Here is a 57,671-nt window from a genome sequence, read left to right on the forward strand (position 1 = left end):
TGATTTATTTTATGCATTTGAATGTCAGTTCGAGTAATTTTCGATAGAAAATTGTATCGAGAACTATTTTGAAAACGAAAATTTGATTCTCGATACTAATTTTACGCATTAACATTCGTTAAATTCACTCGAATTGACAACTTTTATTCAAAATGCACAACGAGATGAATAATAATAAATGAATAACAACCTGAAAATCACCTTTAATACCATGAAAAAGAATGCCTATTTTTATCTATTACTTATAAGTATCATGCTCGTTATAACTTCGTGTGTGCCAGCAAAAGAAATTGCTTATTTTCAAGAAATTGAAGGGCTTGTTTCTACCAAAACAATGATTCATTCAGAAACAAAAATTGCCGTAGGAGATTTGTTAACCATTAATGTATCGGCACTTGATCCTGAAACAGCAATAGCATTTAATCTTTTTGAAAATTCAGGAGGTGGAAATGTAAAATCATTGCCTTATTTAGTAAACTCGGTAGGGGAATTAAATTTCCCTGTACTAGGTACTATACACGTTGTTGGATTAACCACCAAAGAATTAACTGACAAACTCATAAAATTATTATCAGAATTTATCATCAATCCTGTTGTAAATATAAGGCTTACTAATTTTAAAGTAACTGTTTTAGGTGAAGTTAAAAATCCAGGAACATTTACGGTACCCAATGAGCGTATCTCAATTGTAGAAGCGCTAGGCTTGGCAGGAGATTTAACCATTCAAGGAAAAAGAGACAAGGTATTGTTAGTGCGTGAAATTGAAGGAAAAAGAGTTGTAATTCCTATAGATTTATCTAAAATACAAGTCTTAAACTCTCCGTACTATTATTTAGCTCAGAACGATGTACTTTATATTGAACCAAATAAAGCCAAACGTAACTCATCGGCCATTGGTTCTAATACGGGTGTTGCACTAACATCTGTTTCTATTTTAATTTCAATTATAGCTATTCTTATCAGATAAAATAAATCATTATGAATCAGAACGAAAACCCTTTAAATTATTTATTTTTTGATGAAGAACCTATTGATTATCGTGAGAAAATTGAAAAATATGTGTACCACTGGAAATGGTTTGTTGTAGGTATTATTGTTGCTTTGGCGTGCGCTTATGTGTATTTGCGTTACACACCTCGTGAATATTTGGTAACAACTACCATTTTAGTAGATGATATGAAAAATGGAGGATTGCCTTCAGAATTAATGGCTTTTGAAGATTTGGGACTTATTTCAGCAAGAAGAAAAACGGTTGATAATGAAATGGGCTTGTTGAAGTCTAGAAGTTTGATGCAAAAAGTGGTGAAAGAGGTAGGGTTAAACGTTACTTATTATGAAGAAGGGCGTGTGCAAACTTCAGAAGTATTTCAACAAAAATCACCTGTAAAAATTAATTTCTTTTCAAAAGATTCTACTTTTTATGCGTTAGATACTACGTTTAGAATTCGTTTAACGTCAAAAACAAACTTTACGTTAATAAATAAACTAGGAATTGATGTTTCTTCTCATGCCTTTGGTGAAAAGATTCTAACCAATATGGGTGCTTTAACGGTAACTCCAACAAATTTAAAAAAACTTAAAGGTGATGAAGAAGTAATTACTGTAATTAAACCTCTAAAAGCAATAGCAAATAGCTACAGAAGTAGTTTAAAAATGGATTTATTGTATGAAAAAGCGAGTTTAATTGAGCTAAGTTTAAAAACAAAAGTGAAGTTAAAAGGACAGATTATTTTAGATAATTTGGTGAATTTGTACAATAAAAATGCGGTTGAAGATAAAAGTTTAATAGCCAATAACACCAACGATTTTATCAATAGGCGTCTTGAAGTGATAGAAAAGGATTTATCAAGTGTTGATAAAGGAGTAGAGGATTTTAAAATAACCAATAAGCTTACCAATATTGCTTCAGAAGCGACATTGGTATTGCAAACAAATTCAGAAATAGAGAAAAAAATAATTGAATTAAATACGCAATTAAAATTAGCAAACTATGTAACTGATTATATGGCTGAACATATGGATGGGTTAATTCCTTCAAATTTAGGATTGGCTGATGCTACAGTAAGTGTAAGTGGTGTGCAATTAAATAAGTTAGTAATAGAGCGTAACCGCCTTTTAAAAAGTTCAAAGCCTCAAAACCCGATTATTGTTAATTTAAATAGTCAGATTAAGGAGCTAAGAGGAAGTATTGCACAAAGTTTAGCAAATTTAACTTCATCTTTAACAATTTCGTTAAATGATGCTGTTTACCAAGAGAATAGAATGTCATCTAAAATTACTTCAGCACCAAAACAAGAGCGTGAGTTTAGAGATATTCAGCGTCAGCAACAAATAATTGAAACGTTGTATTTGTATTTATTACAAAAGCGAGAAGAAAACGCAATTTCATTGGCTGCCACCTTGCCAAATGCTAAAATAATTGACAAAGCTGATGGAAGTGATAGTCCAATAAGCCCAAAGAGAAATGTAGTATATATGGCTGCTGCTATGCTAGGGTTTATGGTTCCGTTTTTATTTTTTTACTTGGTATTTTTATTAGATAATAAAGTACACACACTAAAAGATATTGAAGCAGTATTAAAAGCGCCATTTTTAGGTGAAATTCCTAAAACAGCCATGGATCACAAAATTGTGGTAAATGATACTGAAAGAGGTATTGTAGCTGAGGCTTTTAGAATGTTACGAACAAATATTACGTTTATGCTTTCTAATGTAAAAAAAGAGGCTAAAACTATTTTTATTACATCAACTATTAGCGAAGAAGGAAAAACATTTATAGCTATAAATACCGCTGCCGTATTAGCATTGTCAAATAAAAAAGTATTATTAGTTGGGGCTGATATTCGTAAACCAAAAATTAATGATTACTTAAAAGTAACCTACGATAAAGGGTTGACACATTTTTTAATGGATAATTCTTTAGCTATTGAAGATGTTATTGTACATAATAAAGAATCTAATTTTGATGTTTTACACTCAGGAATTATAGCTCCAAACCCTTCTGAATTATTAATGAATGGTAGGTTTGAAGAAGTATTAGCGTATGGAAAAGCAAATTACGATTATGTAATAATAGATACTGCACCTATAAAAATTGTTACAGATACGCTATTGTTAAGTAACATTGCCGATTTATTTGTGTATGTGATTAGAGCAAACTATTTAGACAAGCGCTTACTAGAAATTCCTACTAAATTATACAATGAAAAGCGTGTAAACAATATGGCTGTCATATTAAACGCTGTTGATATTGATAGAGGTGTTGGTTATGGCTATGGATATGGTTATGGATACGCTTATGGAGAAAATGAACAGAAACCTTGGTGGAAGAAATTGTTTTAACTTGTTAGTACGGGATGGAGCGTAAAAAAAATGTTCACTGAACATTTTTAGCGAACAGGCCAGCTGTGGCGCTTGGGCATATGACTGAAGTAATCTGTTATATTAGAATTCTAATCATGAGATTGCTTCGTACAACCATCAAGAAACCAAACAACTATATTAAAAATAATAGCATTTTAACGCTTAAAAACCTATAAAATTTAAAGAAAAATGAGTATTATTGTAGTCCCAATCTCAAAAAAAAAAATATGAAAAAAACAGTACTTTATTTTCTTTTTGCTTTTAGCATGTTGCCCCAACTGTTGCAAGCACAAAACAATGCCTTAGATTTTGATGGGTTTAATGATTATATTTCTTGTGGAAATGTAGATTTATATAATCATGCTTTTACTTATGAAACATGGTTTAAGGTTAATAATTTTCAAGGAAACGATCCGTATCTTTCTACGTTAATGGGGATTGAAACCGGTAATGATGCTTCTGTTTTAAGAATAATTAAAAACGGTAATGATTATAAACTAGATTTCTATATGAATTCTGGTAATGGAGGCTATTACTTACTAGGTACTTCACCTTTAGTTACTAATAAATGGTATCATGTAGCATTAGTATTTGATCAAGGCTCTAATGAAATTCGTTTATACTTAAATGGAATGTTTGAGAGCTCAATAAGTGTAGCTTCTTTTACAGACAATTATACACATAATTCTTTTTTTATTTCATATAGTTATGATGGGAGATATTTAGATGGGCAAATGGATGAAGTTAGAGTATGGGATTATGCTAGAAGTGAATCTCAAATAAGAGACTATATGTACCAAGAATTAGTAGGTGATGAAGGAGGCCTTTTAATTAATTATAATTTTAATGAAACTTCCGGGACTACACTTACAGATAATAGTAGTGCAACTATTACAAATAATGTTAGCTCACTGCCCGGTACATTAACTAATATGGATAATACAGATTGGGTTACCTCTCCAGCTTTTTATGGCCCTAAAAATTGTTTAGATTTTGATGGGGTAGATGAAAATGTTTATATAGGTTCTTTTTTACCTATTGTTACATCAGGTACTATTTCCTTTTGGATTTATCTAGATGCAATTCCAGGGAATGATGCTCGTTTAATATCAAAAAGTCCAAACTCTCTTGCTGGTGATGAAATATATTTAACAAGTGGTGAAGGTAAAATTAAAACAGTTGGTAGTTTTGTAGTAGGAGATGATTTAGTATCATCAAATGCTTTAAGTGTTGGTGTTTGGACACATGTTTCTATAACTGCTGATGGAACTGGATCTAAATTGTATATTAACGGTATTTTAGATGATACTGGAGGTGCTGCAGCATTTAGTTTTGACACTTTTAGAATTGGTGGTCAACATAATACTAGTTTTTGGGAAACAGTAAATGCAAAAATGGATGAAGTTAGAGTGTGGAGTACTGTACGAACGGCTGAAGAAATTAGAGAACATATGTATAAAACACTTGTTGGAAATGAAAGCGGTCTTGTAGCTTATTATAATTTTGATAATGCATCAGGGAATGTTCTCTATGACTTTAGTGGAAATAATGATGGTACTATAGAAAATATTGAAAATACAGATTGGGTTACATCTACAGCCTTTAACACTTGGTTAGATACAGACTCATCAACTTGGGGAACTGCAAGTAATTGGAGTAGCGGAAGTGTGCCAAGCACTACTGATAATGTTGGTATTTCAAATAATGGAGGAACAGCACCTTCATTATCAAGTGATTTAACTGTTAAAAGTTTAAGTGTAGAAACTGGAGCGTCTTTAACTATTGCATCTTCAACATTAACAATTGCTAACAATATTTTTAACAGCGGTACTTTAACAGCTACAGGAACACTTACGTATGCTGCTTCAACATTATATAACAATGGTACTTTTATAAATAATGGAACTACTAGTTTATACGATTTCACAAATAATACTGGAGCTACAGCAACTATAGCTTCAGGAAATCAATTAACGGTGACTAATACTATTTCAAACAGTGGTACAATTACTGTAGATGGAACTTTCATAAATAATCAAACACTCACAAATAGTGGTACGTTTACGAATGAAGGTGCAACTACCTTAAATAATTTAACAAATACAGGTACTTTTAATATCAACTCTACTGCCACCACTAATGGCTCGTTAATTGTTTCTGGTACTTCAACAGGAAACATTACTTACAATAGATATTTGTTAGGAAGTAAATGGCATTTGTTTAGCGCACCAATTGGTGCTCAAAATATAAATTCATTTGTTACTAATGGAGCTAATAATGTGCCAAGAAGTGATGGAGGAACAGGAACAAAATACGCTTTAGCGCCTTATGACAATACCGGAACTATTGGTGCTACAACTTGGGATTATTACACAATTGGCGGAAGTAATGAAGCAAGTAGCGCAGGAAATTTTATAGCAGGAAAAGGGTACCAAGTATATACAACAGCAGCAGGAACTATTGCTTTTACAGGTACAGTTCCAACTGCACAAACAGATTTAGCGGTAACTGTTGATGCTTCTAATACTTGGAATTTAGTTGGAAATCCGTTTCCTTCTTCAATCCCTGCAAATGTAGATGCTGATGCTACAAATAATTTTTTAACAGTGAATGCCAGTGAATTAGATCCTTCAAATACTGCTATTTATATTTGGGATGCTGCAACTTCTGCTTACGTACTTGTAAATCATGATTCTCCTGCAACTTATATTGCGCCTGGACAATCGTTTTTTGTAAAGTCTAGTGCTGCAAATACGTTAAATTTTACAACTGCAATGCGTATGCACCAACCTACAGCAGTGTTTCAAAAAGGGAATGGAAACTTAAAACCAACTATACAATTAATAGCTGAAAATACTGAAGGAAAAACAAGTACAACTAAAATTAAATATGTATCCGGTACAAGCTATGGACTTGATCCTGGTTATGATGCAAGTACTTTTTCAGCTGTTGAAAGCTCCTTTTTTGGAGTGTATTCTAAATTAATTGAAGATAATGGAGTCAACTTTTCGCTGCAAATTGTACCCGATGAAAATTATGAAACAACTGTAATTCCTATTGGAATAACTACTGATGTAACTGCAGAAGTTACTTTTAAGGCAGTTTATGAAAACTTACCAACTGATACAAAAGTTTTTCTTGAAGATAGATTGTTAAGTGTTTTCACCGAAATAAATGAAAGTAATAAAAGCTATACTATTTCGTTGACTAGTGAGAGCAGTAAAGAGGGTCGTTTTTATATACATACTTTGGCTAAAAAACCAACGGAGCCTTCTACAGAACTAACAGACTTGAGAATTGTATCTTACTATGACACCAATAGCTTAAAGGTTATTGGGAACCTTGAAGAAACTTCAACTATTGAAATTTTTGATACTTTAGGACGTTTTATTTTTAAAAGCACTATTAGTAATGAAGCTCATGAAATTAGTGTTCCATCTATGGCTAAAGGAATTTATTATGTTAAAATAAATTCTCCAACTAAAAAATCAAGTACTAAAATAGCTTGGTATTAGTAATTAATTATGTTAAAAATTAGTATATTTTTGTAAAATGAAAAAGGACCCTAAACAATTAAAAAATACAAATAAAGAGTTGCTAACGCGTAAAGAAGCAATATTAAAAGCAGGTAAATATGCTGCTTTTACAGCCTTGGCTACATTTACTATCTTAAACCCTAAAAAGGCACAAGCACAATCCCCAGGAGATGAACCTGGAGGTGGTTTTACTTTTTAAATTTTAAAATAAAGGTGTTATTAACTACACAGTCTTTTTTAATAAAGAAGCTAGAGCACAAAAGTATTGTATGGTTTAAGGCTTCAAATACGTATGTTTTAGTAGCGCACGATACCGTAAAAATACTTGAAAAAATTAATGAAGGGTTCTCAGATGATGAGCTCTTCATTTTTTGTTTACAACAGTTTCAGCTTTCTAATAAACAAGCAGAAACAGTCATAAATGCTGTTTATAGCTTAATTAAGCAATTAAACACACCTGTAACTATAGAAACCAATAGTACAACTGAATCAATTAAAACAACAAATTATGATTCCACAAAGTTTTATGAAATAGGAACTAAAATTATAAAAGTTTCATTTGAAACAGCCAATTTAGAATTTTTAGTGCATCCAAAGTTTGCACATTTAGAAGTAACTAATGTGGTTGATTTTATAAGTCATTTTAAGGTTGGTTATTCTCAACATAAAATTGTACTTGAAGTTGACACTAAAAGAGTAGGAGCTTGGGAAGAAAAAGAGATTCATTATTTTCAAGGGAAATTTTCAATGGTTTTATTAGAAACTATGTATGAGATTGAAGAGAAAAAATGGATGGCAGTATTGCATGCTTCAGCAATAAGTAATGGTGAAAATTGTATTTTATTTACAGGAGATTCCGGCAATGGTAAAAGTACCTTAGCTGCATTATTGGTTGCAAATGGTTACACGTTATTTGCCGATGATTTTGTGCCAATTGCTGCGGCAACTAAAAAAGTGTTTCATTTCCCTGCTGCTATCTCTATTAAAGAAAAAGCAGTTGCTACATTACTTCCATACTTTCCTAAATTAGAAAGTGCTTCCGTTTATACGTATGAAAACATGCATAAAAAGGTACGTTATTTAGCAACTCAACGTTTAGATTTAACAACAAAAAAACAATTAAATTGCAAGGCAATTGTTTTAGTTAACTATAAAGAGAATAGCGGTTTAACAATTAAAAAGCTCCCCAAAGAAGATGCTTTTGAATATTTGATTCCAGATTCTTGGTTATCAGAAGAAGTTGAAAATGCTTCATTCTTTTTAGATTGGTTTTCAACAATGCCTTGTTACCATTTAACCTATTCTGATACAGAATTAATGTGTAAAACGGTAGAAGAACTCTTTAGTTCTAACGAAACAAGAAATAATGAACTATAAAGAAGCGCTTTATTTTATTGGTAATTGTTTGTCGTGTACTAAAAATGTATCGGCTAAAAAATGGGTGGTTTCACAAGTAACTTCTAAAAAAATTGATTGGGAAACTGTTGTAAAAGTAAGTTCAGCTCAGTTAGTTGTACCAGCATTGTATTTAAATTTGAAACGTGCAAACGTGTTACATTTACTTCCAAAAGATTTAATTACGTATTTTAAAGAAATGACGGCACTTAATAAAGAACGAAATATAGCAATCCTTAATCAAGTAAATCATTTAGTTGAATTATTAAATAAGCATCAAATTGAGCACGTTTTTTTAAAAGGAACTGCTCACTTGCTAGAGAATTTATATGAAGATATAAGTGAACGCATGATTGGAGATATTGATTTGTTAGTAGCACCTGAACAGTTTGATAAAACTGCTAAATTAGCACTTGAAATAGGGTATAAGCCACTCACAAAATATTATAAAAATGAATTAAAATTATTGAAGCATTACCCTAGATTAGTACATGAAGAGTGGATTGCAGCTGTTGAAATTCATAGAGTAGTAATTCAACCACCATACAATACTACTTTAAAATCAACCTCAATATTAGAACATAAATTAGCTTTTGAAAATACATTTACACCATCATATCATCATCAAATACTGCATAATATATTAAATGTTCAAGTGAACGATAAAGGTTTTTTATATGCTAAAATTAATTTGCGCCAAATGTACGATTGTTATTTATTATCTTTTAGACCAACAGTTTTAACTACATTAAAGAATGATACAACGTATTATTATCGTAAATCCTTATATTTCAAGTTGATAAATAGCGTTTTTACTACAAGTCTTTTTAAAATTAATGATACTTTCATTCTTCGATTTTTAATGCTTTGGTATCAAAAAAGTATTTATTTTCCAACATTAAATTATGCTTTAAATAGGTTTATATATTATAATTATCGCTTATTTAACTACATAAGGTTATTTGTTTCAGCTTTTTATAAAAAAGAGATACGAGATAGTTTGTATCGGAAATTAAGTGATGCTGGCTGGTATAAAGAACATCTTAAATCTTATAAGAATAAAGTTTAAATTTTTATTTTAATTGTTTTAAATAATTGATGAAGGAATTTAAAGAGACTAATGCCCAAACACCTTCTAAAATAATAAATGGTAGGTAATCTAAAAGAATGGATGCTAAGCAAGCAATAGATGCTCCAATTAAATTTAAAAGTATAAATAATAAACTCTTGTTTGTTGTTTTACCTAGTTCATTTAATATATAGGCTAAAAGAATAAGAAAAACTCCAATAAATCCAAGCCAATCAGTTGTGTTCATAAATTTATGATCGTATAGTTGAAGTTTGCAAGTTATAAATTTACTTGCAATTGTATTTCAATTAACACTTTGGATTCTCTATAATCTTCATTACACCATTTTGAACTGATATAGCAAATGGTATTTCCTCCAAAGTACAGCGAGGTTCAATTGTAAATTGAATTCTTCCAAATACTTCAAAATCATCTTTTGATTTTATCCGTAAAGCTTGTTTATAGGTTGTATTTACACGTACCCAATTTACAGTTCCATTTACAAAAGGATGTAAATCTACCTCTTCAACAGATAAAGGAGTTTCTAATAGCTTACCTTCAAAATCTATATCTTCGTAACTCCCTAAATCCATATAAAATTTACCTTTAAACGCTCTTTTAGAATTAGGAGAAATAAAATAACTACCATTCTTTAATTCCAAAGAAATAACTAAATAATTAGTAGAGTTCTCAGTTGTTTCAATTTCAATCTTAATGTCATAAGGAAGAATTTCCATTGGTTTTGGGAAATTAACCATTATAGATTTATCAACTTTAAGGGTTTCAGCTATCTGATTAGATTGTTGGCTATATACATGACAACTACTACTTATTAGTAGTAAAAAAAGGGCTTTAAATGTGTTCATTTTTAGAATGTTTTAGTGATTGTTAATTAGAGTACATCATATTATTTAATAATTGTTCTGATTGTAAAACTAGACATACATTAGAATAAATATGTCAAAAAAATGTAAAAGAAGTGTCAACTAGTGTGAAAAGTGCTGAAATTTTATGTTATTTACACTAATTATGAGCAGAAAATCTATTTACTCTTTTTTAATTTTAGCTATTATTGTTTTTTTTACTTGGATGTTGTTAAATTCAGAAAACACGAATGAGCACTTTTCAGAAAAAGTAAAACTTTCTTTACGAGCTATTGGAAATCAATTACTACTCAAAAATCAAGATTCTACATCTTTGGTGTTACCCGTTGTTGAGTTAGAGAATTCAACGTATGCATTGTCCTTTCAACATCAACTTACTTTTGAACCAGGCAGTTTAGTTGCTCTTGTAAAAAATAGCTTTCATAAATCTTCACTTCCTAAGTATTATAGTGTTGAAGTTATTCAATGTACAGATCAAGAAGTTGCTTATAGCTATGAAATAAAAAATGAAACAGAAAATGATATAATTCCCTGTAAAGGAAGGTTTTTGCCGAAAAACTGTTATATTATTGAAGTGAGATTCACTAAAAGAACCTCTTTTATCAATAACAAACACACATTTTTATATGCACTAATTTTTGTTGTTTTCATTTCTCTATTTGTAGTCTATTTAAATAAAAAAAAATATGATGTAAAGCCAGAAGAAAATAATTCAACATATACTACTATTGGTAGTTTTCAATTTTACCCTGAGCAAAATAAATTGGTAAAAAAAGCCCAAGAAATAAGCCTTTCAAAAAAAGAGTGTGAATTGTTAGAAATTTTTGTTGCCAATCCAAATCAAATTATCAAACGAGATGAATTAACTAAAAAGGTTTTGGAAGACAATGGTGTTTTTGTTGGGAGAAGTTTAGATACGTATATTTCTAAACTAAGGAAGAAATTAAAAGAGGATGCGACTATTAAATTAACAAACATTCATGGTGTTGGATATAAGCTAGAAATTTCTTAAAATTGTTATAAAAATACTCGTTGTGCATTTTGAATAAAATTTGTCAATTCGAGTGAATTTAACGAATGTTAATGCGTAAACTTAGTATCGAGAATCAAATTTTCGTTTTCAAAATAGTTCTCGATACAATTTTCTATAAAAAATTACTTGAACTGACATTCAAATGCATAAAATAAATCAAAATGCACAACGGGTTCAAAATACATTTATATATTTTTTGAAATACACTTCATTTTATAACTTTTAGCTGAAATTTCTAGGCAAAAGATTAATACACTTATTTACCCAATTCCCAAAAAATGTATCGTTATCTTTGCCAAAATTATTTTATATGTCAAAACGTTTTTCCAATTTAGGAATTAATGAACAGCTGCAACAAGGTTTAGCTGATTTACAAATCTCTGTGCCTACGGATATTCAAGAAAAAACAATTCCGGTGATATTACATCAAAAAGAAGATGTGGTTGCTTTGGCAAAGACAGGTACAGGAAAAACAGCGGCATTTGGGCTACCTTTATTACAATTGATAGATGTAGAAAACACCAAAACACAAGCGGTAATCTTAGCGCCTACAAGGGAACTTGGACAGCAAATTTACACGAATTTAATTTCTTTTTCTACTCATATTCCTTCAATTTCTATTGCTTCTGTATGTGGTGGAATTCCAATCAAGCCGCAAATAGAACGTTTAAAAAGCACAACGCATATTGTAGTAGCAACACCTGGTCGTTTGGCTGATTTAATTGAAAGAAAGGCTGTTGCTATTAAAAATATCTCTTATTTTATTTTAGATGAGGCTGATGAAATGGTGACTGCATTAAAAGACGGATTGGATAGCATTATAAAAGAAATTCCGAAATCTAGAAGAACATTGTTGTTTACAGCTACAATGCCGGGGACCATAAAACAATTGGTTCAAAATTACATGTCAAAACATGTAGTACAAATAGAAGCAGACATGTCTACGGTTGGACATCAAGGAATAGATCATCAATATGTAGTTGTAGAGCCCATAGAAAAATTGGATGTATTGTTGCATTTCTTAAATTCTAAAGAAGGAAAACGTGGGATTATTTTTTGTAAAACAAAAGCAGCGGTTAATAAATTGGCGAAGAACTTGGCAATTAATAAATTTTCATCTGGAGCTATTCATGGTAGTTTAACACAAGGAATACGTGATCGGATTATGGGTCAGTTTAGAGATGGTTTTATTGATATTCTTGTCGCTACTGATTTGGCAGCTAGAGGAATTGATATTAAAGAAATCTCATTCGTTGTAAATTATCATTTGCCTGATACTCCTGATACTTATGTGCATAGAAGTGGACGTACGGCAAGAGCAGGAGCTACTGGACTTTCTTTAACAATTCTACAGAAAGAAGAAGTGGAAGATATTGCTGATTTTGAAACAGCTTTGGGTATTGTTTTTAAACAATTCAAAAAAGCTGATACTCAAAGTATTGAAGAAAACAATGGCTTGTTATGGGCTAAAAAAATATTTAAAACCAAACCCAATCGGGCAATCTCTGAAGACTTTAAAAGGCAGGTTAGAACCATATTTCATCATCTAACGAAAGAAGAATTGATAGAGAAAGTAGTGGCACATCATTTTGCTCAAACAAGTTTAGGTTCTCCAAAACTGGAAGATTCTAAAAAGAATAAAAACAAGAAGTAGATATGGCAAATAGCATCAAAGAGCAACAAGATATTCTTGAAAAATTAAAGATTTATACCCTAAATCCAATGCAAGAAGAAGCTTTGGAGGTAATTAAAAACAATACGAATACCATACTATTATCTCCTACAGGAACTGGTAAGACGTTAGCATTTTTATTACCATTGATAGCTAAATTAGATTCAAAATGTACCGAGGTACAAGCATTAATTATAGTGCCTTCAAGAGAATTAGCTATTCAAACGGAGCAAGTAGTTAGAGAAATGGGTTCTGGTTATAAAGCAAATGCAATTTATGGAGGAAGAACTATTTCAAAAGATAAAATAGAACTAAAACATACACCTGCCATTTTAATAGGAACTCCTGGAAGATTGGCTGATCATTTTGAGCAAGGGCGTTTTACTACAAAAAAAATTAAAACATTGGTTATTGATGAGTTTGATATTTCAATTAAAGTGGGCGCTGGAGGTGAAATGAAAACTATCATGAGTTATATCCCTCATATTTCAAAGCGTATTTTGACTTCTGCTACTCAAGGTACTTCTATTCCTGGTTATTTAAAAATGGATAAACCAATCACTTTGAATTATCTAAAAGAAAAAGTGCATTCAAAACTGACGGTGAAAACAATTCTTTCTCCTTCTAAAAATAAGCACAATACGTTGGTTGATTTATTGAACCATTTGGGAAATGAGCCTGGTATCGTTTTTTGCAATAAAAAAGAAAGAATTGAAGATTTAAGTCGCTTTTTGAATAAAAGAAATATGGCACATACTTGTTTTTATGCAGGAATGGAGCAAAAAGATAGAGAACGTGCTTTGATAAAATTAAGAAATGGAAGTGTTTCTGTTCTTATTGCAAGTGAGTTAGCTTCAAGAGGGATTGATATTCCAGAAATGAACTATATTATTCATTATGAAATACCCGATTCTTATGAACAGTATACGCATAGAAATGGTAGAACTGCAAGAGTAAATGCAAAAGGAAATGCATATTTAATAAAAGCAGATCAAGAGGTTTTTCCTGAGTTTATAGAAAAATCGAAAGTAATGACACTTTCCAAAAGTGAAAATCGTAAATCACAATTTTGGACCACCTTATTTATTTCTGGAGGACGTAAGGATAAAATATCTAAAGGAGATATTGCTGGACTGTTTTTTAAACAAGGTGAAATAAATAAAGATCAATTGGGAGTTATAGAACTTAAACAAGATTGTGCGTTTGTAGCCGTTCCTACTCGTATTTCTGATGCTTTAGTGGAAAAACTAAATAATACACGATTGAAAAAGAAGAAAGTTAGGGTTACTATAATATAAATATCCATTTAATAAAGAAATTATAACTACACTGGAATTAAATCTCTAGATAAAATATTAATTTATCTATTTGACCAATTCCATAGAACGGAATAGTATCTTCGCCAAAATTATTTTTAATATCAATCATTTTCTAGATAGAACGCTTATAGCTATATGCCTAAAGATAACAATGAACAAGACAATACTCGAATAATCTCATCAGAAGAAGTAGATAAGTGCATTTCTATATTAGAACAATTAGTAACAGATACAAATCAACTATTTGATCTTTCAAAGGAGAAAAGAGCTGCTTTAATAAAAGCTTCTGGAATGCTTTCTAGACCAAGTAGAGAAGAATTTTCTCGTCGAAAAAAAGATGGAAAGAAAGCGGCTAAACGCAAAATAGCAGCTAGAGATAAATCAGCTCGTAAGGAAACGGGGATTCGAAGTGCTCGTGAATCTATTGTATTTGAGGCGCCTAAGTTATTAGGCACTTCCGATTTAGCCAATAAAGAACAGTTAGAATTAGAATCTCCTAGAAACTGCTATGTATGCAAAACAGTATTTACAAAATTGCATCATTTCTACGACACTATGTGTACTGATTGTGGTGATTTTAACTATGCAAAACGTTTTCAGAATGCAGATGTAAAAGGACAAGTTGCTATTATAACCGGTTCTCGGTTAAAAATAGGGTATCATATAACATTAATGTTACTACGAGGTGGAGCAACTGTGATTGCTACGACTCGTTTTCCAGTAGATTCAGCATTGCGATTTTCAAAAGAAACTGATTTTATGGAGTGGGGGCATCGCTTAAAGATTCACGGACTTGATTTACGACATATACCAAGTGTAGAAATTTTCTGTAATTTTATTGAACAAAAATATGAAAAATTAGATATTTTAATCAATAATGCAGCTCAAACTGTAAGGCGTCCGGCAGGGTTTTATTCACATTTAATGGAAAATGAAGAAAAACCAATAGAATCGTTACCAATATACGCTCGCGATTTATTAAAAGATCATACAGGTTGTTTAGATGAGTTAAAAGTACTAACTTCAGGAGCGTCTTCCAATAAAAATATGCCTGTAACTTGGCATGGTCCTGAGCCTGGTATTGGTTTAAGAGCTTCTGCAAAATTATCTCAAATTCCTTATAGTTTTGATAATACACTGGTTGCAAAAGAGGTGTTCCCTGAAGGAAAATTGGATGCAGATTTACAACAAGTAGATTTAAGAAAAACGAATAGCTGGCGTTTAAAACTTGGCGAGATTGAAACAACCGAAATGATAGAAGTACAACTTGTAAATGCAGTAGCACCATTTGTGTTGTGTAATCGTCTTTCAGAAATCATGAAAAAAAGCAATACAGGTCAAAAACATATCATTAATGTATCTGCAATGGAAGGAAAGTTTCACCGATTTTTTAAAAAAAGTCGTCATCCACATACAAATATGGCTAAAGCAGCATTAAATATGTTAACGCATACTTCGGCATTGGCCTTAGCAAAAGAAGGAATTTATATGAATGCAGTTGATACCGGATGGGTTACTGATGAAGACCCTGTGGAATTGGCTAAGAAAAAAGAGGAAGTACATGATTTTCAACCACCGTTAGATATTGTTGATGGAGCTGCACGTGTTATGGATCCATTGTTTGATGGTATAAATACTGGGAAGCATTGGTGTGGTAAATTTCTAAAAGATTATAAACCCATTGATTGGTAAAACCAATTATATAGTTTTTATTTATAAAAAAATAATGATTGCTCTATATAATTTAGCATAGAGACATCATTTATAACATGAATCCACGGTTTACAAAACGTACAAAGTACCTTTGTGCCACAATAACATATTATGACCACATTTTCTGAAATAGGTATCCATAAATCCTATATAAAAGCACTTGATGAACTTAACATTATCAATCCAACTGAAATACAAGCCTCTGTAATTCCAATCCTTTTAAAGTCTGAGGTTGATTTAATAGGTTTGGCACAAACTGGCACGGGTAAAACAGCTGCTTTTGGTTTACCAGTATTACATGCTATAGACACCAAGTTGTCAGATATACAAGCTCTTATTATCGCTCCTACACGTGAGTTGGTACAGCAAATAAAAAAGCAATTGTTTCGATTTACAAAGTACAACGACCAAAATATTTTTGTAGAAGGTGTATATGGTGGTGAAAAAATTGAAAAACAAATTAAAGCCTTAACCAGAACTACACACGTTGTGGTAGCAACACCAGGTAGATTACTAGATTTGATAGAGCGCGGTGCCTTAGATATTTCTAATGTAAAACTATTGGTATTAGATGAAGCTGACGAAATGCTGAGTATGGGATTTAAAGAAGATATTAATAAAATTCTTAAATACAATACCACCAAAAGAAACACCTGGTTATTTTCTGCAACAATGCCAGAAGAAATTAAACATATTGTAAAAACTTATATGGCTGCAGATGCTATTAAAGTAGAAGTGAAAAAACATGAGTTAATAAACGAAAACATTTCTCATCATTTTATACGTACCAACATTCCTGATAAATTGAATATGCTTATTCGTATTTTGAAAAAGCGCAACAATGAAAGAGGTATTATTTTCTGCAGAACAAAAGCAGGAACAAGAAAACTAGCCAATCAATTACAAGAAGAAGGTTTTGCTGTAGGAGGCTTAGAAGGCGATATGCAGCAACTAGAACGTGACAAGGTAATGCGCGCTTTTAAAAATGAAAGTATACAAGTCTTAATTTCAACCGATGTATCTGCTAGAGGTATTGACGTTACTAATTTGGGATTTGTATTACACCATCAATTACCAGAACAGACAGAGTACTACACACACAGAAGTGGACGCACCGCACGTGCCGGAAAAAAAGGGCAATCCATCGTCTTACTAATTCCTGGTGAAATGCAAAAAGTGAAAGAACTCCAAAAGGTATTGGGGATTGCTTTTAGTGAGATTTCAATCTAATTTTTAATAATATCTAATATTGGCCAGACGTTGTTAAATAGCTAATTTTAACAAAAACAATCTTGTATGTATCTATAGAATAACTACGCTATATAGGCGTACGTATTTTAAAGGTCATTTCATTTTTAACTTTTTATTGTAAAATTCTAAAACCGTTCATTTTTTATTTGAATGTATAGCGTTTCTCATCTGTTGAAGATGCACTTAGTAATTGGTTAAATATTTTTATAGTATTAAAATCACGGGTAATTTCTCCAGATACAGCAATTCCAGAAATACCCGTTTCTAATATATCTGTAACATCTTCTGTAGTTATGCCTCCAAAACCAATAATTGGCGTTTCCGTTTTTAGGGCTTCTGTAATTGCAGTATAACCGTTTAAACCCAAAGCCTTACTTAAATTGTCTTTGGTTGTTGTGAGTCTAAAAGGACTTAAACTAATATAATCAACATCATTCACAATTAATGTTTCGCAATCTTGTAAGCTGTTTGCTGTTCCTCCAATAATTTGCCAAGTGTATAAATGCTTTCTCGCAATAGTAGGGCAAGAATCTGTTTTTCCTAAATGTACACCATCTGCTTTAACTTCTTTGGCTATTTTATAATGATCGTTAATAATTAATCTGGTTTGAAAATGAGATGTGATTTCTCTAGCCTCTTTGGCTAACTTTAAAAATTTCTTTTCTGAAACATTTTTTAAACGTAATTGCACTAATTCTGTACCAGATGTACAAGATTTTTGGATGTTTTCAAGAATTTCTTTTGGAGAACTTCCCTGAGATATATAATGTAGTTTAGGTATAATCATTTCTTAGTTTCTTGTTATTAGATATGCATTTTTCATGTTAAGAGGTGCCGTATCGTTTATTTCTAGTAAAAAATTATTCTTCAAAATTGATGAGAATTTCATATTTGAAATATTCTGCACAAATACAGAATATTAAAATTAAACGAGAAACAAAAATACGAATGTTTAATTACCAAAGTACTGAATATTGTATAGAAATAAGAGGTGTTTGGGATATTTAGTAGAATATGCTATGCTATTACTACTGTATTTTAAAAATTTCTTCTTTAATTTTAATAAAACACTTTTTATACTGACTGACGAAAGGGGGAAGTGTAATATGCATGGAATTGTTTGTTAAACCAAAGATGAATTACTTTTAACGTCTAAATCCATTTTAAAGAAAACAAAACTATTACTACGAGTAAAAATTTAAAATACTTTGAAGATGTATTACCTAATGAGCACTCTTTTTTTCGTTCTCATAGAACGTGGTTAATTAATTTAAATTATATTGAATTTTAAATAAAGGTGAGCAAGTAGTCACCCTAGCAAATAAATACCTTACAAAAAACGATTTTAGGCTGTTTGTATTAAAATAAGCACCTTCTCACAAAGTAGTGTAAGTTAAAATATTGTGGTTAGATTTTTCAATTATTATTTCTAAGTCTGACAGCTTCAAATCAATTAAATATCCATTTTAGTATTTTAAATTACTTAGAATAGTATTTATTACAATTTACAAACCCAATTTACTATTCATAAAGTGGTTTGTTAAAATATTATCTAAATAAAGTACTCTTGCCTAAAATTACTAAATTACTAAAAAATAGAAACATGAAAAAATAATTTTAGCAGTTGCACTCTTAGTAACAACAGCAACAATAGCTCAAAACAGTTTGTTTAAAAATATATCTACAACAGATCAATATACAGAGTACCGATCTGTTGTAGATAGTGATAATGATGGTGTTTATGAAATAAGAGATAGACAATTTATTGTGAAATTTGAACTTAAGACACTTCCTACAGGTGAAGGTTATAGCATTTCAGCTATCGTAGATAAAGGAAGTAATAAAGGAAAATCAAGTACAATGGATGTGGTAGAAGGAAACTTCAGCTGTAAAGGCTATCCTTATGAAAGTGTAATTAGAGATACATCTAAAAAAGAAGGAATTGTTGCCATAGGCGATTATATCTTTTTTCTTAAAGGTATTTCTGATGAGGGGACTTCTTATGCTAGTATAGATGATGTATATATTAAAGAGGGTGCTTCAGGGGGAAATAATGCTGATAAACCAACAAAGAAGAAATTGTCTTTTAAAGAAAAAATGAAGGCTTTAAAAAATGCTTCAATTCCAGGAGCTACATCTGCTAATTATGGTTCAGAACATAAAGCTTTAGAAAGTCAGAATTTAAGAAAATTAATTACTGATTATTTGGTAGCAATGAAAGCAAAACAAGATGCTAGAACTGCAAAAGAAAAACAATCGGATAAAAATATTTTAAACGCTAAGGAAGTAATCGCGTCAAAAGAAAAAGCAAAAAGAGACGCAGAAAAAGCAAAAAGAGATGCAGAATGGGCGGAAGCAAAGAGATATAACGACTCTATTAAAGCAACACCAGAGCATCAAGATTTGGAGAGAAGAAAGAGACAGAATGAGGCAAATTATCAATCAAGAAATGGAGGGACACAGGGAAAAGTAACAATTTACAATAAATCAGGAAGAGATATTTATATCTATCAAGATGGTTCTAGCAATGGAACGCGTATAAATGTTAATAGCAGTGCTAAAGTAAATTGTGCGAGTAATTATACTTATAAATATGATGCTAATGCTGGAGGTAAAGGTTCTGTATGTTATAGCGCTAACTCTCGTTGTGGTAGTAGTATTACGGTAAACTAAATAACATCAAATCTAAAAGAGAACTCTATCTAATAAAAATTGAAGGTAAAACAAGATTTGTAAGAGCCAACATTTTATTAATAACTAAGTTTTATAGCAATCTACGTCCCCATAATTAGTAGTATATGCATCGTTGGGTAATGAGTGAAACCGTTATCCAACTATTTAAACTTAGTGTATAAAGACATTGATAACTTATAATCACAATCTCTAATTATAAGTTAATCTTCAAAATATCAATCATTTAATGCTAAATAATTTTAATATGAAAACACTTTTAATATACCTTATTATCTTTCTATCATCAGGATTACTTTTTTCACAAAATGAAAACCCAACAGAAGCGCTTAACGGAACATATCATTTGTTAGAGGCTGAGAGAGCTGGAGGAAATAAGCAAACCAACACTAAAATTTTTCAATATGGAAAGTGGGGTGAAGATAATGTGCTGGCAGTTGCAGCTTGTGCGAAATGTATGCCAGCCATATATAAGTATAAAGAAGAGTATAGTAAAGATTTAAAAACAGCTGTTTTTTATAATGATATAGGCCTTTTTTTAATTGCTTATGATAGCGAAAGTTTTGTAATGATGATGCCTTCTAAGAAAGAGGGGACTGAATGGACAGATTTTGCATTCAGTAATTTTTATAGTAAAAATCAAGTTAAAGTTGCAGCGATGACACAACACAAAATTAAAGAGTTTATTATAAAGATTTCGGAATAATTTTATTGATATCCATAGTTGCGAACATATAATTTGAGATTGATAAATTTTATCAGGTTTCTCTAGAAGGTTTTGCCCTTTGGATATATAAATCTTGTGCTTATTGAATACTAATACATAAATTTATATTCTATTTTTTTAGAACGTGAATTCTCTAATTTATTGAAAACAATATAATGAAACTAAAAAGATTGTTTTTTTTGGTATTTCGACAAAAACTCAACATAAATTAAGAATCGTGTACATTTACTTTGCTTTGGTAAAAGCAAAGTTTTACTTTTCATTTTATGAAAAATTTTATACCAAAAGGTTTCTTCTACAATGTTAAATTTGTACTTTTCTGAAATAGGTTGACTAAAAATTAAACACTTTTTATACTGACTGACGAAAGGAGGGAAGTGTAATATGCATGGAATTGTTTGTTTTTATATATCTAAAAATAACCCAAAGCTTTTTTAACTTCATCTTTATATTTTCTTCCAATTGGTATTGAAACTCCGTTAAGCATTAATTTACTTGGTGAAAAAGAATCAATAAAATCAAGGCCAACAATATAAGAACGGTGGACTCTTAAAAATTTTGCGTTTGGCAAAGATTCTTGTATAGACGTTAGACTTTTATAAGCAATAATTTCTGTTTCGGTAGTTTTTACTTTTATATAGTTTTTAAGACTTTCAACAAATATGATGTCTTTTATGAAAATTTTTATTAATGATTTTTCTACTTTCAAATAAATAAATTCTTCTTCTTTAAGATGGTCTTGCTGCTTTATTTCAAGTGCTAATGTTTTTTTATTTGCTGTTTGAAAATTCTTAAATAACACATACACAAAAGGAATAATTGCTGCAACGTTTACATCCAAAAGGGTATTCATAATTTCTGTAATTGCAAAGAAACTCGAACTCTCAAAACCTTTTAGATACAATGGCTGAATAACATTTATAACTAACGGTCTTTGAATAAAAATAGTAGTACTAATCAATAATAACACATAAAATAATACGAATTTTATATATTTCTTTTTAAGAAAAAATAATGGGAACAAGATATATAATGTTACATAAACCAAGATTAATCTAGAAGGTAAACTAAGTAATTGAACCATGAAATTTCTATAATAATCATTATCATACGTTCCCCAAACCATTGTAAAAAACAGCACAAATACGAACCAATAAATGATGTGTTTAACAATTTGACTTGCGTTTCTGTTTATCCTAATAAAAGCCAACATCATATTTTAAAAATTTATTATGCTAAAATCTGAAAATTTATCTAGAATACCACTAGTAAAGTATAGACAACTCGTAATATTATATAAAAAGCAACTTCACACCTAACTTTTCATTTCAATTATCATCCTCAAATAATTTAACCAAATTCAAAATATTGGTTGTTTTATATATACAAATGGTTGTCTATATAATTAGTTTGTTTGCTTTCTATTTCAGTATTAATATTGAGCAATATAATTTTAAACTTAACTAAAATGAATTCATTATTTAGAACATTAATTACGAGCTTATTATTCCTTATTTCAATTCAACATATATGTGCTCAAAGTTTTTCAATAGAACGAGTAGAACCGCCAAATTGGTGGATAGGAATGGAAAACTCCAAATTGCAACTTTTGATATATGGAGAAAATATTAGTACAACAAAACCAACAATTCAATATAAAGGTGTTACTATTAATAGTGTAACAAAACTAGAAAGCGCCAATTATTTATTCCTAAACCTAACTATTGAAGAGACTACAAAAGAAGGTGTTTTTGATATTATTTTTAATTTGGATAGTGGAGAAAAATTAGTTTACAATTATCAATTAAAACAAAAAAAGAGTAGGAATAATCTAAGTCAAACAATTGACGCATCTGATGTGATGTACTTAATAACACCAGATCGGTTTAGTAATGGCGATACTTCAAATGATTCTACTGATGATACTATTGAAAAAGTAAATAGAAAAAACCCAGATGGTAGACACGGTGGAGACATTAAAGGTATTATAAATCATTTAGATTATATAGAAAATTTAGGTGTCACAACATTATGGTTAAATCCATTTTTGGAAAATGACCAACCTGCATATTCTTATCATGGATATGGAATATCAGATTTCTATAAAACAGATTCAAGATTTGGAACTAATAATGATTATAAAAAGTTAGTTAGTCTCAGCCATGAAAGAGGAATGAAAGTGATTATGGACCAAGTTTTTAATCATTGTGGAGCAGGGCATTGGTGGATGCAAGATTTACCATCTAAAGACTGGTTGAACCAATGGAAAGAATTTACGTATTCAAGTTTTGCTAATGTAATTGTGTCAGACCCTTACCAATCTCAAAGTGATAATGATTTACATGTTAAAGGATGGTTTGATGTTAATTTACCTGACCTTAATTTGGATAATCCTTATTTAGCCACCTATTTAATTCAGAATTCTATATGGTGGATTGAGTATGCCAATATTGACGGTATAAGAATGGACACCTATCCATATCCAAATAATAAAAATGTAATGGCGAATTGGATTAAAATGGTCGAAACAGAATATCCTAATTATTATATAGTTGCAGAAACAGCTATGGGAGATAAAGTATCTTCATATGTTTATTGGAATAATGGAACATTGAATAGAGATGGGTATATATCAAATATTAAAAGTTTAAGTGATTACGCATTGTATTATAACTTGATTAAAGCCTTTGGAAAGGAAAATGAAATTTATACTATTTATGAAACATTAACAAGCGATTATTTATATGATACGCCTTATAATAATAAAATTTTTAATGGAAATCATGATGTTGCAAGATTATATACTCAACTCAATAAAAATAAAGATAAAGTCAAATTAAGTATGGCATTTATTTTCACAACTAGAGGTATTCCGCAAATCTATTATGGAGACGAATTATTTTTTGATTCACCAAAACCAGATGGCGCTTTAAGAATTGATTTTCTAGGAGGATGGAAATCTGATGAAAGAAATGCGTTTGTGAAAAATGAAAGGACAAATGATGAAAATGACCTTGTTGATTATATTTCGACAATTTTAAAATGGAGAAAAAATGCTATCGAAATACACAAAGGGAAACTAAAACATTACAAACCTATGGATAATATTTATGTGTATTTTAGATATACTGATACAGAAAGTACGATGGTTATTATCAATAATAGTAAAAAGTCAATCAATGATTATAGTTTAGAGCGTTATAAAGAATCTTTAACTAGTTATTCTTCCGGAAAAGATATTATAACAAACACTAAATTTACGACGTTAAAAACAATTAATTTAAAAGCAAATTCGGCATTAATTATTAAACTAATCAACTAATGAAAAAAGTATTTATCTTGGGAGGAGCCTCTTATAATTCGGTTATTACTTTAGATGAATTTCCACAAGCAATTTCGCAAACTATTCATAATTGCTACTTTGATGAAACCATAGGAAATACAGGTGCAGGAAAAGCATTAACGCTATCGAAATTGGGTTTTAATACTACCTTTCATTCGTTAATAGGTGATGATTCATTTGGGGAAAAAGTAACTTCATTTTTAAAAGAACCAAATCTACATTTTATTTCAGATATTGATCCAAACGGAACCGAAAGGCATTTGAATATTATGAATAGTAGGGGAGAACGCATTTCTATTTTTGTGAACCCAAGTTCCGATGAACCAAGTATAAAGTATGAAAAGTTTGAAGGTCATTTACTGGATTCGGACTATGTAGTTATTAATATTTCTAATTATTCTAGAAATATATTGCCAATTTGTAAGCGTTTAAACAAAGAAATTTGGACAGATTTACACGATTATGATGGCAAAAATGAATATCACCAAGATTTTATTGATGCTGCGGATTATATTTTTTTAAGTTCCGATAATTTGCCAGATTATAAACCATTTATGCTGAAGCAAATAGCAAATGGAAAAAAATTAGTTGTTTGTACCCATGGAAAAGATGGAGCCTCAGCATATACCAGAGAAGGTAAGTGGATTGAAACGCCAATAATAGATGCTTATAAAATGACAAATGCTAATGGAGCAGGAGACTCTTTTTTTTCGGGATTTTTATATGGTTTTTCTATAGGATATGAAATAAAGAAATGTATGCAATTTGGTACTATTACGTCAGGTTTGTGTATAGAATCAAAGTTAATTACAAACAATAAATTGAGTAAAGCGCTCGTTGAAAGTGAGTTTTCAAAATATTATGTCTAGTAGAGTTTTGATAGTGAATTTCCCTTTACAACTTTAATATAATAATAATGGCCCGAATTATATTAATAATTATTTTTTTTAGTTTAACCATAATATCATGTGGTAGAGAAGAAAAATCTCTAAATACTTTAAACTCTCATTTCTTTACAAATGAGCAATATAAGTTTACTCTTGTAGATAAAGGTATTAAAATGGCATACTTGGACATTGGGAGTATTGACAACCCCATTGTTCTTTTATTACATGGTGAACCTAACAATTCATTTGTATTTAGAAATATTGCTCCATACTTAGTAAAGCAAAACTATAGAGTAATTATACCTGACCTTGTTGGATTTGGATATTCCGACAAACCAAAAAATGCGGCTATTATTACCTATTCAAATCAAACAAAATGGTTAAACACTTTTATTGATAACCTAAAATTAACAGACATTAATTTATTTGCACATGACTGGGGAGGTATGATTTCTTTAAGAATTGTAGCTGAAAGACAAAAGCTATTTAGTAAGGTAGCAGTTTCTTATAGTTATTTATTTGAAGGGGACGAAGTAATTCCAGAAAGCTTCATGGGGTTTATAAATTATGCCAAAAATGATTCCACATTTTCAGCTGGAAATATCATGGATTGGGGAACAAATATAAAATTACCAGATTCTATAAAGGCAACTTATAATCAGCCATTTATAACTAAATCAGACTATAATGTAGTTAGGAAATTTCCTTCTCTCATTCCTACTAATGTACAAGATAATGAAGCTATCATAAATCAGAGGCTTAATAAGAAGCTTAATCTCTTTGATAAACCATTTGTTACTATTTGGGGAAATCATAATGATTTAATGTGGAAGGGAAAGGATCGTATTTTACAAAAAAACATTATTGGCGCCAAAAATCAAACACATTATATTTTAGAATCAAACCACTTCATTCAAGAAGACAAACCCAATGAACTCACTCAAATTTTAATTGATTTTTTTAAGGATGATTATAATTAAACTATGACAAATTTATAATCATACCACAGAAACCACTATGAGAACGAATATCTTATAATTTGTATTATAATGTTAGCGTTATGTAACTTGAGCTTTGGTTAAAAGCGAAAGTTGTTACTACAGTTTATTTAAAAAATTTATTCTCAAAAGTTTCTTTTACGATGTTAATGGAACACTTTTTATGCGACGACGTAGGAGGGAAGCATAATATGTGTGGAATGAGTTAGACCAATACAATTCAAATTTATTTAAAAAGCTGATTAACACTTGTTTTAAACAATTTCCCTATAGGAATAGTATAATCTTCAATATAAATTCTATTGCCTTCAATACTCTTTATATGTTTTTTTGCGACTGCAAATGATTTATGTACTTGAAGAAAATCATTATCAGAAAGTAATTGTATCGTGTCAGATATTTTTTCGCGAATACTTATGGTATCATTTGTAGTGACCACTTTGATATAATTTCCTGAAGCTTCAATAAATAGTATGGCATCTAAATCTACTTGAATATGACTATTTTTTTGTTTTAGAAAAATATACTTCTCTTCAGGATTAATATTTCCTTTATGCCTTTTTTCTATTGTTTTAGTATTAGATGAAGTGACTTTATTTATAGCGCTCAAAAAACGTTCAAAACTAAATGGCTTTAATAAATAATCAACAACATTTAATTCATAGCCTTCAATTGCAAATTCACTATATGCAGTAGTTACAATAACCTTTGGAGGAGATGATAGTGTTTTTAAAAATTCAAAGCCTTTTAATTTTGGCATGTTTAAATCTAAAAAAATGAGATCTACTTCCTCTTTTTGTAAATAGTCTATGGCTTCTATAGCATCATAGCAATCTGCTTTAAATTCTAAATTTGGTAGCATATCACAATAGCCTTTTATAATATCATGTGCAATATGCTCGTCATCTATAATTAAATACTTAATCTTCATAGTGTAATATTCAATTTAGCGTTGTAGATGTTGTTGGTTTTTGAGATTGTTAAATTATGATTTTTTGGATAAACTAATTCTAATCTACGTTTTAGATTTTTTAAACCTATTCCTGCTTCCTGATTTTCTTCATTAGCTTCAAAGTTATTTTCTATTTCAAAATTAACGATATTATTATGGGCTTCTAAATGTATTCGAATAAAAGCATGCTCTCTTAAATTTTCTACTCCATGTTTAAATGCATTTTCTAAAAGAATAATAAAAAGAAGTGGACTGATTTCATAATCATTATCCTTAATATCAATATTGAATTGTATATCAATAGTTTTGTGATAACGCATTTTATGAAGTGCTATATAGTTTTTTAAATAGGTTAGTTCTTCAGAAAGTAGAACCGTGTCTTTTTCGCCATCATAAATACTATAACGCATCATATCAGAAAGTTTTAAAATGAGTTCTTGTGCTTTTTTAGCGTCTTTTCCTGCCAGTCCATAGAGGTTGTTAAGCATATTAAAAAAGAAATGTGGATTCACCTGACTTTTTAAATGCAACAATTCTGTTTTTGCTTTTTCGTTCTTTAATCGAATAATAGATTTGATGTTCCTTAAAATCCAATAGATAAAATATCCTATAATCAACCCAATCAGTAAAGTGTAATATGCAATTAGGATATATCCCAGAACTGGGTTAAAATCTAATGAAATTAATACAGAACTTCCTTCAGCAGTAAAGACTTTATAGCATATATATAATAGTGGAATAAGTATAGATACCACACCAATTATAATAAGGGCATTTTTATTTTTTTGAATCCAATAAACCATACTGCAAAGTTAAGAGAATCTATTATATAAGTAAGTATTAGTGACAAACGTCATTATTTTTAATACATAAAGCCTTTTAAGTGTGATAAAGGTCTTTAATACACCATGACATGTTTTATATCACTCATACATTAGTGTCTATCCCAATTGTTTTTTCAATAATGCGTTTGTAAATATTTTTGTTTCAATCAAAAAACTAACATCATTATAAAATTAATCAAAATGAAAAAAAGAATCTTACGCTATTTAAAGCATCTTTTCGGATCCATAATTGTTCTATTAATAATTGGAGTTATTACTTTAGTTTCATTAAATGGGACATTTGATTATGGTAACAATCCATTAAATATCAATTTAGAAAATGAAGGTCCTTATGTTTTTTACGAAACAGACAGCACGTTAAATGTTAATTACATTAAGGGAAATAAAACAGATGGATTCTATCTTGATCAAAAAGAATATACTCTAGATGAAGCAGTTCCTGTTAGCTGTTATTTTCCTTTAGATGGCTCAACATTCAACTTTACTCTAAAATCCAATTTCACAATCCCTAATGCTACATTTTCTGATAATGAACCTATTCTTGCAATTTCAGATATTGAAAGTGGTTATAAAGCTTTTAGAGACTTTCTTATTAATAGCAAAGCAATTGATAACAATCTAAATTGGACATTTGGTAAAGGACACCTTGTTTTGGTTGGTGATTTTATGGACAGAGGTTTTTCAACTACTCAAGTGCTTTGGTTTATTTATAAACTTGAGCAAGACGCTAAAAAACAGGGAGGACATGTCCATTTTATTATCGGAAATCATGAACTCTACAATTTACAAGGGAAATTTAAATCTGCTTCCTATAAATATAATGGTGTAGCAGCAATTCTTGGCAAACAGCAACATAATCTATACGATAAAAACGCATTTTTAGGAAGATGGATGACGTTTAAAAACACGTTAGAACTAATAAATGGGCATCTTTTTGCTCATGGTGGCATACATCCAGATTTTGCAAATTATGACATTACCATAGACGAGGTCAACCAAATTAATAGAGACAACTATCGCAAAGCCTTTTTCCCAGAACCAGAAGAAACCGTTGAACAATTAATTACCTCTAGTAGAAAAGGGATCAGTTGGTATAGAGGTTATTTTAATGAGGATTTATCGCAAGATGAGGTTGAAAAGGGAATTAACCAATTTAATGCTAAAGCAGTTGTGGTTGGTCATACATTGCAATGGAATGTCACCAAATTATTCAACGGAAAAGTATTTGCCATCGATGTTAAACACCCAAAAGATTATAGCAACCATTGGCCATTTAAAAAATCGGAAGGCCTGCTAATAACAAAAGGAGAATACTTTCAAGTATTAGCAAATGGAGAACAAAAACAATTATAAAAACACATAAAAATGAAAACTAAATTATTTAATCATTTAACAAAACCCTATTCGGTAGTCGTCGTAATTCTAATGGCAACACTATTATCTTTAGCAGATAGAAACTTGGGGTACTTTTTTGGATTAGGCATTACACTATTTATTATTTGGCAAAAGAAATGGGATTGGTCATTTGCTGGAATTGGGCGAAAATTAAATCTTAAGACCATTATCAAAAGTGTTTGGATATCTGTAATATTCTTTTTTGTTACTGGCTTCATTGATACGATTATTCAATATTATTTGGGAGCCCATGATTTAAGCTCATTAGATGATATTCGAGGTGACTTTGGTAGCTATATAGGAATGATGGTGATGATGTGGGTTTTTGCAGCTTTTGGAGAAGAACTGCTTTTTCATGGGTATTATATGCAAAGATTTGCTAAATTATTTGGAGACACTAAAAAGGCTTGGATCTTAGCTGGAGTTTTGATTGCTATCTATTTTGGGATTTCACATGGATATCAAGGATTATCTGGAATTATAGGTGTAGGAATTGGTAGCTTATTTTTTGCTGCATTATATTATAAAAACAAGACTAACTTATTACTATTAGTTTTAATTCATGGTATATATGATTCTATTTGGATTACTTTAATTTTTTTGAATAAAGACAGTGTGGTAAATGAATGGTTTCAGCAATTATTGTTTTAAATCTATAAATTAAGAATAATCAACTTAATTAGGTAATAAGAAATTTATAACGAAAATTAATATAGACTATTAGAATGGAGCCTTACTTTTTTTAAAATACCAAATTGTCTTATAAGCTAACAGTTTTGCACGTCATAAAAATAATAAAACAAATTAGTTCTAATTTTTCATAATACGACGATTTTGCATTGACCGTTATGTCAAATACGTTTCAACACTGTAATTTTGTAAAATATAATCTAAATGTTTTCCTTGGCCTCATAAAATTTTGGTAAAACAATAGGTGAGTGGAGCGTCCATATTTTAGGGTTTTAGTAATACAGTTTCTAAAGAGTTTCAATTTAACAAGGGATTTCAAAGCTATGTTATAGAGTTACAATGTTTCCTAAAATATAGCGAATGAGCCGTAAATTGTTTCCAAAAGTTTATGCAGCCTTGAATTTTTGTTTCTTTTGTTTCAAGACAAAAGATAATGAAAGAATGAAAAAAGGATGAATTAAAGTTCTACATATAACAAGTGCATAGAAATTTATTTTTCTTAAATTTTATACTCTTGTGGCAAACTCACGAGAATCGTCTGAAATTTTTTATTGCAGAGATTTCCTCAAATACGCGATTTTTAAATAAATCTAAAAGGTTAGCTTTTTTTTGGCGTTGGCAAGCGGCTGCAAATTGTGTGTAGAAAAAAATGCCAGAGCATTTTATTTATACAAAACAATAAAGCGTTTGGTAGCGGCAATTTTACATAATGACAAATTATAATACAAATTGTTAGCAGGATTTTAAATCTACGAGAATCTCATATTTAAAATTTTAATGACCCAAGTACAGAATATCGTATAGAAATAGAATGTTCCTGGGATATTTAGCATAATATAGAATTATAACTACAAATTGCATAAACAGCTATAAAAATGAAAACATCATAATTTGTATTATAATTTATATTATGTTAAATAGAGTTTTTAGGAATCTCAATTATAATAAAATCCTTACTCCTTTTTAATAATTAAAGTTGTCATAATGCGTTTAGTATGAACAATTGTAGTTTTTACATTATCTTCTAATGATATACCTTTTGTATTTAATATTTCATCCAATATTTTTTGTGTTAATATAAACCGAGTTGAACCATCAGGTAATTCATAAACACCGTTAGCTAAATGTTTCACTTGATTTTCAATTCCCAAATTTGAAGCCAAACGAATAAATAATACTCCTTCAGGTTTTAATACTCTAAGTAATTCTTCAAACATTTTATAAAAATGATTTACGTCTTTTGCAAAATGTAAAACTGCACTACATATTACATGTCCAAAACTATTAGATTCATAAGGTATTTTTTCTACTGTAGCCTGAATAAAATTAGTATGTTGAAGTTTATAAATTTCTTTACAAGTTTGTAAATTTTTTAAATTAGTATCAATTCCATGTATTTCAAAATTCTCAGCATAAAACCATTTTAAATTCCTACCATTTCCACACCCTGCATCCAAAATTTTGCTTCCTGGTTGGTATCGACCTTTTAAAATTAGATCTAAGATATAGATGTCAATTCCTTCTATATGTTCTTTCAATAATTGTAAATTCATATCTTATTTTTAGTGCATACAAATTACAAATTCTTATGGATTTATTATTTTTTACTATTAAAAATAACAATCATACACCAATTAAAGTAAATTTGCACAATGTTTCAAAATAAACCTTCCCAATTTGAATTTATTGCTTTAATGGCTGCTTTAATGTCTGTTGTTGCACTTGCAATCGATGCTTTACTTCCTGCATTAGATATTATTGGGCATTCTATTGGAACAGAATCTAATAGTGAAAATCAACTTTTGATTATCATGATATTTTTAGGACTTGGTATTGGCCCTTTATTATTTGGTCCAATTTCAGACTCATTAGGCAGAAAACCAATTGTTTATTTGGGTTTTCTTGTGTTTATTTTAGCGAGTGTTATTTGTGTAAATTCGTCTTCACTTGAAATGATGATTATAGGCCGAATTCTTCAAGGAATAGGGCTTTCAGCTCCAAGAACTATGAGTATAGCAATAGTTAGAGATACTTATAGTGGTGATTATATGGCCAGAATTATGTCGTTTATAACGGTTGTATTTTTATTAGTTCCCATTGTGGCTCCTGCTTTAGGGAAATTTATATTAGAAATTTATAACTGGGAAGCAATATTTTATTTTCAATTAGTTATCACGGTCATCGTTTCTATATGGTTTTGGTTTCGTCAACCAGAAACTTTGCATCCTGAATATAGAATTAAATTCACCAAATTAATGGTTATTGATGGAACAAAAGAGTTATTTAAACACAAACAAACTATTGGATACACTCTCATTTCTGGGTTTATTACTGGTTCATTTATGGTTTATTTGAGTACTTCTCAGCAAATATTTCAACAACAATATAATTTAGCCGATGAATTTCCATTCATATTTGCAGGTTTGGCTATTTCTATGGGGGCTGCCAGTTTATCTAACGGTTCTATAGTTGTAAAATTTGGGATGAAAAAAATGGCTACTATAGCATTGTTTTCATTCTTCGGAATTTCTTTACTTTATATCGTATTGTTTTTTAATAGTGAAAATCCGAGTATTGAAATTCTTTTGGCATTTTTTGCTATGCAATTTTTTTCAATTGGATTTCTTTTTGGAAACTTAAGAGCATTGGCCATGCAACCCATAGCTCATATTGCAGGAATTGGAGCAGCAATAACAGGTTTTATTTCAACACTTATGGCTGTGCCAATTAGTGCTTTAATTGGTGGGTATGTTGAAGCTACCGCTTTACCTCTATTTATTGGTTTTTCCATTTGCAGCTTCTTATCTATTTTAATATTAATGTATTTAAAACGAATTAAGAATTAAAAAGAAGCCTTTTTGTGGTTCAATATTGAAGAAATTTAACCACTATTCTACTGCTCTATATTTTTAATAGTCAAAGAAATTAATTCAGAGCCTCTGAATATTGGGTTTATTTCAATTGGATTGCAACAAATTTCACAATCCTCAATATAAATTTGATTATTCACTGAACTATCGAACAACATGGAAATTTCTTCCCAGCAATAAGGACATTGAAAAAAGTGTTCTTCCATACTTATAGTCTTAATTAAATAAAATTATGAAGGCTCCAGCTGCAGTTACAATTAAAATAAAACGACGGTAACTTTCATTTTGTATTTTTTTTACTAAAAAAACACCTAGAAAAAATCCAAGAATTACAGCAGGAAATAAAAGTAGATTAACCATTAAACTATCAATATTAACTGTTTTCCAAACAAATATGTGAAAAGGTAGCTTAAAAACATTTATAATAAAAAATAACCAGGCTGCTGTACCAATAAATTCGTTTTTAGGTAAGCGCATGGCTAAAAAATAAATAGTTGAAAAAGAACCAGCTAAATTTCCAATCATGGAAGTAAAACCTGAAACTAATCCCATAGAACCTGAAAATAACCAATGATTAGGAATTATCTTTTTATTTAGTCTGTCAATTACAAACATAACAACTACAGTTAATAATATTAATGCAGCCATTAATTGTTTAAACAATATTTCAGGAATGTCATTTCCTATCCAAACTCCAATTAAAACACCTACTACCATTGATGGTAATAACTTGCCTAAAAAATGCCATTGTGTATGTCTATGATAATAAATTACAGCAAATATATCAGCAAAAATCATCATTGGAATAAGTATTCCCGTTGAATCTTTACCTCCAAAAACGAGCGCCATTATAGTAACAATTATAACACCAATTCCCTTTATTCCAGATTTACTTAAACCCAACATTAATGTGGCTAAAAAAGCTAATAGATAATATGAAAGTGATATTTCGGGAATAAATTCTATATTAAGTGTTAACATAATTGACTACAGTAAAAGGTCAATATTACTATTAAAATTTCTATTTGAATGCGAAAAAATGAAGAATATTTTCAATATATGCCAATAAAATTAAAAGATTAAATTTAACTAAATATATAAACTAATATAGTGTTGAACGTACTTATATTTGCAAAATGCAAGTAGAAAATCTTTTTGAAGACGAATATATTATTATTGTTAATAAGCCTAACAATATATTAATACACAATTCGTATTACGCACGTAATATAAGAGGCGCAACTTTACTTGATATATTATTTGAACAGTTTAAAATTAATTTTTATCCTGTACATCGTTTAGACAGGAAAACTTCTGGCGTATTAATTTTAGCAAAGGACAAAGAAAATATTTCTAAATTTCAAGAATTGTTTAATTCAAATAAAATTGAAAAATCCTATCTTGGAATTGTTAGAGGTTTTATAGAAGATGCCATTGAAATTGATTCTCCGGTTAAAAACCCTGACACAAAAGTTTATAAAGAAGCTCATACTTTTTGTAAACCATTATTTACTAAAAATATAGATATTCCTGTATATCCTTATAATTCATCAAGGTATTCAATGGTTGAATTAATTCCTACTACAGGTAGAATGCACCAACTTAGAATTCATATGAATAAAATTAGTCACCCAATTGTTGGCGACTATAAGTATGGAGATCGGTTCCATAACAGAATGTTTGAACAGGAGTTTAATTGTCATAATTTGTTTCTACATGCATTTTCTTTAAAATTTCATCACCCAATTACAAATGAAAGTTTGGTAATTAGTGCTGCATTGCCTAAAAATTGGGAAGTTATTTTGGAAACATTTCAATGGGAATTTTGAAAATAAAAAACCGTTTTTAACTATAAATTCAAAATGATTTTATTTTAAGTTAACTATTATTAATAATAGAAAATAAAAGTAAATTTCACCCCATATAAAACTTCTTCTTTTCTAAATATTAACAAAATAAAACCCTTCCTTTTTTAATTGTCACGTTAACAATCATTTAACTAAATACTGTTTAAGGACAAATTAAACAAAATCACTAAGTATTTGGAACTTAAAAACGGTTTAAAGCAGTTGAACATATATTAATTATTTAACCAGCAACTTATGCTGTTTTTCTTTTTTCATTATTAATAATATAAGTTCAAAAACTTCTTCTTTAATATATTTAAAATTTTCAATGTAATTTTTTAATTCAGTTTTTAATAATTCATGATTATCTCTAAAAATATTTTCTTTCTTTAAATAAATATTTTCAATTAATAATCCTAAATTAATTTTATGCTCTTTAATAGATTCAATTAACGTTTCACCTAATATTGCTTCATGGTTAATCCCATTTAATAAAAGTTTAGCTCTCGTAAAATTATTGGTATCGCATAAACCAATAATATGTTCAGCTAATAGTTCTTTTAAAAAATTCTGCTCAATTTTAATGAACTCTATTTCAGAAATCCAAAATTGGGTTTTACTATGTAAATATTCTACACTATTATTGAAACTTGGTGCTTTTTGTTTTGGAATAAGTCGTTTCATATCTATCAATTTTTAAGATTTAAGAATCCGAGAAATATTATATATCTCTCGGATTCAAAAAAGAAAATTAAATAATCTCAATTACTTTTTTGTGTTCTTCATTTTTTAAAACATCCAATTTCTCTAAATGAACTCTAAGAACACCATTTTCGTACTTCGCATTAATTTTCTTACTAAAATCTATTTTTTTTGGCAAGGTAAATGACCTTGTGAAAGAGTTATAATAAAACTCTTTTCGAGAATAATCTTCTTCATTTTCTTTTTTAATTTTTTTGTTTTCCGCTGCTATTGTTAAAATATCATCGGTAATGGTTGCTTCAAAATCTTTTTTTGAAAAACCAGGAGCTGCAACTTCAATTTCGAAGTTATTTTTGTTTTCCTTTACATTAATTGCTGGAATCCAATTGCTTTTTACAATTAAATCTTCATTTAACAATCTGTCAGTATCTAAAATGTCTGGAAACATTTGATCAAATAAAGGGAAACGTCGGTTAAATTTGACAAGTGACATAGTTACTATAATTTAGTATTAATTCCTGTTTTTAGAATATATCTAATGTATAGACTATTTTATCTAAAAGTATTGATATTCATCAATTTAAATAATGATTGTTATCAATAAAATAATTGATTCATCTAATGTTATATCAATTAATTATGTCCGTATTAGGTGGAAAATCAGTAGTTTAAAACTTTTACTATTTCAGAATACAATTTATTTTTTGGCAAATACATGTTTTCTAAATTTTTAGCGAATGGAATTGGTGTTTCAATACTACCAACTCTTTTTATAGGCGCATCTAAGTATTTAAAGCAGTTTTCGGTAATTAGTGCTGAAATATCTGAAGCAATGCCTCCAAATAATGTATCTTCTTGTAAAATTAAAACTCTTCCTGTTTTTTTAACTGAATTATAAATAGTGTTCGTATCTAAAGGTTGTAATGTTCTTAAATCAATTAAATCTACAGAAATATGATGCTCTTTTATTTCCTTTAACGCCCAATGAACACCTGCACCATAAGTTATAATGCTAATATCATAACCTTCATTTAAAATTGCTGCTTTCCCAAGCGGAATTGTATAATAATCATCAGGAACTTCTTGATAAATTGAACGGTATAGTGCTTTATGTTCAAAAAATAGTACAGGATTTGTATCTTCAATAGCTGTAGCTAATAAACCTTTTGCATCATAAGGAAATGCAGGATATACAACTTTTAAACCTGGTGTTTTTGTAAACCAAGCTTCGTTTGTTTGACTGTGAAATGGTCCAGCACCAACATCTGCACCACAAGGCATTCTTAATACTATATCTGAATTTTGTCCCCAGCGATAATATGATTTTGCTAATAAATTAATAACCGGATTAAATCCTGAAGTAATAAAGTCTGAAAATTGCAATTCAACTACAGATTTATAGCCATTTACTGAAAGGCCAAATGCAGCTTCAATAATTGAAGATTCACAAATTGGAGTATTTCTAACTCTTTCAGCTCCAAATTCTTCTAAAAAGCCCTCCGTTATTTTAAAAACTCCACCATATTCTGCAATATCTTGCCCCATAATAACTAAGTTATCAAACTTATTCATACTTTGCTTAAGTCCTTGAGATATAGCATCAACAAACCTAATATTTGAAGTTTTAGTTAATGGTTTAGTTTCAATATAATTTACATGCTCATAAACATCACCCAATTCTTTTTCAAGTGTAGATGAAATTTCTTCTTCAGAAAAAGCAATTGATAAATGTTCTTTAATTTCTGAAACAATCTCTTGCTTAATTAATACTTCCATTTCTTCAGAAAGTATATTTTTTTTTCTTAAAAAATTTTGATAATTTCTAACGGGGTCTTTAACAGCCCATCTTTCAAGTAATTCTGAAGGAACATATTTTGTGCCGCTTGCTTCTTCATGACCACGCATTCTAAAGGTTTTAAACTCAATAAGTACAGGTCTTGGATTTTCTCTTACACTTTTAGCAATGTCGCTTACTTTTGTATGAACTTCAAGAATATTATTACCATCAATTATATAGTTTTCCATACCATAACCAATGCCTTTATCTGCAATATTTTCACATTTAAATTGTTGACTTGAAGGTGTAGATAAACCATACCCATTACTCTCAACACAAAATAAAACAGGTAAACTCCAAACTGCAGCTACATTTAAGGCTTCATGAAAATCACCCTCACTTGTGCCACCATCTCCAGAAAAAACTGCAGTTACTTTTTTCTCTTTTTTAAGTAAATCACCCAATGCAATACCATTAGCGACTCCTAATTGAGGTCCTAAATGGGAAATCATTCCTATAATATTAAATTCTTGGGTGCCAAAATGAAATGATCTATCTCTTCCATTTGTAAAGCCACTTTTTTTACCTTGCCATTGTGAAAAAAGCCTATGTAATGGTATATTTCTTGAAGTGAAAACACCTAAATTTCTGTGCATAGGCAAAATATATTCATCAAAATTTAGAGCATTTGCTACTCCAACAGCAATTGCTTCTTGCCCAATACTAGAAAACCATTTTGAAATTTTTCCTTGCCGTAGAAGGATTAGCATTTTCTCCTCAATTAATCGAGGTTTTAATATAGATTTATATAAATCAATTAATTGCTTATTTGTGTAGTTGTTACAATTATAATCTATTGCTCCAACAATTGAATTTACTGACCTCATTCATAAGAAATTATACTATAAATATACAAAATAAGAGTAAAAAAATACCTTATTAAAATAGAATTAATAAGGTGTTTTTTCATTTATTATATAAATTAAAGCTCTCTAAAAATAGAATGCATTAATCTAGTTTTATCATTAATACTTTCTTCCAATGAAATCATTGTTTCAGTTCTAGAAACGCCATCAATATCATCTATTTCAAAAATAATTTCTTTAGCATGTGTAGTATCTTTCGCTCTAATTTTACAGAAAATATTATATTTTCCAGCAGTTATATAAGCAATAGTAATATTAGGTATTACAGCTAAATCCTTTATAACTTGCTTTGTTTTAGAGGTTTGGCTTAGGTAAATACCTACGTGAGAGATAAATGAATATCCCATTTTTTCATAATCTAGTGTTAATGTAGACCCCTTAATAATACCTTCATCTTCCATCTTTTTTACTCTAACATGGATGGTTCCGGCAGACACAACTAATTTTTTTGCTATATCTGTAAATGGGGTTCTAGCATTTTCAATAAGAATATCTAATATTTGATGATCAATTTCGTCTAGAATAAATTTTTTCATGGTGTTGTTTTATTAAAAAAATATAGATGAAGCAAATTTATTAAAAAAAAACGATAAATGAGTGTTATATTTACGAATTTGATAATTTTAAATCCATAAAATTTAATTTTTTTGCATTTATTAGGTTATAAGTATAAAAACTTGACAATTCTCCTCTATTTTCTATGCATTTATACTTTATAAGTTTATTGTTTTCTACTTTAAATTTATATTGTATGCCAATATCCTCAATAATTAGGGTGTTATTAAGACTTATTTTTAACTTTTTGTAGATAATATCTAGAAATTTTGTATCATTATTTGGTATGTCAAAATACGGTTTATACTGTTTAAAATTTGAATTAGATGCAATGTAATATAAACCTTCAAAAAGTGCATAAAAATTAAATTTTCGTGTTATATCTCTATCTAAATCGTTTTTATAATGACCAGCTTCAATTAATATAGTGTTATAACCCAATTTCTGAAAATTATCACCTGTTGCTGTTGGGTAAAATTCATCCGTATATCTTCCTATTTGATTTGGTATTATTTGCTGAAGTAAATTATTCATAGCTACAATAACACTCATGGTCTCTTTGCGGCCTTCGGTTAGCGTTCTCTCTAAATCTTCAGAAGGTGCTAAAAATGAAATAGTAGCGGGATTTTGAGTTCCTTCAACATTAAAAATAGATCTCTGGTCATGTAAATTAAAACAGAAATTAGGTTTAAGCTTATCTAAAGTATTACGCAAGATGTTGCTCTCAATAGCTATTCTCTCCACAGCATCTCTATTTAAATCAACACCATTCTCGTTTTCTCTTGTAAAGTTAATAGCTCCATCAGGGTTTAATAAAACGATAAATTCCAAAGTACAATTCGTTAAAATTAAATTTACAATAGCTACTAATTTTAATGGTGGATTTTCAAAAAAGCGAAATAAATCAAATAAGGCTTTAGTACCTGTGCTCTCATTTCCATGCATTTGAGACCAACTAAGTACTTTTTTTTCACCTTTCCCTATCGAGATTTTATAAATTTCAATTCCATTTTCTGAATAACCAATTACTTCTTTTTTAAATATACTAGATAAATTATCAATTAAAGGTTTGATATTCTCAAATAAAACCCTTCTACCTTTTAATTTATTTTCAAAATTTAATAAGTACCAAGCTTCAAGTTCTTTCAAATTATTCTTTATCATGGTTACAAATGTAAATAACTATTAGTTTACAATTGTAACGATACATTAGTAGATTATATTATACATATGTGAACACTAGATAGCTGTTCTTGTATGTTTGTGACTAGCGGAGTTACTTCTGTATAACTTATATCTATATCTTCGCACTAAATATCTATACAAAAGCAACATAGAGCACCTAATCTAACTTGCTAGTTTAATCATTAAGTTGAAAAAACATCCTTATTTTTCCGAAATTTTGTGGATTAAATCAAAAAGGTTACATTTGTAATGTTAAATATAATTTACAATGGTAAACATAGAGGGTTTTTCAAAAAGGTTAGTTATTATTATGAATTACTATGATTTATCAGCCGCTTCGCTTGCTGAAAAAATTAATGTACAACGATCAAGTATATCACATTTACTTTCTGGAAGAAATAAACCTAGTTTAGATTTTGTTCTTAAAATTTTAAAAGCATTTCCTGAAGTAGAATTGTATTGGCTGTTAAATGGCTCTGGAGAATTTCCAAAGAAAGAAAAGCAACTTGAGCAGACTCCTACTCTCTTTTCTATTAAAGAACAGAATTCTACTAATGAGAATACTTCAAAAATAATTGAGAAATCTGCACAGGAAGGGGAAATTGAGAGAATTGTTATTTTTTATAAAGATGGTACTTTTAAAAACTACAACCCATAAAAAAAAGGCTTCTACATAAATTAGAAGCCTTTTATAAATCTAAAGGGTATTTCTTATTCAATTAATTTTGCCATTCCCGTTTTCAAAATTAATATCAACTCATCTTTATTCGTATTAGTAGATTGTTGCTGTGCATACACTAGTTGGTTAATCATATTTACAGCCATTTTATCGAAATTATATTTTTTGTACTGCAAGCCTAATTTTACAAAATCGTTAGTAAGATTTGTGATAGCTTCTTTATTATCACTTTCCGCAATCCATTTAAAAGCCTGAGTATATAACTGCTGTGTTCTTTTATTATCAGACAAAAACATTCCTTTTAATACGTGTTTTGCAATAAAAGGCAATTTAGATTTGTCCTGTTCGCTAATGTAAATATTAGTAATAGCATCCGCTAAATGCTTTTTAATATCAGCATTTAAAGAGTTCACTTTATTTATAGTGGTTTGTTTATCAATTTGATATAATGAAATTAGAGAACTACCTGTTATAGCATATGATTCACTATTCATTCCTTTTAAAAATAAAGGCTTATATATTGGGTCTACTAATTTCCCTAGAACACCAATAGCTGCAGCTTTAACCAATGTTTTTTTATCAGAATTTGCTAACTTTTCAATTTTAGCTATTGCTTCTTTTTTATAATATTTTTGAAATAAATCAATACTTTCTAGCGCTAAGACTCTTAATTCATAATAAGGATCGTCTAGTGCTTTAATTAATGTACTAAAAGCATCTTTGTTAGTTTGTTCTTTCGCGATTTCTTCAATAGCCTGTCTTCTATCTATATAATGAGGCGCATTATTGTATTGAAAAATATAATTCTCTAGCGTTTTTTTATCTGTTATTTCAGCTAAAAGAACATGTTTAACATCAATATTGATTAGTTTAGGCAGCTTATTAAACGGGAATGTAAATGAATTCTGTTTATTATCTATCCAAACATTGTGAGTTAATTTTCTTCCAGCCTCATAAATATCTATTGATAATGGGAATTGAAATACTTTACCTTGCTGATTTGTATTAACCGTTACAGTTTGGTTTAGAGTATTATAGTCATACGTTACATTTAACTTAATATGTCCATTTCCAAAATACCATTGGTTAAAAAACCAGTTTAAATCTTTCCCACCCACTTTTTCAAAAGCTAAACGCAAATCATGTGCTTCAGCGGTTCCAAATTTATGTTCAGTTAAATAAGTGTTTATACCTTGAAAAAAAGCTTCATCACCTAAATAATTTCTTAACATATGAAGAATTGCATTTCCTTTATGATAACTCACAGGATCAAACATATGTTCTTTATCTTCATAATAAAAGCGTACTAAATCCTTATCTTCACTTTGACTTTCTAAATACACTTTAACATCATCATACATATGAGCAGCTGCTTTGTCTGCTCCATATTTATACTCATACCATAAGTATACGCTATAGGTTGCAAACGACTCATTTACAGTTAAATTAGACCAACTTTCAGTAGTTACTAAATCTCCAAACCAGTGGTGAAATAATTCATGCGCAATGGTTCCCTCCCATTCATTATTGTCAATTAACTGGCCTTTTTTTTGTTGCGCATCTTCTCCATGAACAACAGCTGTGGTATTTTCCATAGCGCCACTAACATAATCTCTAACAACTATTTGACTGTATTTATCCCAAACATAAGGTACGCCTGTAATTTCAGAAAAGAAAGTCATCATTTCCGGAGTTAAACCAAAAATATCTTTTGCTACGTTTTCATATTCAGGCTCAACGTAATAATTTACATCTAAACCATTCCAAGAGTCTTCTACAATGCTAAAATCTCCAACACCCATAAAAAATAAGTAAGGCGCGTGTTTTTGATTCATCTTCCAATAATCAGTTCTTGTTCCGTTTGTATTCTCCGTTTGACTTTTTAAAATTCCGTTAGAAAGTGTCACAAACTTTGAAGGAACAGTCATGTAAATTTCTTGAGTGGTTTTTTGGTTAGGAGAATCTATTGTAGGAAACCAACAACTACTTGCTTCCGTTTCTCCTTGCGTCCATATTTGAGTAGGTTTTTCTAGGTCTTCATCCTTTGGGTCTATAAAATACAACCCTTTTGCATCTGTAATTACTTTACTTCCCTTTTGTTTCACTTTTTCTGGGTTTGCAATGTACTTTATGTAAAGTGTATATTCTTCTCCTTTTTTGTAGGTTTTATCTAGATCAATTATCAACTCATTATCTGAATAATTATAAGGAGCCTTTACACCGTTTATTGATATTTCATGAATTTTAAACGCCTTAGCATCTAAAACAACTTTGTTTGTACTATAAAAATGAGGAGTTAAAGTTACCCAGGCTTCACCGTTCATTTGGCTTTCTTCAAAATTGAAGTCAACTTTTAGTTTGATGTGTACTAGATTGTTAATTTTTTCTCTTTCTCCTCTGTATACTTTTTCTTGAGCATTTGCAATTACTGAAACCAGTAAAATAAGAGCGAATAGTAAATTTTTCATTCGGAATATTTTATTTTAAGATTTCAAAAATACTATTTTAATTGCTTTAAGTAGTTAATAGGACGTTAAAAAGCCATACGTATCAGGTATGGCTTTAATTTTGATATTTTATTGAAGTTTATTTTATGCTGCTTAATAGACTTCCAAGTTGTTTTAATTGTGCTGAATCATCATCCATTTTAATATCTTGAGTTAATTTTAGAATGGCTGCCGGATTCATATTTTCACCAATAACTCTAACAACTGCAAAACCTTTTTCATTGTCTGCTCCAAAAATCACTACTTCATCAATAGCGTCTTCTTCACCCAAGTAATTTACTGTAACATTACTTTTTCCCATATTCATACGAACTAATTGTTTGTATTTAGGATTTTTAAGAATGGCTTTTACTTTTGCTTTTTCAGAAGTGTACAAATCATTATTTGTTTCATTCAACTGTAAAGCTAAAAAATTCACTTTTTTAATTGTTTCTAAAGCATTTTTCACATCATCAGAAACTTCAGTTTCTTTTAATTGTAGGATACTTGAAGGTAAATCTATAGAAATAAATTCACTGTTTTCTTTACTATCTACATAATACTTTTGTAATGAAGGATTAGTATCACAAGCTATTGTTAGTAAAACTACTGCAATAACCAATCCTGAAATTTTTATAAAATTTTTCATTTTATTGTTTTTTTACTTTTATACCGCTATTAGGAATATGCGCTTCTGTAAGTTTAGATATTTTATTTAAATCTATATCTCCAGTTAATGATAAAATTACAGATTCTGCTTTAATTTCGTTATTGTATTTTTCAATACCACTAACATACATTAGCAATTCACTTACGTGATCATCATCTTTACCACTTCTAATGTAAATTTTTACTTTAGTGTCTTTTTCTTTAACCCTCATTAACTCTGTTAATTTTTCAGATTTCAAATATTTAGTAACTACATTACCCATTTGATCTGCGATATCTGAATTGTCAGTTGTAAAAACTCTAAAAGAATTTAAGCCTTTTATCATATCAAAATATTCAGCACCTTCTTCTCCTCCACTTTTAAATTTAGCAAGCATTTTAAATGCTTCCTTGGTAACTACTACTGTAGTAACGTCATCCATATCTTCAAATTTGTCAAAAATTGAACTTTGCGCATAATTTGTAAATGGTATTATTGCGATTGCAATTAATAAAATTATTTTTTTCATTTCTTTACTTTTTAGGTTGTTTAAAAATTTTGTTTGTTGTGTCTTCAAAACGTTGCAATTGTGCAATTGCTACATTTCCTTTGTTTAAATTTGTTGAAAGCAGTTCTAATGCGTCTATAGTTTCCGCATAAACTCTTTCAGCTTTTCTTTGTTGAATATTTTCATATCCATTGTAAACACTTACTAGTAATACTACTGAAGCTGCTACTGTTAACCATTTCCAACTCTTCTTTTGACTGTTTAATTGAATGGTTTTTGTATATCGCTCATTTTTACTAGTTGAAAAATAACCGAATATCGCTTGATATCCTTCTAAATGTGGCGCTACGCTTCCGTTTGAAAAATAGTTTTTCAACTCTTTTTCTTCTGCAATTGTAGTTTCTGCATTTTCATATTTTTCCAACAACTTTTCTATGTTAGCTAATTCCATATTTGTGTTGTTTTAATAATTGTTCTCTAATTGTTTTTCTGGCTCTGGATAATGTAACTCTAATTGCTGTTGGTTTTAAATTCAACATTTTGGCAATTTCATCAAATTCGTATTCTTCAATATCTCTAAGCTGTATAATTAATTTTTGTTGCTCTGGTAAGTTTTCAATTAATTCATGAACTTTACTTACACTGTCATTAAGTTCCACCTGCCTATCTAAAGACGTATTATTTTCTTTATAATTACTATGAACCAATTTTAAATTACTTGCTTGTTTTGATTTTAATCTGTCAAAACAATAATTTTTTGTCATAGTCATTGCAAAAGCTTCAATACTTTTGTATTCTTTTAATTTTTCTTTATTTCTCCATAACTTAAAAAGCAACTCTTGTGTGGCGTCTTCAGCTTCTTCAGTAGATACAAGTAGTCTTTTCGCTACACGAAATACTTTATCTTTAAAGGGCATTACAGTTTTCAAAAACTCAGACTGTTTCATTTTAAGTTTGGTTACAACATTTTTTTTGCTGCTGTTACAATTATGACGAGCAAGTTTCGTTTTTGTAACAGTTGCATGTAAATTTGTAATAATAATTAATATATTGCGACAAATTATTTAGCAAAAATAAACTTAAAATATGAAAAGAATAAACTATTTTACTTTAGGATTTTTAATGTTAATCATCTCTTTAATTAGTTGTTCAAAAAATAATGAAGTTAATATTCCTCAAAACATAGAAGTTAATGACTTTGTTTGGAAAGGAATGAATTCATGGTACAACTGGCAATCTTCTGTTCCTAATTTAGCAGATTCAAAAAACAATAACAGTAATGAGTATTTCGATTATTTAGATAATTTTTCAACTCCTGAAAATTTATTTGAAAGTTTATTATTAAATCCAGGTACTACAGATAGGTTTTCATGGTTTATTGAAGATTATATTGAGCAAAATAATGCTTTTCAGGGAGTTTCAACTTCTTTTGGTTTTCGTTTAAGAGCAGTATCAATAAATGAAAACGACGATATTATTTTTTATGTACGTTATGTTGCTCCTAACTCACCGGCAAGTATTGCTGGCATTAAAAGAGGTGATATTATAAATGCTTTAGATGGTGTTGTGCTTAATGAAAGTAACTACAATACAACTATTAATAAATTTGATAATCAAACTATTACATTGTCATTTGTTTCAGAAAATGCAGGAGTTTTAAATTTTGTTGAAGATAAAACCATTACCGCAGTTGAATTAGCTGAAAACCCTGTGCATTACAAATCTGTTTTTGAGGATGTAAATGGTAAAAAAGTTGGCTATTTGGTATATAATTCTTTTAGATCTTCTTATAATGATGAATTAAATGAGGCGTTTTCTTATTTTCAAGGAGAAGGAATTGAAGAACTGGTTTTAGATTTAAGATTAAATGGTGGTGGTTCAGTTTTAACTTCTGCTTATTTAGCAAGTATGATTTATAGTGCAGCAGGTACCGATATATTTGCTGAACTAAAATTTAATGATAAACACTCTAATCAAAATGGTTATTATAATTTTGAAAATAATTTAGATGTTTTTAATCTAAGTGGAGATAAAATAAATGAAGAAGCCATAAATAGGCTAACTAACATCAATCAATTATATGTTTTAACTTCATCAAGTACTGCTTCTGCTAGTGAAATGATTATTAATGGTTTAAAAGCATTTATTCCTGTTAAAACTATTGGATCAACAACATATGGTAAAAATGTGGGCTCAATAACATTATACGACTCTCCTTCATCAGATTACACAAATGAAGATACAGCAAACGCATCTCATTTAAACGCTATGCAACCTATTGTTTTTCAAATATTTAATAAAGTTGAACAAAGCGACTACACTCATGGTTTTCAAGCAGATATTGAGATAATTGAATGGGATTATTGGAATGAAATTTTACCTTTTGGAGATGAAAATGAAATAGTTTTAAAAGCTGCATTAGACGATATTAGAGGTTTAAGTTCTAAAACTAACTTAAAAAGCAATTTTAAAAACACCAAAGCTTTTGATGTTTTACAACTTGAAAATAAATTTGAAAAGGATATGCATATTAATCCTTCATTTTTAAATAACTAAGTTTTTCTAGCACTGTAATAACTAATACCTGGATAAACAATTTAACGCTACCGCAGGAGTTTTTAGATAAAATTACAAGTAGAGTTAATAGAAAAATAATTGGAAAGCAGTTATTACTTTCCGCTAGTTTATTAAATTTAACTAGAGATGAACTTGCCAAGGATTTTGACGAAACAATTCCTTCATACTCAAATCTAAGTAATATTGAAATTGAAGACGTCTATTTCAAGTGTATTAATTATTTGATTGACAAATTTACGCATACATTTAGCTAAATATAAAAGACATCATGAAAGGAAATATTTTTTCATTACTTCTACTTTTTTTTACAGCATTTTCATTTGCACAAGAACATGTTCCAAGAGAAATATCGACTGTTTCAATTAAAAAATTTAAAATTAATAGTACAAGTATTAGGGCTATTGAAGCTTTAACCGATTCAACAGTTTTGTATGCGGGTTCAATTGGAGATATTGGTATTTTAACAGATACAGGTAAATTTTCAACCGTAAAAAAAGTTAATACAGATACTATTGTTCCGCATTTTAGGTCTTTAGCAAAAACATCAAAGGCTATTTTTGCCTTAAACGTAGGAAACCCAGCTCTACTCTATAAAATTCAAAACAATACAATAGGTGTAGTTTATAAAGAAATTCACGAGAAAGTATTTTATGACTCCATGAACTTTTTTGATGATTTAAATGGTATTGCAATTGGAGATCCAACCGAAAACTGTTTATCTATAATAATAACAAATAATGGTGGAAACACTTGGAGGAAAATAGCATGTGAAAATTTACCAAAAATTGAAAATGGAGAAGCTGCATTTGCTGCAAGTAACACCAATACTGCAATTATAGGTGAAAATGCTTGGATTGCAACTGGCGGATTAAAAGCTAGAGTGTTTCATACGGCTGATATGGGTTTAACTTGGAATGTTTACAATACACCAATAATTCAAGGTAAAAGGACGACTGGAATTTACACAGTTGATTTTTATAATGAAAATCAAGGAATTATTTGTGGAGGAGATTATACTGATAAGTTTGGAAATTCAGCGAACAAAGCCACAACAACTAATGGTGGTAAAACTTGGAGAGTAGTTTCTGAAAACTCACCACCTAATTACGTGAGTTGCGTGCAATATGTTCCAAATACAGGTGGTAAAGAGGTTTTTGCAGTTTCTACAAACGGTATATTTTATTCAAAAAATGCCGGCTCAACTTGGAAAATTGTTAGCAATGACGGTTTTTATGCTATAAAATTTGCTTCAAAAAACACAGCTTGGCTTTCAGGAAGCAATATAATTGCGAAAATGACCATTCACTAAAATATAAATTTCATGAAAAATATTATTTTTTTGACACTTACCTTTTTTCTTTTTTTTAGCTGTTCTAAACAATCAGAATTACATAAAAAATACAACTGTAGTTCTTCTAAAATTTCAAACTCAAAGACAATAAAAGACTTCAATAAAAATTTTAGATTAACTATTTCAAATGATTGGAAATCAAATTTTTACTTCAACAAATTTCAGTCTGAAATATTTTCAGCAGACACAACAAAACAACTTACAGATTCATTTATTTTAGGAACATCATTTAATCAAGGTATTATTAATTTTAATTCAAATTTTCATCAAGAAAAAGATTCAATTTTAACAGTTAATCATTTGGAATTAACAGATTCAGGAGAACAATTATTTCTTTCAAAACCATCTTATTGGTATGTTGCAAAAGGGATGAAAAACGGCTACACCTATCATCAATTTAATTCAACCATAAAATTATCTGAAAACACCTATTTTGTTGGGTATTCTGAGATTTACGGAGATACTAATATTAATGAACGTATTTGTGAAACTATTTCAATTCTTGAAAAAATAGAATTTTTAGAATAATTTATGATATTTAGATTGTAAAACCTTACTCAAAATCTTATTTTTGAACAAAAATATAACGAAATGCAAAAAATTATAGATCGCTTTGTAAAATATGTAACTGTAGACACACAGTCAGACCCTAATAATCCAGATTTTCCAAGTACTGAAAAGCAATGGGATTTAGCTAAAATTTTAGTTGAAGAATTAAATGAAATTGGCTTAGAAGATGTTACGCTTGATGATAATTGCTACATTATGGCTACACTTCCTTCAAATGTAGATTTTAAAGTGCCAACAATTGGTTTTATTGCGCATATTGATACAAGTCCAGATTACTCAGGAACAAATGTAAAGCCACAATTTCACCCAAATTATAATGGTGAAGATATTCTTTTAAATAAAGAGGAAAACATTGTATTATCACCAAGTTACTTTGATGATTTGTTACTGTATAAAGGTCAAACATTAATTACAACTGATGGAACTACGCTATTGGGTGCTGATGATAAAGCAGGAATTACCGAAATAGTTTCGGCAATGGAATATTTAATAAACCATCCTGAAGTTAAACATGGAAAAATTAGAATTGGTTTTACTCCTGATGAAGAAGTTGGTAAAGGAGCCCACATGTTTGATGTCGAAAAATTTGGAGCAGAATGGGCTTACACCATGGATGGAAGTCAAGTTGGAGAGCTTGAATATGAGAATTTTAATGCTGCAGGAGCTGAAGTTACCATTAATGGTAGAATTGTACACCCAGGTTATGCAAAAGGAAAAATGGTAAACTCTATGTTAATTGCAAGTGATTTTATTGCTGCCTTGCCTAAAAATGAAGTTCCAGAAAAAACGGAAGGTTATGAAGGATTTTTTCATTTACACACTATGAATGGCGAAGTTGAGAAGACTGAACTTCAATATATTATAAGAGATCACGATATTAATTTATTTGAAGACCGTAAAGTTCAATTTCAAAAAATTGCTGATGATTTAAACAAAAAATTAGGTGGTGATATTATTCAGGTTGAAATAAAAGATCAGTATTTTAATATGCGTAAAAAAATTGAACCTGTAATGCATATTGTTGATATTGCCGAAGAAGCAATGAAACAATTAAACATTAAGCCGTTAATTAAAGCAATTAGAGGTGGTACAGATGGTTCTCAGCTTTCTTATAAAGGCTTACCTTGCCCAAACATATTTGCTGGCGGACATAATTTTCATGGAAGATACGAGTATGTTGCAGCTGAGTCAATTCAATTAGCAACAGACGTAATTATTAAAATTGCTAAAATTACAGCTGAAAGAGCCAAATAAAAGCTTGAAGTACATACTTATTATAACAAAACTCTCTTCAAATGAAGAGAGTTTTTAATTATTTAACAAATTGTTAAATAATGTAATTTCTAGAAAATATATTTTGATTGCTCAATTTGTTTTATAAATTTGAGTCTTCAAAAAATAATGAATGAATAATCAACTATTAGTTTCTCTTACAGAAAAATACGGGAGTCCATTGTACGTGTACGATGCTGAAAAAATTATTTCACAATACAATAGGCTTACTAGTGCGTTTTCTGCAGTTAAAAGTTTAAAATTAAACTATGCTGTGAAGGCAAATTCCAATGTTAGTATTTTAAAATTATTTAAAAAATTAAATTCTGGGATTGATACTGTATCTTTTCAAGAAGTAAAATTAGGGTTAGAAGCTGGTTTTTCACCTGAAAATATTATTTTCACTCCAAATGGTGTTTCACTTAAAGAAATTGAACAAGTTGCAAATTTAGGTGTTCAAATTAATATTGATAACTTATCTGTTTTAGAGCAATTTGGACAGCACTACCCTGCAATTCCTGTTTGTGTCCGTATAAATCCGCATGTGATGGCTGGTGGAAATAGTAAAATTTCTGTAGGTCATATAGATTCAAAATTTGGAATTTCAGTATATCAAGTGCCGCATATTAAACGAGTTGTTGAAAATACAGGAATGCATATAAATGGTATTCATATGCATACCGGATCTGATATTTTAGATATTGATGCTTTTTTACGCGCAACAGAAATACTTTTTGATACAGCTAATGAATTTAAAAACTTAGATTTTATAGATTTTGGTAGCGGATTTAAAGTACCGTATAAAGAAGGTGATATTTCAACAAATATTGAAGAATTAGGTGAAAAGCTAACAAAAAGATTCAATTTATTCTGTAAAAATTACGGAAAAGAATTAACCTTAATGTTTGAGCCAGGTAAGTTTTTAGTTAGCGAAGCTGGTAATTTTTTAGTAAATGTAAATGTAGTAAAACAAACTACATCAACTGTATTTGCTAGTGTTGACTCTGGATTTAATCATTTAATTAGACCAATGATGTATGATTCTTACCATCATATTCATAATGTTTCTAATCCAACTGGAAAAGAACGTTACTACTCTGTGGTTGGTTATATTTGTGAAACTGATACTTTTGGTTCTAATAGAAGAATTTCTGAAATAAAAGAAGGTGATGTGCTATGTTTTAACAATGCAGGAGCTTATTGTTTTTCAATGGCTTCAAATTATAACTCGCGTTACAAACCTGCTGAAGTACTGTTTTACAATGGAAATGATTATTTAATTAGAAAACAAGAAACATTTGACGATTTGTTAAAAAATCAAGTGGTTATAGATTTAGATTAAAAAAAGCTCCGGGAATTATCTTCGGAGTTTTTTATTATTTATAAAAAGTACATTGAAATTATGTGAATTGTGTAGTTGTATTGCTTAACAAACTAAATATCATTAAAATTTAAGTAAAAGCAGTGTAGTTTTAAAAAAAAAGTTAATTTTGCTTTGTGCTAATAACAACAACATATCAAATCTTTGAAAACGCAACTACTTTGCGTCAAACTGTTATTGCTACAACTACTACAACAACAATTACCCTTTAGGGTTTATTTCTATTCATATCAAAGGTAAATTATTCGTTTTCATAAGAAATGAAACAAGGAATATTAGTAAACATATAAAATTGAAGATAAAAATCAACATATGAAAATTTTAAAATTTGGAGGCTCATCAGTTGCTTCCTCAGAAAATATAAATAAAGTCATAAATATTGTTAAAGAAAGTTCATCTAAACATAAAATAGCAGTTGTAGTTTCAGCCTTAGGTGGTGTAACAGATTTATTGCTTGAAGCTGGCGATTTGGCTTGTAATAGTGATGCTAATTATAAGAAAAGTTTAGCAATTATTGAAGAACGCCATTTACAAGTTGCAAGAGAATTAATACCTGTAAATAGCCAAAGTAGTGTTTTAGGAACTATAAAAAGCATGCTAAACAAGTTAGAAAGCACTTTAGAAGGTGTATTTTTAATTAATGAACTTTCAGCTAAAACATCTGATAAAATTGTGAGTTTTGGTGAATTATTATCATCTTACATTATTGCTGAAGCAATAAAAAGTAATCAATTAGATGCTATTTTAAAAAACTCGCAAGAACTCGTTGTTACTGATGAAAATTTCTCAAATGCAAGTGTTAAATTTGAGAAAACCAACTTATTAATTAAATCATTTTTTAAAATAAATACACATAAAGTAGTTATATTACCGGGTTTTGTTGCTTTAACAGAAAAAGGTGAAGTTTCCACATTAGGAAGAGGCGGTTCTGATTATACAGCTGCAATTATTACCGCAGCAACAAATGCTTCAATTTTAGAAATCTGGACAGATGTTAGTGGAATGTACACCGCAAATCCAAAAATAGTTAAACAAGCATTTCCAATAAAAGATATTTCATATCAAGAAGCTATGGAATTATCACATTTTGGCGCAAAAGTCTTATATCCTCCAACAATTCAACCAGTTTTAGAAAAAGAAATTCCAATTGTTATAAAAAATACTTTTGACGCTAAGGCAGCTGGGACACTAATCACCAAAGTATCATCAAATACAAACCCAATTAAAGGAATTAGTCACATAGAAAATATGACATTAATTACTTTAGAAGGTAGCGGAATGGTTGGTATTCCTGGTTTTTCTAAACGTTTATTTGGAGCGCTTTCACAAGAAAAAATTAATATTTCACTAATTACACAAGCTTCGTCAGAGCATTCAATATGTATTGCTATAAATAATTCAGATGCAGAAAAAGCCAAATTAGTGATAGATAGCGAGTTTAGTTATGAAATTGAACAACACAAAGTTAACCCTTTATTAGTTGAAAACAACAATGCAATTGTTGCACTTGTTGGCGACCATATGAAAAGCCATCAAGGAATTAGTGGAAAAATGTTTAGCACATTGGGTAAAAACAATGTAAACATTAGAGCTATTGCCCAAGGTGCTTCTGAAAAAAATATTTCAGCAGTAATTGCTCATAAAGACATTAAAAAAGCATTAAATTCTTTACACTCAGAATTTTTTGAAGGGCAAACTAAACAATTAAACTTGTTTGTTGTAGGTGTTGGAAATGTAGGAGGTAAGTTGTTAGAGCAGATTAAACAGCAACAACAATATTTAATTGATAATTTAAAAATTCAAGTTAGAGTAATAGCACTAACAAACTCTAAAAAAATGTTATTTAATGAAGATGGTATCGATTTAAAGAATTGGAAAACACCTTTACATAATGCAGAAAGTTTAGATATGAACTTATTTCATGAAAAAGTTACTGAGTTAAATTACAGAAATAGCATTTTTGTTGATAACACTGCGAATGAAAGTATCTCAAATTTATATGCTGATTATTTGAAAAAAAGTGTTGCAGTGGTAACTTGTAATAAAATTGCTTGTTCTTCAAACTATTCAAATTATTTAAACTTAAAAAAATTAGCAAGAGAATACAATGCTCCGTTTTTATTTGAAACAAATGTTGGTGCTGGTTTACCAATAATTGATACGCTTAAAAATTTAATTGCTTCAGGAGATAAGGTAACTAAAATACAGGCAGTTCTATCAGGTAGTCTAAACTTTATATTTAATAATTTTAATACTGACACTTCTTTTTATGAGGTAGTTGAACAAGCGGGAGTTGAAGGTTTTACAGAACCTGATCCAAGAATTGATTTAAGCGGTGTTGATGTTATGCGAAAAATCTTAATTTTAGCACGTGAAAGCGGAACAAAACTGGAATTAAATAATATTGAAAATGATTCATTTTTACCAAAATTAAGCTTAGATGCTGATTCTGTGACCGATTTTATGGAAACTTTAAAAAGTGAATCAACTCATTTTAATAAAATTCAAGAAAATGCTGAGAAAAATAATTGCAGATTAAAGTATGTTGCTGAATTTGACAATGGTATTGCAAAAGTTGGTTTGAAAGAAATTCCTTCTGATCATCCATTTTATAATTTAGATGGAAGCGATAATATTGTACTTTTCTTTACTGAAAGATATAGTCAACAACCTTTAATAATAAAAGGTGCAGGAGCCGGAGCAGATGTTACAGCCTCTGGATTATTTGCAGATATTATTAGAATGGGAAATAATTAATAGTATGAACGAATTAAAAATATTTGCACCTGCAACAATAGCAAATGTCTCTTGCGGTTTTGATGTGCTTGGTTTAGCATTAGACACTGTTGGTGATGAAATGACTATACGTAAAGTTTCTCAAAAAGGAATTAAAATTACTAAAATCACAGGTCAAGATTTACCTTTAGAAACGCAGAAGAACGTTGCCGGTGTTGCTGCCTTAGCTTTATTAGCAGAAATAGAGTGTGACTTTGGCTTTGAAATTGAAATGAACAAGCGTATTAAGCCAGGAAGTGGTATTGGTAGTAGTGCAGCAAGTTCTGCCGGAGCAGTTTGGGCAATTAATGAATTATTAGGTAAACCATTTAATTTGACTGATTTGGTGCGATTTTCTATGGAAGGTGAGCGCCTAGCTACTGGCGTTTCTCACGCAGACAATGTGGCTCCTGCCCTTTTTGGTGGATTTACACTCGTTAGAAGTTCTGAACCTCTAGATATTGTTGGAATTCACACGCCAAAAGAATTATATGCTACAGTAATTCATCCTCAAATAGAAGTTAAAACTTCTGACGCAAGAAATATATTAAAAACTACAGTTCAGCTTAAAGATGCTATTAAACAGTGGGGAAATATAGGTGGATTAATAAGTGGTTTATACACAGAAAATTATGAATTAATTGGCCGTTCTTTGGAAGATCACATTATTGAACCAATACGCTCCATTTTAATACCTGCGTTTGATGAAGTTAAATCAGAATCTTTAAAAGCAGGTGCTTTAGGTTGTGGAATATCAGGATCAGGGCCTTCAATATTTACCTTAAGTAAAGGTGAGTCAGCAGCTTTAAAAGTTGCTGAAGCAATGAAAAGTGTATATGAAAAGGTTGGAATTGATTATGACATTCACGTTTCCAAAATAAATAAACAAGGAATTAAAATTTTAGAAAGTAATTAATTATGATTTATTATAGTTTAAATAAAAAAGCTGAAAATGTATCGTTTAAAGATGCTGTAATAAAAGGTTTAGCACCAGATAAAGGCCTTTACTTTCCTAAAAAAATAACACCATTGGTAAATGGTTTTTTTAAGAATATTCATTATTTTTCTAATGAAGAAATTGCTTTTGAAGTAATCAAACAATTTGTTGGTAATGAAATTCCTGAAACTGCCTTAAAAGAAATAATTAAAGAAACTATAAATTTTGATTTCCCAGTTGTTAATATTGAAGAAGATATTTCAACTTTAGAATTATTTCACGGACCTACAATGGCTTTTAAAGATGTAGGAGCACGTTTTATGGCGCGTTGTTTAGGGTATTTTAACAAGAAAGAAAAAACAACAAAAGTTACCGTTTTGGTTGCAACTTCAGGTGATACTGGTGGTGCAGTAGCAAGTGGTTTTTTGGGCGTAAAGGGTGTTGATGTTGTAATTTTATATCCAAGTGGAAAAGTAAGCGATGTTCAGGAAAAACAGTTAACAACGCTTGGTCAAAACATAACTGCATTGGAAGTAGATGGTACTTTTGACGATTGCCAAGCAATGGTGAAGGAAGCATTTTTAGATGAAGATTTAATTGCTAATAAAAATTTGACTTCCGCAAATTCTATCAATGTTGCACGTTGGTTACCTCAAATGTTTTACTTCTTTTTTGCTTTTAAACAATTAAAAAATAAAGATAAAGAGGTGGTTTTTTCAATTCCAAGTGGGAATTTTGGAAATATTTGTGCCGGTATGATGGCGCAACAATTGGGATTACCAATTAAACAATTTATTGCTTCAACAAATGTAAATAATATTGTTCCTAATTATTTAGAAACGGGTGTTTACACTCCAAAACCTTCTAAAAAAACTATTTCAAATGCAATGGATGTTGGTGATCCAAGTAATTTTGTGCGTATTTTAGAAATCTATAAAAATGATATTTCAGAATTAAAAAAGCATCTTTCCTCCTATTCATTTAGTGATGATGAAACTAGAGTCGCAATGAAATCTATAAAGGAAAACTCTAATTATATTGCCGACCCACATGGTGCAGTTGGTTATTTAGGATTGAAAAAATATTTAACTAAAAACAATGCTCAAGGCATATTTTTAGAAACTGCACATCCAGTTAAATTTTTAGATGTAGTTGAACCAGTAATCAATGAAACTATTGAGCTTCCTGTTCAAATACAAGAAGTAATTGACAATGAAAAAGTATCAATTAAAATTTCAACTTATAACGAGTTAAAACAGTTTTTACTAAAAAAGTAGCTTTTATAATTACAAATAAAAATAGTAGCTTAGCTGAGTAATTTTAATTTTATTTCATGAAAAATTATTCAGCGTTGCTTTTATTATTAGTTTCTACATTAATTTTTTCCCAAAATACTTTAAAATTAGATAGCTTAAAAACACCCATTAAAGCAAATATTGAAGAGGTTTCTTGGATCTCGGGTCATTGGGAAGGAACTGCTTTTGGTGGTGTAACTGAGGAAGTGTGGACTTCTCCGCTTGGAGGTTCTATGATGGGTTCTTTTAAATTAGTTGTAAATAATGAAGTCAATTTTCATGAATTAATGACTATTTCTGAAGAAGATGAAACTTTATTACTTCGTATAAAACATTTTAGTAGAGATTTAAAAGGTTGGGAAGAAAAAGATGAATCTGAAGAATTTAAATTAGTAAAAATAGAACCAAACAGAGTCTATTTTAATAATCTTACTTTTGAGAAAATAAGCCCTTCAGAATTAAATATTTATGTCGTTTTTAAAGATGAATCTGGTAATGAAGAAGAAGTTAAATTTAATTATAAATCTAAAATTAAAAATAAGCATATGAAACTTGCAATGATTAGTATCCCTGTAAATGATGTACCAAAAGCATTCAAATTTTATACTGAAATTTTAAATTTTGACGAACAATTATATATGCCTGAACATTATTTGGCTATAGTTTATAAAAAAGATGAAGTAAACGGTCCTGCAATTTTGTTAGAACCAATTGATGATGAAATTTACGCTCCTTTTCAATCTAAAGTGTACGCTAAAAAATTACCTGTAATTACTTTTGGCACTGATAATATTAATGAAGAATACAATAGATTGTTGAATTTAGGAGTGAAATTCATAAAAAAGCCAACCCAGCAAGATTGGGGAATAGAAGCAATTTTTGATGATACATGTGGTAATTTCATTCAGTTAATTCAAAAGAAATGAAGTCTAATCCTAAATTTGAAACATTAGCTATTAAAAGTACCGAAAATAAATTTTCAAATTCTAAACCTGCAAGCACACCTATTTATCTATCAAGTACTTATGAAAGGAATAGTGATGGATCGTACACTAATGATTTTGTGTATTCAAGAGATAACAACCCAAATCGTAAAATTGTTGAGCAAAGTGTTGCTTTATTAGAAAAAGGCAATTTTGGTTTTGCATTTTCATCAGGAATGGCGGCTGTTAGTGCTGTTTTTCAAAGTTTAAAAACCGGTGACCATATTCTATTACCCGATGATATTTATTATGCCATTAAAAAATTAATGGAAGAAGTGTTTAAACATTGGAATTTAACATACGATATAGTTGATATGGCTAATTTAGAGATGGTTAAAAAATCAATTAAAAAAAGCACATCATTAATTTGGGTTGAATCTCCATCAAATCCGCAATTAAAAATAACCGATATCTCTGCCATTTCAGCAATTGCTAAAGAGAACAATATGCTTTGCGCTGTTGATAATACTTGGGCAACACCTGTTTTTCAAAACCCGTTAGGACTTAATGCTGATATTGTAATGCATTCTTCAACTAAATATTTTGGAGGGCATAGTGATGTTATTGGAGGTTGTATTGTTGT

At 29.6% G+C, this 57,671-nt stretch carries 51 protein-coding genes (1 of these 51 running past the window's edge); 32 read left to right on the plus strand and 19 right to left on the minus strand.

Going from position 1 to position 57,671, the window contains the following annotated elements; genetic code table 11:
• Positions 1-253 precede the first annotated feature (253 nt).
• The 6 genes from GQ540_RS08035 to GQ540_RS08060 all read left to right on the plus strand — a co-directional run bounded on the left by GQ540_RS08035 (position 254) and on the right by GQ540_RS08060 (position 9,363).
• The gene (locus tag GQ540_RS08035) at positions 254-967 is read left to right on the plus strand and encodes a polysaccharide biosynthesis/export family protein (RefSeq protein WP_291799857.1); all 714 of its coding nucleotides are present in this window, start codon (positions 254-256) and stop codon (positions 965-967) included.
• Between the two features lie 11 nt (positions 968-978).
• Positions 979-3,342 carry a tyrosine-protein kinase gene (locus tag GQ540_RS08040; protein WP_291799859.1) on the plus strand — a complete coding sequence of 788 codons (2,364 nt, stop codon included), beginning with the start codon at positions 979-981 and terminating at the stop codon, positions 3,340-3,342.
• A 248-nt stretch (positions 3,343-3,590) separates the two neighbouring features.
• On the plus strand, positions 3,591-6,878 hold the full coding sequence (locus GQ540_RS08045; protein ID WP_291799861.1) for a LamG-like jellyroll fold domain-containing protein: 3,288 nt from the start codon (positions 3,591-3,593) through the stop codon (positions 6,876-6,878).
• 37 nt (positions 6,879-6,915) lie between these two features.
• Positions 6,916-7,098 carry a hypothetical protein gene (locus GQ540_RS08050; protein ID WP_291799863.1) on the plus strand — a complete coding sequence of 61 codons (183 nt, stop codon included), beginning with the start codon at positions 6,916-6,918 and terminating at the stop codon, positions 7,096-7,098.
• A 14-nt stretch (positions 7,099-7,112) separates the two neighbouring features.
• Complete coding sequence (locus tag GQ540_RS08055) at positions 7,113-8,276, plus strand: hypothetical protein (RefSeq protein ID WP_291799865.1); 1,164 nt, start codon at positions 7,113-7,115, stop codon at positions 8,274-8,276.
• Entirely contained in the window at positions 8,266-9,363 is a 1,098-nt protein-coding gene (locus GQ540_RS08060) for a nucleotidyltransferase family protein (RefSeq protein ID WP_291799866.1), read from the plus strand. Before GQ540_RS08055 ends, GQ540_RS08060 begins: the two co-directional genes overlap by 11 nt.
• Before the next feature lie 4 nt (positions 9,364-9,367).
• On the opposite strand, the gene GQ540_RS08065 is transcribed toward GQ540_RS08060, so the two are convergent.
• Complete coding sequence (locus tag GQ540_RS08065; RefSeq protein ID WP_291799868.1) at positions 9,368-9,610, minus strand: hypothetical protein; 243 nt, start codon at positions 9,608-9,610, stop codon at positions 9,368-9,370.
• 61 nt (positions 9,611-9,671) lie between these two features.
• Entirely contained in the window at positions 9,672-10,229 is a 558-nt protein-coding gene (locus tag GQ540_RS08070; RefSeq protein ID WP_291799870.1) for a hypothetical protein, read from the minus strand.
• A 163-nt stretch (positions 10,230-10,392) separates the two neighbouring features.
• Here GQ540_RS08070 and GQ540_RS08075 point away from each other — a divergent pair, with 163 nt between their 5' ends.
• From GQ540_RS08075 to GQ540_RS08095, 5 genes are all read left to right on the plus strand, one after another.
• On the plus strand, positions 10,393-11,259 hold the full coding sequence (locus GQ540_RS08075) for a winged helix-turn-helix domain-containing protein (protein WP_291799872.1): 867 nt from the start codon (positions 10,393-10,395) through the stop codon (positions 11,257-11,259).
• Positions 11,260-11,590: 331 nt separating this feature from the next.
• Positions 11,591-12,934 (plus strand): DEAD/DEAH box helicase, encoded by a 1,344-nt coding sequence (locus GQ540_RS08080; RefSeq protein ID WP_291799874.1) that lies wholly within the window; start codon positions 11,591-11,593, stop codon positions 12,932-12,934.
• 2 nt (positions 12,935-12,936) lie between these two features.
• On the plus strand, positions 12,937-14,250 hold the full coding sequence (locus GQ540_RS08085) for a DEAD/DEAH box helicase (RefSeq protein WP_291799876.1): 1,314 nt from the start codon (positions 12,937-12,939) through the stop codon (positions 14,248-14,250).
• 156 nt (positions 14,251-14,406) lie between these two features.
• Positions 14,407-15,963 (plus strand): SDR family NAD(P)-dependent oxidoreductase, encoded by a 1,557-nt coding sequence (locus GQ540_RS08090; RefSeq protein ID WP_291799878.1) that lies wholly within the window; start codon positions 14,407-14,409, stop codon positions 15,961-15,963.
• Positions 15,964-16,095: 132 nt separating this feature from the next.
• Positions 16,096-17,214 (plus strand): DEAD/DEAH box helicase, encoded by a 1,119-nt coding sequence (locus tag GQ540_RS08095; RefSeq protein WP_291799880.1) that lies wholly within the window; start codon positions 16,096-16,098, stop codon positions 17,212-17,214.
• A 163-nt stretch (positions 17,215-17,377) separates the two neighbouring features.
• Here GQ540_RS08095 and GQ540_RS08100 read toward each other — a convergent pair whose 3' ends face one another.
• Positions 17,378-18,022, minus strand: a complete 645-nt coding sequence (locus tag GQ540_RS08100) for a thiamine phosphate synthase (protein WP_291799882.1) — start codon at positions 18,020-18,022, stop codon at positions 17,378-17,380.
• 369 nt (positions 18,023-18,391) lie between these two features.
• On the opposite strand from GQ540_RS08100, the gene GQ540_RS13230 reads away from it, so the two are divergent.
• The 3 genes from GQ540_RS13230 to GQ540_RS08110 all read left to right on the plus strand — a co-directional run bounded on the left by GQ540_RS13230 (position 18,392) and on the right by GQ540_RS08110 (position 20,632).
• A complete protein-coding gene (locus tag GQ540_RS13230) occupies positions 18,392-18,526 on the plus strand; it encodes a LytTR family transcriptional regulator DNA-binding domain-containing protein (protein ID WP_367205988.1) in 135 nt (44 codons plus the stop codon).
• A 374-nt stretch (positions 18,527-18,900) separates the two neighbouring features.
• Positions 18,901-19,908: a hypothetical protein gene (locus GQ540_RS08105; RefSeq protein ID WP_291799884.1), complete on the plus strand. Its 1,008-nt coding sequence runs from the start codon at positions 18,901-18,903 to the stop codon at positions 19,906-19,908.
• A gap of 265 nt (positions 19,909-20,173) precedes the next feature.
• Positions 20,174-20,632 carry a hypothetical protein gene (locus GQ540_RS08110; RefSeq protein WP_291799886.1) on the plus strand — a complete coding sequence of 153 codons (459 nt, stop codon included), beginning with the start codon at positions 20,174-20,176 and terminating at the stop codon, positions 20,630-20,632.
• Positions 20,633-21,065: 433 nt separating this feature from the next.
• Here GQ540_RS08110 and GQ540_RS08115 read toward each other — a convergent pair whose 3' ends face one another.
• On the minus strand, positions 21,066-21,506 hold the full coding sequence (locus tag GQ540_RS08115; RefSeq protein ID WP_291799888.1) for a LytTR family DNA-binding domain-containing protein: 441 nt from the start codon (positions 21,504-21,506) through the stop codon (positions 21,066-21,068).
• Between the two features lie 615 nt (positions 21,507-22,121).
• Here GQ540_RS08115 and GQ540_RS08120 point away from each other — a divergent pair.
• The 3 genes from GQ540_RS08120 to GQ540_RS08130 are packed head-to-tail and all read left to right on the plus strand — an operon-like array spanning position 22,122 to position 25,863.
• The gene (locus tag GQ540_RS08120) at positions 22,122-23,975 is read left to right on the plus strand and encodes an alpha-amylase family glycosyl hydrolase (protein ID WP_291799890.1); all 1,854 of its coding nucleotides are present in this window, start codon (positions 22,122-22,124) and stop codon (positions 23,973-23,975) included.
• 17 nt (positions 23,976-23,992) lie between these two features.
• Positions 23,993-24,865 carry a carbohydrate kinase family protein gene (locus GQ540_RS08125; protein WP_291799892.1) on the plus strand — a complete coding sequence of 291 codons (873 nt, stop codon included), beginning with the start codon at positions 23,993-23,995 and terminating at the stop codon, positions 24,863-24,865.
• Positions 24,866-24,912: 47 nt separating this feature from the next.
• Complete coding sequence (locus GQ540_RS08130) at positions 24,913-25,863, plus strand: alpha/beta fold hydrolase (protein ID WP_291799894.1); 951 nt, start codon at positions 24,913-24,915, stop codon at positions 25,861-25,863.
• A gap of 244 nt (positions 25,864-26,107) precedes the next feature.
• Here GQ540_RS08130 and GQ540_RS08135 read toward each other — a convergent pair whose 3' ends face one another.
• Positions 26,108-26,812: a LytTR family DNA-binding domain-containing protein gene (locus GQ540_RS08135; protein WP_291799896.1), complete on the minus strand. Its 705-nt coding sequence runs from the start codon at positions 26,810-26,812 to the stop codon at positions 26,108-26,110.
• Positions 26,809-27,636, minus strand: a complete 828-nt coding sequence (locus GQ540_RS08140) for a sensor histidine kinase (RefSeq protein ID WP_291799898.1) — start codon at positions 27,634-27,636, stop codon at positions 26,809-26,811. Before GQ540_RS08140 ends, GQ540_RS08135 begins: the two co-directional genes overlap by 4 nt.
• A gap of 222 nt (positions 27,637-27,858) precedes the next feature.
• Between GQ540_RS08140 and GQ540_RS08145 the strand changes: the two genes are divergently transcribed.
• Together GQ540_RS08145 and GQ540_RS08150 are read left to right on the plus strand one after the other, a co-directional pair.
• The gene (locus GQ540_RS08145; protein ID WP_291799900.1) at positions 27,859-29,031 is read left to right on the plus strand and encodes a metallophosphoesterase; all 1,173 of its coding nucleotides are present in this window, start codon (positions 27,859-27,861) and stop codon (positions 29,029-29,031) included.
• 12 nt (positions 29,032-29,043) lie between these two features.
• The gene (locus tag GQ540_RS08150; protein ID WP_291799902.1) at positions 29,044-29,724 is read left to right on the plus strand and encodes a CPBP family intramembrane glutamic endopeptidase; all 681 of its coding nucleotides are present in this window, start codon (positions 29,044-29,046) and stop codon (positions 29,722-29,724) included.
• A gap of 992 nt (positions 29,725-30,716) precedes the next feature.
• Here GQ540_RS08150 and GQ540_RS08155 read toward each other — a convergent pair.
• Positions 30,717-31,316 (minus strand): class I SAM-dependent methyltransferase, encoded by a 600-nt coding sequence (locus tag GQ540_RS08155; RefSeq protein WP_291799904.1) that lies wholly within the window; start codon positions 31,314-31,316, stop codon positions 30,717-30,719.
• A gap of 99 nt (positions 31,317-31,415) precedes the next feature.
• Here GQ540_RS08155 and GQ540_RS08160 point away from each other — a divergent pair, with 99 nt between their 5' ends.
• Positions 31,416-32,609, plus strand: coding sequence for a multidrug effflux MFS transporter (locus tag GQ540_RS08160; protein ID WP_291799906.1), 1,194 nt, complete (start codon positions 31,416-31,418; stop codon positions 32,607-32,609).
• Positions 32,610-32,656: 47 nt separating this feature from the next.
• On the opposite strand, the gene GQ540_RS08165 is transcribed toward GQ540_RS08160, so the two are convergent.
• A complete protein-coding gene (locus GQ540_RS08165) occupies positions 32,657-32,839 on the minus strand; it encodes a CPXCG motif-containing cysteine-rich protein (RefSeq protein ID WP_291799907.1) in 183 nt (60 codons plus the stop codon).
• Between the two features lie 10 nt (positions 32,840-32,849).
• The gene (locus GQ540_RS08170; protein ID WP_291799909.1) at positions 32,850-33,614 is read right to left on the minus strand and encodes a sulfite exporter TauE/SafE family protein; all 765 of its coding nucleotides are present in this window, start codon (positions 33,612-33,614) and stop codon (positions 32,850-32,852) included.
• Positions 33,615-33,769: 155 nt separating this feature from the next.
• Between GQ540_RS08170 and GQ540_RS08175 the strand changes: the two genes are divergently transcribed.
• Entirely contained in the window at positions 33,770-34,462 is a 693-nt protein-coding gene (locus GQ540_RS08175; RefSeq protein WP_291799911.1) for a pseudouridine synthase, read from the plus strand.
• A 255-nt stretch (positions 34,463-34,717) separates the two neighbouring features.
• On the opposite strand, the gene GQ540_RS08180 is transcribed toward GQ540_RS08175, so the two are convergent.
• The 5 genes from GQ540_RS08180 to GQ540_RS08200 form a co-directional block, all read right to left on the minus strand.
• On the minus strand, positions 34,718-35,164 hold the full coding sequence (locus GQ540_RS08180; protein WP_291799913.1) for a hypothetical protein: 447 nt from the start codon (positions 35,162-35,164) through the stop codon (positions 34,718-34,720).
• A 67-nt stretch (positions 35,165-35,231) separates the two neighbouring features.
• The gene (locus tag GQ540_RS08185) at positions 35,232-35,675 is read right to left on the minus strand and encodes an Hsp20/alpha crystallin family protein (protein WP_291799915.1); all 444 of its coding nucleotides are present in this window, start codon (positions 35,673-35,675) and stop codon (positions 35,232-35,234) included.
• Positions 35,676-35,842: 167 nt separating this feature from the next.
• A complete protein-coding gene (locus GQ540_RS08190; RefSeq protein WP_291799917.1) occupies positions 35,843-37,846 on the minus strand; it encodes a dehydrogenase E1 component subunit alpha/beta in 2,004 nt (667 codons plus the stop codon).
• Positions 37,847-37,941: 95 nt separating this feature from the next.
• Positions 37,942-38,421: an Lrp/AsnC family transcriptional regulator gene (locus GQ540_RS08195; protein ID WP_291799919.1), complete on the minus strand. Its 480-nt coding sequence runs from the start codon at positions 38,419-38,421 to the stop codon at positions 37,942-37,944.
• Positions 38,422-38,491: 70 nt separating this feature from the next.
• Positions 38,492-39,604, minus strand: coding sequence for a M14 family zinc carboxypeptidase (locus tag GQ540_RS08200; protein ID WP_291799921.1), 1,113 nt, complete (start codon positions 39,602-39,604; stop codon positions 38,492-38,494).
• Between the two features lie 289 nt (positions 39,605-39,893).
• Between GQ540_RS08200 and GQ540_RS08205 the strand changes: the two genes are divergently transcribed.
• Positions 39,894-40,283, plus strand: coding sequence for a helix-turn-helix transcriptional regulator (locus tag GQ540_RS08205; RefSeq protein ID WP_291799923.1), 390 nt, complete (start codon positions 39,894-39,896; stop codon positions 40,281-40,283).
• Positions 40,284-40,336: 53 nt separating this feature from the next.
• Here GQ540_RS08205 and GQ540_RS08210 read toward each other — a convergent pair whose 3' ends face one another.
• The 5 genes from GQ540_RS08210 to GQ540_RS08230 all read right to left on the minus strand — a co-directional run bounded on the left by GQ540_RS08210 (position 40,337) and on the right by GQ540_RS08230 (position 44,894).
• Complete coding sequence (locus GQ540_RS08210) at positions 40,337-42,772, minus strand: M1 family metallopeptidase (protein ID WP_291799925.1); 2,436 nt, start codon at positions 42,770-42,772, stop codon at positions 40,337-40,339.
• 118 nt (positions 42,773-42,890) lie between these two features.
• Positions 42,891-43,439 carry a DUF4252 domain-containing protein gene (locus GQ540_RS08215; RefSeq protein ID WP_291799927.1) on the minus strand — a complete coding sequence of 183 codons (549 nt, stop codon included), beginning with the start codon at positions 43,437-43,439 and terminating at the stop codon, positions 42,891-42,893.
• 1 nt (position 43,440) lies between these two features.
• Complete coding sequence (locus GQ540_RS08220; RefSeq protein WP_291799929.1) at positions 43,441-43,968, minus strand: DUF4252 domain-containing protein; 528 nt, start codon at positions 43,966-43,968, stop codon at positions 43,441-43,443.
• 4 nt (positions 43,969-43,972) lie between these two features.
• Positions 43,973-44,398, minus strand: coding sequence for a hypothetical protein (locus tag GQ540_RS08225; protein WP_291799931.1), 426 nt, complete (start codon positions 44,396-44,398; stop codon positions 43,973-43,975).
• Complete coding sequence (locus GQ540_RS08230; protein ID WP_291799933.1) at positions 44,385-44,894, minus strand: sigma-70 family RNA polymerase sigma factor; 510 nt, start codon at positions 44,892-44,894, stop codon at positions 44,385-44,387. The genes GQ540_RS08225 and GQ540_RS08230 overlap by 14 nt, the downstream gene beginning before the upstream one ends.
• 139 nt (positions 44,895-45,033) lie before the next feature.
• Between GQ540_RS08230 and GQ540_RS08235 the strand changes: the two genes are divergently transcribed.
• The 10 genes from GQ540_RS08235 to GQ540_RS08280 form a co-directional block, all read left to right on the plus strand.
• Entirely contained in the window at positions 45,034-46,503 is a 1,470-nt protein-coding gene (locus GQ540_RS08235) for a S41 family peptidase (protein ID WP_291799935.1), read from the plus strand.
• Positions 46,504-46,792: 289 nt separating this feature from the next.
• Positions 46,793-47,833: an oxidoreductase gene (locus GQ540_RS08240; protein WP_291799937.1), complete on the plus strand. Its 1,041-nt coding sequence runs from the start codon at positions 46,793-46,795 to the stop codon at positions 47,831-47,833.
• Between the two features lie 12 nt (positions 47,834-47,845).
• Positions 47,846-48,403 (plus strand): hypothetical protein, encoded by a 558-nt coding sequence (locus GQ540_RS08245; RefSeq protein ID WP_291799939.1) that lies wholly within the window; start codon positions 47,846-47,848, stop codon positions 48,401-48,403.
• 63 nt (positions 48,404-48,466) lie between these two features.
• Positions 48,467-49,699: a peptidase T gene (gene pepT, locus GQ540_RS08250; RefSeq protein ID WP_291799941.1), complete on the plus strand. Its 1,233-nt coding sequence runs from the start codon at positions 48,467-48,469 to the stop codon at positions 49,697-49,699.
• Positions 49,700-49,850: 151 nt separating this feature from the next.
• Complete coding sequence (lysA, locus tag GQ540_RS08255; RefSeq protein WP_291799943.1) at positions 49,851-51,059, plus strand: diaminopimelate decarboxylase; 1,209 nt, start codon at positions 49,851-49,853, stop codon at positions 51,057-51,059.
• 351 nt (positions 51,060-51,410) lie between these two features.
• On the plus strand, positions 51,411-53,855 hold the full coding sequence (gene thrA, locus GQ540_RS08260; RefSeq protein WP_291799945.1) for a bifunctional aspartate kinase/homoserine dehydrogenase I: 2,445 nt from the start codon (positions 51,411-51,413) through the stop codon (positions 53,853-53,855).
• Positions 53,856-53,859: 4 nt separating this feature from the next.
• Positions 53,860-54,789 (plus strand): homoserine kinase, encoded by a 930-nt coding sequence (locus GQ540_RS08265; protein ID WP_291799947.1) that lies wholly within the window; start codon positions 53,860-53,862, stop codon positions 54,787-54,789.
• Between the two features lie 2 nt (positions 54,790-54,791).
• Positions 54,792-56,087: a threonine synthase gene (thrC, locus tag GQ540_RS08270; RefSeq protein WP_291799949.1), complete on the plus strand. Its 1,296-nt coding sequence runs from the start codon at positions 54,792-54,794 to the stop codon at positions 56,085-56,087.
• Positions 56,088-56,143: 56 nt separating this feature from the next.
• On the plus strand, positions 56,144-57,031 hold the full coding sequence (locus GQ540_RS08275; protein WP_291799951.1) for a DUF6265 family protein: 888 nt from the start codon (positions 56,144-56,146) through the stop codon (positions 57,029-57,031).
• Positions 57,028-57,671, plus strand: the 5' portion of a protein-coding gene (locus GQ540_RS08280) for an aminotransferase class I/II-fold pyridoxal phosphate-dependent enzyme (RefSeq protein ID WP_291799953.1). It continues 487 nt past the right edge of the window; the window shows 644 of its 1,131 coding nt (coding positions 1-644); it begins with the start codon at positions 57,028-57,030; the stop codon falls past the right edge of the window. Before GQ540_RS08275 ends, GQ540_RS08280 begins: the two co-directional genes overlap by 4 nt.

This window comes from Lutibacter sp., from assembly GCF_013139515.1.
In the GTDB taxonomy this organism is placed as follows: Bacteria; Bacteroidota; Bacteroidia; order Flavobacteriales; family Flavobacteriaceae; genus Lutibacter.

Coding starts and splice junctions, on each gene's coding strand:
- GQ540_RS08115 (WP_291799888.1), bottom strand. CDS start 21,506: ATGAATACCCTTTTGGATGTAAACGTTGCAGCAATTATTCCTTTTGTG.
- GQ540_RS08065 (WP_291799868.1), bottom strand. CDS start 9,610: ATGAACACAACTGATTGGCTTGGATTTATTGGAGTTTTTCTTATTCTT.
- lysA (WP_291799943.1), top strand. CDS start 49,851: ATGAATAATCAACTATTAGTTTCTCTTACAGAAAAATACGGGAGTCCA.
- GQ540_RS08110 (WP_291799886.1), top strand. CDS start 20,174: ATGAAAACACTTTTAATATACCTTATTATCTTTCTATCATCAGGATTA.
- GQ540_RS08190 (WP_291799917.1), bottom strand. CDS start 37,846: ATGAGGTCAGTAAATTCAATTGTTGGAGCAATAGATTATAATTGTAAC.
- GQ540_RS08275 (WP_291799951.1), top strand. CDS start 56,144: ATGAAAAATTATTCAGCGTTGCTTTTATTATTAGTTTCTACATTAATT.
- GQ540_RS08050 (WP_291799863.1), top strand. CDS start 6,916: ATGAAAAAGGACCCTAAACAATTAAAAAATACAAATAAAGAGTTGCTA.
- thrA (WP_291799945.1), top strand. CDS start 51,411: ATGAAAATTTTAAAATTTGGAGGCTCATCAGTTGCTTCCTCAGAAAAT.
- GQ540_RS08210 (WP_291799925.1), bottom strand. CDS start 42,772: ATGAAAAATTTACTATTCGCTCTTATTTTACTGGTTTCAGTAATTGCA.
- GQ540_RS08180 (WP_291799913.1), bottom strand. CDS start 35,164: ATGAAACGACTTATTCCAAAACAAAAAGCACCAAGTTTCAATAATAGT.
- GQ540_RS08085 (WP_291799876.1), top strand. CDS start 12,937: ATGGCAAATAGCATCAAAGAGCAACAAGATATTCTTGAAAAATTAAAG.
- GQ540_RS08225 (WP_291799931.1), bottom strand. CDS start 44,398: ATGGAATTAGCTAACATAGAAAAGTTGTTGGAAAAATATGAAAATGCA.
- GQ540_RS08230 (WP_291799933.1), bottom strand. CDS start 44,894: ATGAAACAGTCTGAGTTTTTGAAAACTGTAATGCCCTTTAAAGATAAA.
- GQ540_RS08160 (WP_291799906.1), top strand. CDS start 31,416: ATGTTTCAAAATAAACCTTCCCAATTTGAATTTATTGCTTTAATGGCT.
- GQ540_RS08140 (WP_291799898.1), bottom strand. CDS start 27,636: ATGGTTTATTGGATTCAAAAAAATAAAAATGCCCTTATTATAATTGGT.
- GQ540_RS08175 (WP_291799911.1), top strand. CDS start 33,770: ATGCAAGTAGAAAATCTTTTTGAAGACGAATATATTATTATTGTTAAT.
- GQ540_RS08035 (WP_291799857.1), top strand. CDS start 254: ATGCTCGTTATAACTTCGTGTGTGCCAGCAAAAGAAATTGCTTATTTT.
- GQ540_RS08130 (WP_291799894.1), top strand. CDS start 24,913: ATGGCCCGAATTATATTAATAATTATTTTTTTTAGTTTAACCATAATA.
- GQ540_RS08045 (WP_291799861.1), top strand. CDS start 3,591: ATGAAAAAAACAGTACTTTATTTTCTTTTTGCTTTTAGCATGTTGCCC.
- GQ540_RS08235 (WP_291799935.1), top strand. CDS start 45,034: ATGAAAAGAATAAACTATTTTACTTTAGGATTTTTAATGTTAATCATC.
- GQ540_RS08155 (WP_291799904.1), bottom strand. CDS start 31,316: ATGAATTTACAATTATTGAAAGAACATATAGAAGGAATTGACATCTAT.
- GQ540_RS08100 (WP_291799882.1), bottom strand. CDS start 18,022: ATGATTATACCTAAACTACATTATATATCTCAGGGAAGTTCTCCAAAA.
- GQ540_RS08095 (WP_291799880.1), top strand. CDS start 16,096: ATGACCACATTTTCTGAAATAGGTATCCATAAATCCTATATAAAAGCA.
- GQ540_RS08075 (WP_291799872.1), top strand. CDS start 10,393: ATGAGCAGAAAATCTATTTACTCTTTTTTAATTTTAGCTATTATTGTT.
- GQ540_RS08215 (WP_291799927.1), bottom strand. CDS start 43,439: ATGAAAAATTTTATAAAAATTTCAGGATTGGTTATTGCAGTAGTTTTA.
- GQ540_RS08165 (WP_291799907.1), bottom strand. CDS start 32,839: ATGGAAGAACACTTTTTTCAATGTCCTTATTGCTGGGAAGAAATTTCC.
- GQ540_RS08070 (WP_291799870.1), bottom strand. CDS start 10,229: ATGAACACATTTAAAGCCCTTTTTTTACTACTAATAAGTAGTAGTTGT.
- GQ540_RS08200 (WP_291799921.1), bottom strand. CDS start 39,604: ATGATAAAGAATAATTTGAAAGAACTTGAAGCTTGGTACTTATTAAAT.
- GQ540_RS08240 (WP_291799937.1), top strand. CDS start 46,793: ATGAAAGGAAATATTTTTTCATTACTTCTACTTTTTTTTACAGCATTT.
- pepT (WP_291799941.1), top strand. CDS start 48,467: ATGCAAAAAATTATAGATCGCTTTGTAAAATATGTAACTGTAGACACA.
- GQ540_RS08195 (WP_291799919.1), bottom strand. CDS start 38,421: ATGAAAAAATTTATTCTAGACGAAATTGATCATCAAATATTAGATATT.
- GQ540_RS08040 (WP_291799859.1), top strand. CDS start 979: ATGAATCAGAACGAAAACCCTTTAAATTATTTATTTTTTGATGAAGAA.
- GQ540_RS08220 (WP_291799929.1), bottom strand. CDS start 43,968: ATGAAAAAAATAATTTTATTAATTGCAATCGCAATAATACCATTTACA.
- GQ540_RS08060 (WP_291799866.1), top strand. CDS start 8,266: ATGAACTATAAAGAAGCGCTTTATTTTATTGGTAATTGTTTGTCGTGT.
- GQ540_RS08145 (WP_291799900.1), top strand. CDS start 27,859: ATGAAAAAAAGAATCTTACGCTATTTAAAGCATCTTTTCGGATCCATA.
- GQ540_RS08080 (WP_291799874.1), top strand. CDS start 11,591: ATGTCAAAACGTTTTTCCAATTTAGGAATTAATGAACAGCTGCAACAA.
- GQ540_RS08135 (WP_291799896.1), bottom strand. CDS start 26,812: ATGAAGATTAAGTATTTAATTATAGATGACGAGCATATTGCACATGAT.
- thrC (WP_291799949.1), top strand. CDS start 54,792: ATGATTTATTATAGTTTAAATAAAAAAGCTGAAAATGTATCGTTTAAA.
- GQ540_RS08150 (WP_291799902.1), top strand. CDS start 29,044: ATGAAAACTAAATTATTTAATCATTTAACAAAACCCTATTCGGTAGTC.
- GQ540_RS08245 (WP_291799939.1), top strand. CDS start 47,846: ATGAAAAATATTATTTTTTTGACACTTACCTTTTTTCTTTTTTTTAGC.
- GQ540_RS08120 (WP_291799890.1), top strand. CDS start 22,122: ATGAATTCATTATTTAGAACATTAATTACGAGCTTATTATTCCTTATT.
- GQ540_RS08170 (WP_291799909.1), bottom strand. CDS start 33,614: ATGTTAACACTTAATATAGAATTTATTCCCGAAATATCACTTTCATAT.
- GQ540_RS08185 (WP_291799915.1), bottom strand. CDS start 35,675: ATGTCACTTGTCAAATTTAACCGACGTTTCCCTTTATTTGATCAAATG.
- GQ540_RS08265 (WP_291799947.1), top strand. CDS start 53,860: ATGAACGAATTAAAAATATTTGCACCTGCAACAATAGCAAATGTCTCT.
- GQ540_RS08090 (WP_291799878.1), top strand. CDS start 14,407: ATGCCTAAAGATAACAATGAACAAGACAATACTCGAATAATCTCATCA.
- GQ540_RS08205 (WP_291799923.1), top strand. CDS start 39,894: ATGGTAAACATAGAGGGTTTTTCAAAAAGGTTAGTTATTATTATGAAT.